This window comes from Bacillota bacterium, from assembly GCA_013178125.1.
Lineage (GTDB): Bacteria > Bacillota > SHA-98 > Ch115 > JABLXJ01 > JABLXL01.
Genome location: JABLXJ010000003.1, coordinates 1 through 57,671 on the forward strand (window position 1 = coordinate 1; position 57,671 = coordinate 57,671).

A 57,671-nucleotide genomic window follows, 5' to 3' on the forward strand; every position below is an offset into this window, starting at 1 on the left:
GCAACCAAATTTCGACCCGTCCTGAGACCTTGCACTCTCGACCCATGTTAAAACCCTTTTCCTTCTTTAGAAAATTTAACACCATAACGAAGTCCCTACCAATACCTCTCCACCTTTAGTCACTGTTAGGAGCTATCAGCCCTAATATCAGGCGTTAGGCGAACCCCATCGCCGGTTCTACCCAACATTGCTGCCGAACTAGTATCATGCTCATGAGTCGCTTTGTCCTTCAGCTCTGGTGCTAAGGCTGGTCAACCGCGAGGCATCATACCTCCGACTTAGTCGGGGATGATTGACTACTTAGGAGCATATTGGATGATCTATCCAACTTATATTTTCGATATTAATTGACAAAATCCTGCTTTTTTTGGTAAAAATTATTACAAGACCTGATCCCAAAACCTGCGCTCAGGAGGAAGCATTATCGTGGGGGTTATTAAACGAGGAGAGCGCATGAGGTCACCGGTCACATCTCTATTGCTTTTTGCCGGATTAGAACCGCATTGGGAGTCGCCAACATGGACTGCAATCGGGGCCATCGGACAATGGGCAGGCGCCTTGGCGACGACCGGCGCGGTCGTTGTAGTGCTAAAAGCAGCACGAGACGCTACCGCATGAACAAGAGACCGCATAACAGCGTAAAAAGATGAATAGAATTACTAAAAAATGAAGGTTCATCTAAAAGGGGGCTAAACCTCTATGTCATATATTGAGGTTGCCAGGGGTATTCGGCTTTTTTACGAAGACTGGGGTTCAGGGCCGGTTATTCTTTTCCTCCATGGCTGGACTATGAGCCACAAAGTCTGGGCCTACCAAACTTCGGAGTTGGCCTACCGCTTTCGTACAATAGCTCTGGATTTGAGGGGTCACGGAAGTTCAGATAAACCCTTCAGCGCCTATTCTTATCAGGAGTATGCCAATGACATACAAAACTTCATAAGGAAACTGGATTTATGGGAAGTCACCCTGGTGGGTTGGTCCATGGGAGCAGCTATCGGCATAGAGTATTTGAGACTCTTCGGAGACCGGGTAGCCAAGTTTGTATCTGTAGCTGGAGCTGTGCCCAAATATGTGGCTGGCCCTGATTGGCCCTATGGCTTGCCCTTGGATACTATCCAAGCCTGGTTAACTGGTCTACGTCACCAACGACCAGAATTAGCCGAAGAATTTTCTTCAGCCATATTTAAAAGTGATACCGTCGGTAGGATGACTAAGCATTGGATCTGGGAGATAATCATGGAGGCTTCCTGGGTCGCTGCTACACGCAGCTTGATGTCCCTGCGGGACGCCGACCTCCGGGACTTTGTCCCTAAAATCCGGGTTCCAACTGCAATTTTTCACGGCGCCAGGGACGATATAACCTACCTCGAGGCGGCGACATGGATGGCCGCCCACCTTCCCCAGGCCAGATTGATTATATTTACAGAAAGCGGTCATGCTCCCTTCATTGACGAGATTGATAAATTCAATAGAGAAATCGAACGGTTTATATTGGAATAGCACCGACAATCATATTGATGTCTAACGGGTTTACCCCATGCGACCCGGGGCAGCTACCACCCTGTCCTTGCCTTGCTTCTTCGCCCTCCTGAGCGCGTCATCGGCCGCCTGTATCAGGTCGGAGGGGCTATCGGCATCCTCGGGAAAGGTAGAGATTCCAACTGATATAGTGAGTCGCTTGTGTGGGAAGGGGACTGACGCTATGGAAGCCTTCAGCCTCTCGGCTATGGCCCGCGACCTTTCCTTGTCCGTATCGGGCAGTATCACCACAAATTCATCTCCTCCATAACGAGCCAGAACATCTTTGTCCCTCAGATTAGCCTTAATAGCCTCTGATAGAAGAAGCAATACTCGATCCCCCTCAGGATGGCCGTAAGTGTCGTTTATGTCTTTAAAATCGTCTGCATCTATGAAGACTAGCGATAGACATTGAGAGGCTGTCCTTGCACGATTTAGTTCAAATCTCAACCGTTCTTTGAAGTATCCATGGTTGTAAAGCCCGGTGAAGTTATCCCTTATAGCTCCCTCATAGGCTCTCCACAGCTCCCGTTCTCGCCTCCTCAACTTCTCTGCCATAAACCCAACGCAAAGGGAAGCTAAAACTGTGAGCCCGAGCATCAAGAAGGTATCTGCAAATCCAATCCTTCCAAGGTTTATCAAGAGCCTTCTCTTCTCATTCTCTGTAAGGAGGACGACAGCCGTGCTTATAATGGCGTTGGCCAGGCTGCCCTTAAACCCATAGTAATAGGCCAGGAGAATCGCGGGCAGGAAGTAAATATGCCAGATCGTATTTTTAAAGGTCTCTTTACCGCCCTCTCCAAGCTCCTTCCACACAGGAATGACATAAAGGCAAAGGCAGATAAGCCCGATTGCAACGCGTGTAAGCCTTGTGAAATGCCCAGCGGCGAAAACTTGTTTTCCATTCTCGCAAACGTAGGCATTAAAAACCGCTTCTTTGTGGATCATCCATTGCTACCTCCCAAGAGAACCCGCCGCTAAAGGTTCAGCGACCTTATTTGAACAAAAAACAGCTTTTGAGGTTAGCCTTTCCAGGTAATGGCAAAATGTCTCTACAACCTGTGGATCGAACTGGGTGCCGGAGCATCTCTTAAGCTCCACGATAGCCGCCTCTTTCGGTATAGCCGGCCTGTAAATCCGCTCCGAGGTCATGGCATCAAAGCTATCAGCTACGCAAAGGATCCTCGCGCCCAACGGTATGTCTCCATCGTCTATTCTGTGGGGATAGCCCCGGCCGTCGAACCGCTCGTGATGGTGCAATATCATGCGGGCAATATCGCCAAGCCCGGGGATGTCCTGGAGGATCTCATAACCCAGGAGTGGATGTTTTCGTATCTCCGCCCACTCTTCATCTGAGAGCTTACCGGGCTTGTGAAGATACGCCCCGGGGATCCCGATCTTCCCCACATCATGAAGCAGTCCTGCGAGGTAAATAGCCTTTTGCTCAGAAGCGCGAAGCCCCATTGTCTCCGCGATGGACCTTGAGTATTCAGCCACTTTTCTCGAGTGCTCCGCGGTATAGTGGTCGCGGGCATCGAGGGCTTTACTCAGGGCGATGACGGTCCCCAAAAACGTATCCTCCAATTGCTCTGCCCGTTGAAGGGCCATTCTTCTCATCTCTATAAGTTCGTGTATGATAAGCGCCACAAATGAATAGATGCCCCAGGCGAGCAGCAAAGTGAAAATGTGTTCGGCGCTCTTGATGTCCGATGGAACGTCAAAGGTGCGAGCCAAGAGTGGATTTGCCACAAACCGCGCTACCGCACTTATACCTGCGATCCCGAGCCCAAATGGCAGCGAGATGAGGCTTGCAAGCATGATAGGCAGAAAAAAGAGGAAGTCTATGGCGACATTTATGTAGTGCCCCTCTGCAGAGTAATCGATTGCCGCCAGGACTCCCAAGATATTAGAAGCGTGATGAGCTTCATCACGCGGTTATTGAATGTTCTGTCGGTCAGCTTTGAAATCAGCACTTCCAGCATAATTGGCCACCTTTCTAATCGTAGGGATCGTCAGAGATGGAGGCTCCAAATGAGTACGGCTCAGCTGGGTCCATAGTAGACAGATATACACCCTCATGATCCTGGAGCTCTGGCACCACCTGTTCGTCGACGGTGAGCAGGAGATTTTGGCCTTTAACTCTTTCCAGGAAGAAATTTACGATGTTCTTCGTACAATGATCTAAAACGTTTGAGCCTCAACCTCAAGTGATATAATCTATCCGTCTTCATCCTCAGATTTAGCTACCTGCCTAGAAATAAGCCCGAAAGCTACCAGGAAATATATAAGGGCTATTCTCTGTCTTGACCGTTCCTTCGTTCCTCCTACTCCATCGTTAATTCCCATTAGCTACCGTTCCCGTTACTTCTTTATACTTAATAATACTTATAATCCCTCGTATGCTATAGGTAAAGTCACAGAGACTCCAAGAAATATAACTATAAAATAGTCGTCGCCGGGGCTGTGGGTATGTGGTCAACGCGTAGCGTTGTCCAAGCATCTGTAGACCCTGTGGGTAACTCCGAAGGGGTTATCCATAAGTCCACAGATGCGCCATATCCACAGCCCAGGGCTTGAAGTTTTGGGGCTTTCTTGAGACAATGGCCTTAGGTTGGCAGGGGCAGGTCTTGATCCCCCCTGAGGCATAGCGGAATTCCACCGCTACGACTTCTTGTCTTAGACTGCCCCCCTGGTTCCTTGTGTGAACTTCTTACCCGTAAGCTGTCCGCTACCCAGATAGACCCTTATTCTCAGCAGGTAAGGGACGCAGCCTCTATCCGGTGTAGACAGTTCTCATCCCCTGGAATTGACCAAGAGATCAACCGCTTCCCGTTCCACTTTGAGGACCTCCTGTATGATGTTATGTCGCTGCAATATCAGCTAAATCAAAAACCCCTACCAGTACCTTTCCCCTTTATTCCCTGGTAGGAGCTATCAGCCCTAATAACGAGGGTTAAGCGAGCCCCATCTCCGATTGTATCTAATATTTATTACTATTATTTATTACTATCCGCCCATCATAGGGTCTTGTATTAAAATTCGATTAGAGAAGACGGCCTGAACCCCAGGTGTAGAGCCACTAATTGAAAATACATCGTACAGATTATCCAACCTATCTTTCGGTACAAATTGACAGAATCCTGCTTTTGGGTACAAATTTCATTATAAGGCCTGCTCTAAAAACTCGCGCTCAGGAGGAATCGTTGTCGTGGGGGGTATTAAAAGAGGCGGGCGCATAAGGTAGCCTGTCATTAAGAATCGGGATAGCCTAAAAAGTCACAACCCGGTCAGACCATACCACAAGGTTAACCAGGTCCTGCATCGTGGAAAGAGGACATAGCTCGTCGGGATTCTTCTGCCTGAGCTTAAGGCATGAACCGCAGGCTAGAATCTGTCCGCCGGCATCCAAAAAGGCCAGCATTTGTTCACGGACCTTAAATTTCTCATGGGTGATTTCTTCGCATTCAACGCCCTCGCCAAGGAGGAATGTTCTCACCTCGTGACCGTCTTTCAAGGCCTTCTCCCCAAATCTAAAGGCATTCCAGGCTTTTTCTGGATCCTTTGTTTGAATGATCATGCCGATCTTCACTTCATCTTACCCCCGTTCAGTTTTGCCAATTTGCAATATCTTTTGTGTAGCAGAGAGAGTCTCCGTAAGCCTTTCCAGCATCACTTCCCGCATAAGATCGCAGGCCTGAATGATTTTGGGGTTAGCGATTTTATAGAAGACATTCAACCCCTCTTTGCGTGACACAACAATCCCTTTCTCACGCAAGATCGCAAGATGCTGGGAAACGTTGCCTTTGCTGATACCCATCCTGGAGGCCAGCTCATCGACGTGCATTTCGCCTTCTCGGAGCAGGTTAATGATCTGTATACGTCTGGGACTTGCCAGGGCTTTACATACTCCTGCATGGAGCTCAAAGAGCATATCCTCGACGTTCATTTTATGGGTGACACCCCATTAGTTTAGTAATTTATAAATCTCATGTTTAGAAATAGCCTTCTTGATAGTTATTATATATCGAACTTCGGAACATGTAAAGGGGCTCAGCAATATACCGTTCTGCCGTTCTGCGTCGAGGGGTGTAGATGGGTGTTAAGCCACCAGAAAGGCAGCGCTGCAGGGCATCACAGTTGGCTGTACGCTTGCTGCTTAAAGATCCATATGGTTCTAAGGCTGATAGCCTTCTTGATGTTTCTGGTAGATTTTAGATTTCTCTTCTTGCGTAACGAGCCTGTCTATGATAACTGTCATGAGAATAATCCCTGTTACGCTTACGATCCAGCGCGTCAGGGCAAAGGCTGCACCAAGGGCAGATACCTCAAAGAGAAACATGGGTATCTTCAGAGTCGACCAGGCCCCAATGAATATAATCACGTTTGAAAACTTCGCCCCTTTTTTCATCATAACTGCGGCCACTGGGAACGCACCATAGAGAGGGCCCGCAGCGGCGGCACCCATGAAAATACTGAGTGCCACGCCGAGCGCGCCCGAGTGCTCGCCAAGGTACCTTATGATTGTCTCTCTGGGAACCCATACATCCAGAAGCCCTAAAAGGAGGAAGATAGGTGGGCAAACACCAAGCATCTCAGCGAAATTGAAATAGGTATGCCTGAATATCTCCTTTCCCGTCGCGGGATGTAAGACGAGGATGACGATATCTAGAAGCAGGATCGAGAGAAAGTACTTGTAGATCCTGGCAAGACTTTTCAATATTTCCGGGATACGCATGGTGCCCCTCATGAAACCACCATCCCTATGATAAAGGCTGCGATAAAGGAGAATAGGTACGCCAGGGCATTTCTAAGAAATGTTACTTTCTTCCCGAAGTACCTGATCTCAAGGGGAGCCGTCACGAAGCCCACCATCATCAATGTGGATATGAAGACTGCGATCTGCATTATCCCCGCGCCCCTGTCAAGCAGGGACTTGGCGAGTGGGAAAGCCACAAACCCAGGGATCAGGGTAATCGCACCAGCAACGGATGTAAAGAACATACCGAGCATCCCCGTCTTGCTACCGATAAGGCCTGCTACGATGTTTGGAGAGAGAAAGGTCAATACAAGCCCGACGATAGCAAGGACTGTAGCGAAGTCAGGGAGGATATTGAGGAAAGCCCGGAGGCCTTTAACCAGGGCAGCTCGGGTCTTATTCTTATCCTTAACGAAGGATGCGACAAGAAGGCTAATCGAGATTATGTAAAGGACCTGAGTAAACAACGAACAACCACTCCCTCCCGGCTCTTTTTTCAGTTGAATCTATGAAGAATTCCTATAGCTCCGGCCTTCTGTGCGCGGAATGGTTGGATCACTTTGTATCCAGGGCATCATAGCGCTCTAAGAAGGATTTTAGGGTGACGATATTCTGCCTTATCACCTCTACCCACGCCTGGAGCAATTCCTTCCCCTCAGGGGTTACTTCATAGAGTCGCCTTGCCGGCCCTGACCCTGTAGTGTCCCACTCGGACCGCACCATACCATCCTCCTCAAGCCTCCGTAAGTTGCGATAAACCATCCCGGGATCCTGATTCTCACCGTCGAAACCGAAGTCCCGTAGTCGCTCCATGAGATCGTATCCATGGGCGGGTTTCTCCCGCAAAAGTAGGAGAAGGCATGGCTCTATGAACCGTTCAATTCTCGAGCCTGAGTACCTACATCCGTGAGGTAGCTGGCTATGGCAAGAGTGATTCTCCATACGTCCACACATCCCAGGATCACATCCAATCCATATATGTGTTTAAGGCATATAAAGATTTATGATTCTATAATAATTAACATATAACAGAGTGTCAATACCTCCCCTTTATATTGCCAGAACGGCAGAACGGTGAACGGCAGGGTGCGTGTAATTTCTGACCACCTCCACCCCTGGTTGGAGTCGACCGGCAAGAAGCAACCATTAGGAATTGATGAAAGGGGAGGTATAGGACAATTCAAGTAAAGGCGGCCTTCCTTCATTCATTTATATATAACGACTCTCGGCACAATGATGTTCTGGAGGGGGATACTCTACGTTTGGTCCGGGATGTCGCCGGTTGGAATAAGAGCCTATCTTCCCCCAAGAACTACAATTTGAGTACATCTTCAAGTGGTTTGGGAAGGTTCATGCCCTCATTGGGGTAGACTTTGAGGTCAGGCCGGCCGAGATTGTGGGGTTGGTTGGGGATAATGGAGCGGGTAAATCAACCTTGATCAAGGTGCTATCTGGATATCACCTGGCCGATGAGGGTGAGATATACTTTGAGGGAAAGAAGGTGCATATTGGTTCGCCACGCGATGCTATATTTCAAAGCAAAGTTTGTCATATTGGATGAACCCACCATTGCTCTTTCCCTCAAGGAAGCAGAGCAGGTGCCAAACTTTATGAGGCAGCTAAAGAGGGAGGGAATTTCAGTAATTCACATTACTCACAACCTCCATCATGTGTTTCTAGATGCGGATAGATTTGTTGTCCTGAGTCGCGGGAAGAAGGTAACGGATGTCAGAAAAGAAGACACTTCTATAGAAGAACTATCCGAGCTGATAATCAGGGGCGCATCGAGCCAGGATACACAAGATATAGAGGGTCCGGGGAGAAGGGGGTGAGCCTGTGGAGAGGATTTCTATTTCTACCCCTGCATTGAAGGCTGATTTTACGAGGTCCTTCTTTCGTTACCGGTCATTTAGCGTCTTCCTGGTATTGGCAGCCCTGGTAGTGGTGTTTGGTCTCGTTTCCCCCTCCCAATTGAACATTACTCGGGCCCGCATAATCGCATCTTTACCAAATCTATTGTGAATCCTATCCAGAGTTCTATCAACCGCCGCCCGCTTTGCCTCCTTTGGATAATCATCAAACAGGGAGAGCTGTTTCTGATAGCGGCCCCGCTCGATCAGGTTGGATATGCTGACGCCAACAAGCCTGACCTTGCGCCACCTCTGCCAGTTGCGAATAAAAATCTCCCAGGCCTTCTGGGATATCGTCCTATCGGAGTCGGTGAAATTCCCTAGACTCTCGGACCTCGTTATGGTTATGAAATCCTCGTACCGCAGCTTGATCCCGATTGTCTTGCCAAGGTACCCCGCGCTCCTCAGCCTCCTTCCGACCTCATCAGAAAGCCTCAGGATATGCGCCTTCAAAACATCCTGGTCGGCGGTGTCCCTGGGGAGGGTGTATTCATTCGATAAAGATTTGATCGGGAAACCTGTGGGACGCACAGGGGAATCATCCATCCCCCAGGCCATCCCATATAATGCACGGCCCATAACGCCAAACTTTCGCTCCAGGAGATTCAGAGGATATCCTGCTAGCTCACCGATGGTTTTGATGCCCATGTGATTGAGGGCCTTCTCAGTCTTTTCCCCGACCCCGATCAATGCCCTTACAGGGAGAGGCCATATTTTCTCTGGGATATCTTCTCGCCTTATGAAAACCAACCCGTCGGGTTTTTGAAGATCCGAAGCCATTTTGGCAAGGAGCTTGTTCGGTGCGATTCCTATGGAACAGGTGAGGTCGAATTTCCCCTTCATCCGGGCCTTTATGAGACCTGCGATCTCTATGGGGGGGCCGTGTAACTTATCGCAGCCTGTAACGTCCAGGAAAGCCTCGTCTATAGAAAAGGGCTCCACAAGCGGTGTAAAGCTCTGGTATATCTTCAGGATTTCCAATGATACCTCAACATATCTTTGGATGCGCCCTTTGATAAATACGCCTTGAGGACATAGACGCGTGGCCTGCGAGACAGGCATGCCCGCTTTGACACCGAAAGGCCTGGCCTCGTATGACGCCGTGGATACCACGCTCCTGCCCTCCGGGTCGCCGCACACTATGACAGGCTTGCCTTTGAGAGCGGGGTTATCATGCTGTTCGACGGCGGCGAAGAAGGCGTTCATATCAACATGGAGAATATGACGCTCAGGGTTCGGCATGTTCGGCATAGCCGTCACTCCCCATTCCAGGAGATTCGCCGAATCGTCCCGCACTTATACTACCAGAGGTCCGGGAATTTGGCAATATACATCTCTTCCACCATGATTTTTCACCATCTTCACATCCGTCATTCCTGCAACATTCCTACAATCTCCGGGTTAAGCCTAAGCCTAAGCCTAAGCCCTATGCTACCAGACATGAACCAACACTAAGCTATATCCAATGTTAACTGTTAACGTAGGATTGCGTCACGATTGCTTCAACCAGGCCTGTAATATGCTAGCATTTTTTACTGCATGGCCCTTATGACAGTTGTTGAAGAATACGAACGTGATGTCAACGAGGCTATCGAGGTGTTTTATCCGTGGGATCCATTCCTTTAGCTCCTCTTCCGAGTAGAGGTAATTATATCTCTCCCAGGGCTGCTCGTGCTTCCACCACTTTTCGGCATTTCGCCCGTGAAATCTTATATATGCGACCCGGGAAGTAACCTTTATGATCGGGGGGACGAGCCCTCTCAGCCTGGGCTCGTCGACCGCACAGAAGCCGAGACCCTCTGCCTGCAGGACCGCGAATATATCTTCCTTGAGCCAGCTTATATTCCTGAATTCTACCACGATGGGAATCTCGGGGATAAGCTCTGGAAGCCGGCGGATGTAGTCGAGATTTTCGGGGCTATTTTTGAAACCCCAGGGGAACTGGAGGAGAACGCACCCGATCTTCTTTGACTCGATGACCGGCGCTATCCCCATGAGAAACTGTTTGAATGCCTCCTGCGGCGCCTTGAGGTCCACCTCATGGGTCATAGATTTGTGGGCCTTTATGCAAAAGCAAAATCCGTCGGGCGTTTTCCTGTCGAGGGAGGCCATGGTCCTCGCTGACGGCATGGTATAGTAGCTGAAATCAAGCTCTACGGCAGGGAAGCGCGTGGCATAGTGGCGGAGCATGTCCCCGGCCTTTATGCCTGTGGGGTAGAATTCGCCTATCCAATCCTTGTAGCTGAAACCCGAGGTCCCAATCAAGATCATGCTCCGTCCCCCCACCGTGCCTCCTACCTCGCATTAGCACTACCATACTATCATGGTATTTTTTCCATAAATTTCTTCTTTCATACATAATTTTGCATAATTTTATTTCATGATCTCATATCATGATCTCATAGTTCCATATTTGCAAAGTGCCCCCGGATTTCCTGTCAGCAGGTGAGACTCACCTCGCCATTCCTGGCTATGGCCGCCGGGAAGGTTCTGGCATTGGATGCCTTCCCCCACAGGCAATTTCGGTCTAAGATCAGCACCCTCCTGGGACTCCTTCATAGAATCACAGGTATCCTGCGATCAAGCCGGATAGCAGCCGGGGTAACGCAACAGGCATACGCCCATATTTCTACACCTTCTTCTGCCGCCTCCCGTAAGGCCCTGCCGAACTCCGGGTCGGTTGTGTCGTTGGGTGAGAATACATGTGCATCTCCCCGCTGCACGATGAAGATTACGATGGCTTCAAGTCCCCCGGCCACGGCTCTCGCCAGTTCACGCATGTGGCGAGCGCCGCGAAGGGTAGGGGCATCTGGGAATAGCGCCCGGCCTTCTCGCACGAGAGTGACGGATTTCACCTCAATGAGGCAATCCCGTCCCGAGGGCCTGGATAGCCGGAAGTCCAGGCGGCCCTCGCCGTACCTGGCCTCGCGCGTAATGATGGAGTAACCCTCGAGCTCCTTGAAGAATCGCATTTGCAAGGCCTCGAATACAATCTCATTGGGCACGCGGGAATCAACGGAGAGGAGCGTGCCATCGAAATCGACCAGCACGAGATCATAAGCGGTCCTACGGCGGGCGGCCTTACGGGGAGCGGCCGTCTTGCGCCGGACGATACTGCTCGGACCACCCGGCCGCCCCGGAGGCGAATCCGGAGAAGAGCCCACCGGGGCAAGATAGACCCTCCGCCCGGGCACCAGGAGCTCCTCGAGCCGGCCAGGGTCCGCCACATGGGCATATATCAAGCCATCACTGGCATCACCGGCGAAGCTGTTTCCGGGGCGGGGGCGCACGATGGCTAGGAAACGATTCGGCCGGGAGACGAAGATGGTCTCTTTAAGAAGGGAGGCGTTTCGTGTAAATCCGGGCATCATAGCTACCGTTCTTATCTTTTCTTCCCTCCCTTTCCATGTTCCTTATCCTTACTTTTTATCCTTGCCTTGCATTCTTGCCTCGCTGCCCACCCATACCGAGTAAGATATAGAATATAACCTTAGCCTGTATATATTCTCTTCTATATCTCTTCTTCCTCCTTCTTTGCATTGGTGGCCTGCTTGCGCAACGCATCGCACATCGGCGAGGTGTTGGTAACTCACTTTTCCTCTGGCCATTTCCCCGGCACCTCCCTCCAGGCGGGCTGGAACCAATATATCCGATGAATTAGTACATCTGACAGTATATCCCCTCCGAGCTGAAGGTACTGTACACTGCAGTATATCTATGTAAAATGTGCTGCACCATGCAGCATGTCCGGGCGGAATATGCTGCAATGAGTGGCGTAAAGGAGGGTATATACTACAGCATTGATGGGTCTGATGCTACTAATTGCAACACGTCTTTAAAAAGTGTACTAAGACTTGCGGCATATTCTTGGGAAGACATGCTGCAGTATACAGTATGACGGGGGCCAGAGATTACTCATTACGGTGCTCGTTGCGGCACAAGGTTACCTTCGGAAATGGAAATCTATATCATAAGTCGAGGCGTTGATAATAATGAGTTGGTGATAAAAAAGTTAAGGGGAATCTATTTGATTTGGGGGTCTTGACAAAGGGATATGTATATGTATAATATTACTTAGTAGATAAGTTATATTAAACTTTGCTTCATTACTGCATCTCATATTACTCTTTAGATCGGATCTCTTGGCTCTCTATAGACTCTACTTGATAACGTCAGTAGTGTTAAAAATAGTATCAATGCCAACAACATGAAAGGGGATACCCCGTGATTACCAATAAAGTTGAATACCTCTTGCGGATCTTGTTGGATATGTCTGAGAACGCCACCGAGGGATATATATCATCGAAGGATATCGCCGAGAGACAGGGCATTCCCCCGAAGTATATGCCGCAGCTTATGGCGCTCCTGACGGGGAAGGGCTGGGCAACCTCTGCTCGCGGGGCAAGGGGCGGCGTTAAGCTCGCCGTTGACCCGGGGGACATAAACGTCTATGATGTTATCGCTGCCGCGGGGGAGCCGCTCCTTATTAAGCCATGCCTCGAGGGGAAGTTCCAGTGCTCCCTGAAGGAGCTCTGCCCGTTACTCCCCGTTTGGCATGAGGCTCAGCAAAAACTTGATCTCGTGATGCGCCAGACGACTCTGGCAAGCTTGAAAAAGAATATGGAGGATGTGAATGCGAAGGCACCGGAATCAATGAGCCGGAATCAATAGCGTGGGCTGATAAGAGAAAATCTAGGAGAGGACGGAAGGAGGGGCCAGCGATGGCTGAAAGGACCGAAGCTAAAAGGATCGAAAGGGTTGAAAACAAGATCAAAATGTTGGCAGAAACGCTGCAGGGTATTAATGAAGGGACGATTTCTGATGAGGATGCCAGGCGAATCCTCTCGGGCATTGACCCCGTGGAGCTCTCTCTAGCGGAACAGGAGCTCCTGGAGAGAGGGGTCGACCCGCAGGAGCTGAGACGCCTGTGCGAAGTTCATCTGAGGGCCCTGGAGAGGGAGGTCGAGGATCTCAAGGGCAGGGCAGGTGCAGGCCATCCACTATACACCCTGATTTCAGAGCACGAGCTAATCCTCGGGTTCCTGGATTCGCTGGAAGCTGCCACGGGTAGACTGTGGGAGAGCGATTCGTATACACCGGGCGATAAGGATAGCGATAAGGACATAGAGCTGGTCGAGGAGCTTGCCAGGCACCTCGTGGAGACTGAGAAACACCATCGACGGGAGGAGGACGCCCTCTTCCCTGCGCTGGAAAGCCGCGGCATCACCGGCCCAACCAGGGTAATGCGGATCGAACACGAGGAAATGAGGCCGAAGAAACAGGAGCTCCTGGAGCTGGTCCGGCGGGTGAATTCCATGGACTATGAGGAATTCAAGCACAGGCTCAGGGAAATTGCATCATTCATCGTTTTCCACCTCCGCGACCATATCTTCAAGGAGAATACAATCCTCTATCCAGCGGCTTACAGGGCTATCCGCGAGCCCGGCGCCTGGAGCCAGATCGCGAGGAAGTGCGATGAAATAGGATATTGCTGCTTCACGCCCGGGGCTACCGCGGGCGAGGGCGAGCGAGCTCCGGGCGGGCATATGGTTCATAGTTGCTGTATTAGTATGATCTGATATGCCTATATATTACCACAGTTTAATAGACTAGGGACTTAATAGTTACAGAAGCAAACAAGGAGGAAGGGTGGATTATGAACACGTTACAAATCATCAAAGTCGAGGAGCTTCCAGTCACAACATCACCGCGCGGGCCAAAGGTTCGCAAGGTGCTATCCTCTGAGGACGTAGCCATAATGAACGTGGTGCTGGAGCCAGGGGAGACCCTGCCAGCTCATGTGACGCCTGTGGATGTATTCTTCTATATCCGGTCCGGCTCCGGCACAGTCATTATCGGCGACGATGAGGGAGAGGTTTTTGAGGGGGATATCGTCGTAAGCCCCAGGGGCATTCCCCATGGCCTGAAGGCGAACAAGTCTGAGACCTTTAGTGTCCTCGTCGTGAAGACGCCAAACCCCGAAAAGCCCCATTTCGAGCGGGCCCATTGACCGAAAATAGGCCGACGCAAGCCCCTTTCCTTCAGACATGGGGATAAGGCGGCCGCTCGGCCTCTCCATCCCCCTTTACAACGTGTACGAAAGGTCATATAATCATGGCGGAAGGATAAAAAGTCTGCCTTCGGGGCACGGTGAGGGGAGTATCTGGCGTCAGAGAGCTAGCATCGCTCGCTCCCCAATTCCGGACCGGCGGTGATGCCTCCTCGCGAGGACGAGCCCGTCAGCCTCAACGGTGGAGCCGGTGGGAATCCGGGGCCGACAGTAAAGTCTGAATGGGAGAAGGGTCATAGAACAGGGAATGAGTCAAGATTCATTATAGGGAAACTGGCCTGGCGAACTGGCGAGCCCTGGCCCTGGAGAGCTGGTGGATGCCGAGGCGCACCCCGGGCTCTCTGGACCGGATGTTAACATAACATATGTTATGTGTTATGTAGGTTGCGATCTTGAATCCCGCGAGCGGAGAACGTCCGGGATCACATCGTCAGGAGAAGCAGCCAGGGTGGGTGGATGCCAGAGAGCTTGCCGGTGATCTTGGGGGCTACCGTGGTGGCCCGGAGGTGCTTTGAGCAGGGGAGTTCCCTAGAGAATCTTAATGAGTTCCTTGAGATCATGAACCAATTCCCAAAAACGTAATTGATATCCCGGAGGCGAACTCCGGGATTATCTTTTCATGTGAACTTTTGTGTCGATCTGACGGACCGTAGCGGAACCTATCCCATAAAATTCATCTCATGAAATCCATCTCAATTGATATCCATTAAGGAAATAAATTCAAATAGAATGCTGGAGGTGTTTTCCATGGTGCAGGATGGAAACGAACGAGCGACAGGAACGTGGACGGTTAAAAAGGGCATGGCAGAGATGCTCAAGGGCGGGGTCATAATGGATGTAACCACCCCCGAGCAGGCCAGGATCGCTGAAGATGCTGGAGCCGTGGCCGTGATGGCGCTCGAGAGGGTGCCGGCGGATATACGGGCAGCTGGGGGAGTGGCCCGCATGGCGGACCCGGCCGTCATTGAGGCGATCATGGAGGCGGTAACTATCCCTGTTATGGCCAAGGCGCGCATCGGGCACTTCGTGGAGGCCCAGATTTTGGAGGCCATAGGTGTGGACTATATCGACGAAAGCGAGGTGCTGACGCCGGCGGACGACAAATTCCACATCAACAAGCATGCCTTTAAGGTTCCTTTTGTATGCGGAGCCCGGAACCTCGGCGAGGCGCTGCGGAGGATAGGCGAGGGTGCCGCCATGATCAGGACTAAAGGGGAGGCGGGCACAGGGGATGTTATCGAGGCCGTCAAGCACATGCGCTGTATGATGGACGAGATAAGGCGCGTGTCTGGCTTGCCAGAGGAGGAGCTGATGACTATCGCAAAGGAGATTCAGGCACCCTATGATCTCCTGGTGGAGGTCGCACGGACGGGCAGACTTCCCGTGGTAAACTTCGCCGCAGGCGGCATCGCGACACCCGCGGATGCGGCGCTGATGATGCAGCTGGGGGCGGATGGCGTCTTCGTGGGCTCGGGGATATTCAAGTCGGAAGACCCTGCAGCGAGGGCGAAGGCCATAGTTGAGGCGACCACGCACTACAATGACCCGGAGGTCCTGGCGAGGGTTTCAAAGGGGATCGGAGAGGCCATGCGCGGTATTCATGTAGGCAGCATGAGAGAGGAGGAGCGCATCCAGACGCGCGGCTGGTAACAAAAATGGGAGCAGGGATTGCAGGAATTAAGGTAGGTATTCTGGCATTACAGGGTTCATTCATAGAGCACGCCCGGAGCGTCGAGATGTGCGGCGCCCGGGCCGTGGCGGTTAGAAAGCCCGAGGATCTCGAGGGCGTGCGCGGGCTGATCATTCCGGGCGGGGAGAGCACAACGATAGGCAAGCTAATGGCCCGCTATGGCTTGGATCAGAGGATACGGGAGCTTGCAGCCTCCGGGATGCCAATATACGGCACCTGCGCTGGCCTGATTCTCCTTGCAGGGCACGTTTTATCGAGCTCGCAGCCGGTCCTTGGAATGATGGACATCACGGTCATGAGAAACGCCTATGGACGCCAGGTGGAGAGCTTCGAGGCGGACCTCCGCATCCCGGCCATCGGCGAGGCCCCTTTCAAGGGGGTATTTATCCGGGCTCCCCGCATCGAGGCGACGGGCCCGGAGGTTGAGGCGCTCGCGTATCTTGATGGGAAGGCCGTTCTCGCGCGGCAAGGGCATTTCCTGGCATCGAGCTTTCATCCGGAGTTGACGGGCGATTTGAGGATACACAGCTACTTCCTAAGCATGGCATCGTGATGGCGATGCACGGCACCCGACGGATTTTATAGGAAAGGGAGCAGGAATCTGGTTTTATTTGTCGAATTTATATTTGAGCATTTGAGTTTAGGGCAATGTACAAGAGCCCGCCGGATTTTCGGATAGCGAGAGTACCGGGGACATAAGTAAGTTAAATCAGGTGTCACTGCCGGAAAACTGAATAGCGCAAGGATCACTGGGGGAGCTTCTACTGCTGCGAGGCTGAGAATGCAGGGGCAACCTGCTCACCCCTTGAACCTGATTTACGCCGGGTGACGCGCCGCAATTGCCCTGCGAGCAATCCTGCAAGGAACGCGGAGGGCGACATGCGAGGCGCCACAGCATCCGGTGTCTGGGTAATACCAGCGTAGGGAAGTGATTTCGTTGAGTTGAAACGGAAAGAGAGATGCGAAACCGCGAACCGTAACTGGTCCGCGGTTTTATTTTGCTGGAGGTGAAAACATTGACGCAACTTGAAATGGCAAGAGGCGGCACCATAACCCGGGAGATTCGGATGGTTGCTGCGAAGGAACATACCGCACCGGAGGAGATACTTAAGGGGGTGGCCGGAGGGACGATCGTAATCCCCGCGAACCCGAATCATGCCGGACTTGACCCCTGCGGCATAGGATCGGGGCTCCGTACAAAGGTTAATGCCAATATCGGCACGTCTGAGCATTACCCGGCCATGGAAGCGGAGGTAACCAAACTCGAGGCCGCTCTTGCGGCTGGAGCGGATACCATCATGGATCTCAGCACTGGCGGCGACATCGACACGGTAAGGCGGGGTTTGCTTGAGAGATGCCGTACCCCGTTTGGGACGGTGCCGATCTACCAGGCCGCGGTGGAGGCAAGGGCCCGGGACGGCGCGATCGTGGCCATGAAGGCAGACAGCCTCTTTGAGGTCATCGAGAGGCAGGCCAGGGATGGTGTGGATTTCATGACGGTCCACTGCGGCCTTACGATGGAGAGTCTGGAGAGGATGCGCAGGCAGGGGAGGGTGACCGACATCGTGAGCAGGGGTGGCTCGTTCATCGTTGGGTGGATGCTGCACCACGAGAAGGAAAATCCCCTCTATGAGCAGTTCGATCGCCTCCTGGATATATCCCTGCGATATGACATCACCCTGAGCCTCGGAGACGGATTGCGGCCAGGCGCTATAGCTGATGCCACCGATAGGGCGCAGGTTCAGGAGCTGGTCATCCTGGGGGAGCTCGCCCAGAGGGCGCGGGATGCGGGGGTCCAGGTGATGATCGAGGGGCCCGGGCACATGCCGCTTGACCAGATCGAGGCGAATATGCGCCTTGAGAAGCAACTCTGCCAGGGAGCGCCGTTTTACGTCCTGGGGCCGCTGGTTACGGATGTGGCGCCGGGATTTGATCACATCACCTCGGCTATTGGCGGGGCCCTTGCCGCAAGCTTTGGTGCTGATTTCCTCTGCTATGTGACCCCCGCCGAGCACCTGCGACTGCCGACCCTGGAGGAGGTGCGAGAAGGTGTCATCGCCGCCCGGATCGCAGCCCATGTGGGCGACCTCGTGAAGGGGGTCAGGGGGGCGGCGGATTGGGACAGGGAGATGTCAAGCGCCCGCAAGGCACTTGACTGGGGGCGCCAGATCGAGCTGGCCATAGACCCTCAAAAGGTTGAGAGCTGCCTCGCAGGCGATGCACTGCCGGAGGTTGGAGAGGGCTGCACGATGTGCGGTCCCTACTGTGCGATGAAGCTGGTGGAGGGTTTCCTCACCGCACGAGAGACAAAAGATACAAGAGATAATGGAGGTCTGCACCATGAATGATATTCGTCTAAACGATTCCTACCTGGACAAGATAGCCGGCATTCCCGAGCGCATTCGCCGCGAGCGACCGCTCATCCACCACATTACCAATATGGTTGTCATGAATGATACGGCCAACATCACCCTCTTCGTAGGAGCCTCCCCGGTTATGGCCCACGCTGCCGAAGAGGTGGCGGAGATGGTGGGCATGGCGAGAGCCCTGGTATTGAATATAGGGACGCTCACTCCTGGGCTTGTGGATGCCATGTTGATCGCCGGAAAACGGGCAAACGAGCTCGGCGTGCCCGTTGTCTTGGACCCTGTTGGGGCAGGGGCCACCAGGCTGCGGACCGACAGCGCCCGGAGGCTCCTCGCCGAACTTAAAATAGATATCCTCCGGGGCAATGCTGCCGAGGTCTCTATCCTGGGAGGCCGCCGCGCCGAGGTGAGAGGCGTTGATGCGGCCGGCGTCCAGGGAAATACCGCGGAGATAGCCCGCGACGTAGCAAGGGAGTACGGGCTCGTAGTCGCGATCACGGGCAAGCGCGATTTTGTCTCCGATGGCGACACGATAGCGGCCATTGACAATGGCCACCCCCTCATGGGAAATCTCACGGGGACGGGCTGCATGTCAACCTCAATCGTGGCCGCGTTCGCGGCGATAGAGATCGACCATATGTTGGCGGCGACGGGCGCCCTGGCGTTGTTCGGCGTGGCCGGCGAGCTGGCGGCGGAGAAGTCTCTCGTGCCCGGCAGCTTCAAGACGGCCCTCTTCGACGAGGTTTACAATATGAGCGAGGATACCTTGCGAGCAAGGGCAAGGGTGCAGGTATTCAAGGCTTCGGAGGCGGATAAGCTTTGAGTGGGAATGCATTGAAACGGAATAACCCGGACCTGGTTAGTTTGAATTTGAACAGGGATATATGGGACCTATATGTAGTTACCGACCGGAAGCTCGCGCATGGCCGCTCCCACGAGGTTGTGGCCAGTGCAGCCGTCGCCGGGGGCGCGAGGGTGATCCAGCTCCGCGACAAGGAAATGACGACGAGGGAGCTGATCGATACCGGCCTGAGGCTCAAGGAGATAGTCCACAGGGCCGGCGGGATACTCATAATAAACGATAGGGTGGATGTTGCCCTGGCCATCGACGCGGACGGGGTGCACCTGGGCCAGGAGGATATGCCTCCTAGACTCGGAAGAAAGATGCTGGGGCGCGAGAAGGTCATCGGGGTATCGGTCTCCACTGTAGAGGAGGCTATTTCTGCTGAAAAGGATGGCGCCGATTACCTGGGAGCAAGCGCGATATTCGCCACCCCGACAAAGATCGATGCGGCTCCCATAGGGATCGAAGGCTTGCGGAGGATATGCGAAAGCGTGCGAATACCCGTGGTGGCCATCGGCGGGATGAATAAAGGCAATGTCGAGCAGGTTATACGGGCGGGAGCTGCGGGAATCGCCGTTGTCTCCGCGGTGGTCAGCGCGCCTGATGTAAGTGCTGCCGCGCTGGAGCTCCTGCAGGAGGTGCGCAGGGTTAAGGCGAGCATGATAGCCCCCCATGCCCCATAGGCGGCAGCAACGGAGGGTGAGAATACCATCTCGAGAATGAGGGCGTTTTTAGTAAGATAGAAATCTGCTTTGGGGGTGGCCGGCTTGCAAATCGGAGAAATAGGGGAATTCGGGCTCATCAAGCGGATTACGCAGGGTGTTCTTCCTGGACCCGGCGTGGTGGAGGGGGTAGGAGACGATGCCTGCGTTCTCGATGTGGGCGGCGACTTGCGTCTCCTGGTTACGATTGATATGCTTGTAGAGGGGAGCCATTTCCTCAGGGACAAGATCACCCCCTACCAGCTGGGCAGGAAGGCCCTGGCCGTCAACCTGAGCGATATAGCTGCCATGGGCGGGCTGCCAAGATTCTTCTTGGTCAGCATAGGCGTTCCCTCTTCGCTGCCCGTGGAGTATGTGGACGAGGTCTACCGGGGCATGAAGGACATGGCTACCCGCTGGGGAGTTAGCCTAGTCGGCGGGGATACCGTCCACTCGGAGATCACGGTTGTCGACGTTACCGTGCTTGGCCTGGCCGCGGAGAACGAGATCCTCCTGCGCAGCGGCGCCCGGCCCGGCGACATAATCCTGGTGACAGGCCACCTCGGCGCCTCTGCGGCGGGGTTGGGGCTCCTGCTTAGTTCAAGGGACGAGGAGATGGGCAAGGACCTGGGCGGGGAGATAAGTTGTAGAGACGCAAGGCCAGCCAGCCAGGTGTCGGGATCGGATGAGGGCGGTTGCAGTCCCGGAAAAGTCGGTGGGAGCTATGAGCCGGCCTATCCCCGTGGTTATGAGAGGTATGAAGGGCGCGTACTGCAGGCGCATCTAGAGCCCGACCCCAGGATAGCTGAGGCACGTGTGATCGCCGGGACAGGCAAGGCTACATCCATGATAGATATAAGCGACGGGCTTGCGAGCGAAATCAACCACATCTGCGAGCGAAGCTGCGTTGGAGCCCGGATACTGGCCGATCGCATTCCAATTGACGAGGCAACGCTGGCCGTGGCCAGGTCCCTGGGTAAGGATTCTCTGCGCTGGGCTCTAACTGGCGGAGAAGACTATGAGCTTCTCTTTACGGTGCGGCCAGGCGCGGTGGACGGCATAATCAAGGCTGTGAGGGAGGAAACTGGAACGCAGGTTACCGCTATCGGCGAGATCCGCCCGCGGGAGGAAGGCGTATCGCTCGTCCACCCCGGTGGGGAAGTTCAAAGGCTTGAGGCCCGGGGGTTCAATCATTTTATAACCCATTCATAGCCTATCTCACAATTCATTCGGTGGATGTGAAGGGGGGGGTAGCGAAAATGCCGGCAAAAGCCCTCATGATCCAGGGGGTTGCATCAAACGTAGGCAAGAGCGTGCTGGCAACCGCCCTTTGCAGGATATTCGCCCAGGATGGTTATCGTGTGGCGCCCTTCAAGGCATGGAATATGGCCTTGAATTCCTATGTTACGAGGGACGGGTTGGAGATAGGCCGCGCCCAGGGCGTCCAGGCGGAGGCGGCCGGGGTCGAGGCCACGGCCGACATGAACCCTTTTTTGTTGAAACCCAAGGGGAATATGACCTCTCAAGTCATAATGCGGGGAAGGCCCTGGGCCGATGTAGACGCAGGAGAGGGGCGGCGCGATTTCGTAAATGTAGCCCTGCCCGTCATTGAGGAATCGCTGGGGAGATTGAGGACCCAGTTTGATATCATCGTGATCGAGGGCGCCGGGAGCCCAGCCGAGATCAACCTGCGGGATCGCGATGTCGCCAATATGAGGGTTGCGAAGATGGCGAACGCCCCCGTTTTGCTGGTTGCTGATATCGACAGGGGCGGCGCCCTTGCGGCCATCGTGGGGACGCTCACGCTCCTGCCGGAGGATGAGCGGGGTCTCGTAGCCGGGAGCGTATTGAATAAATTCCGCGGCGATTTTGAGATATTGCGTCCAGGCATTGAGATCCTGGAGCGGCGAACGGGCAAGCCCGTTGTGGGTGTCGTGCCATATATCGACGAGTCCCTCATCGACGAGGAGGATTCCGTTTCGATTGAGCGGCCAGCAAGTCTCGAGGCCATGGCGGCGGCCGCTGGAGGGGCGGCAGTGGCTCCGGGCGCGGGTCCAGCGGCTGCAGTGGCTGCGGCGGCTGCAGCGGCGGGTATCGAGATTGCCGTGATACGACTCCCCCACATCTCCAATTTTACGGATTTTGACGCCCTCGCCAGGGAGCCCGGGGTGCGAGTGAGATATATAAGACCAGGGGAGTCCCTGGAAGGCATCGCGAGCGGGGGTGGCTTTGGCCCAGATGCCATCATCATCCCCGGGACAAAGAACACCATCAGCGACCTGCGCTACCTCCGGGAGGCTGGCTATGCGGCGGAGATAATCGAGAGAGTGAGGCGGGGGGCCCAAGTTATGGGCATTTGCGGCGGGTATCAAATGCTGGGGCGCGTGCTCCGCGATCCCTATCATACCGAGGCAGGCACGGCCGGGACTGGCGGCGGCAATGGTGGCGGTAATGGCTGCGGTGACGATGGCGGTGCCCCGGACGAGGTTCCAGGCCTCGGGCTCCTTCCCACGGAGACGACATTCTACCCTGGTAAACGGACCATCCGCGTCAGAGGACGGGTTATCGCTCGCGCGGGTTGGCTTGGCGAGCTCGCCGGCCAGGAGATCTCCGGCTATGAGATACACATGGGAAGGACGACCCTGCTGGGAGATGCGGTCCCTGTGTTCCAGGTGCAAGATGAGGTCCCGACCTTGACCACGACCGCTAGTAACGGTGACCGTGTCAACGATAGCTCCGATGCTGGTTTCGAGGGGGCGGTGAGCCCGGACGGGCTCGTGATGGGGACATACCTGCATGGAGTCTTCGACAATGATGGTTTTCGCCGGGCGTTTATAAATCACTTGCGCCGCAAGAAAGGCCTGAGCCCCTTATCTATGATGGAGGGGACAAGCAGCAGGGCTCTGCGCGAGTTGAATTTTGATAAGCTTGCGGCCCTGGTGCGCAGGGGCCTCAATATGGACGCGATATACGGGCTGATCGGTGTGAGGAAGGGATGAATCGAGGCATGGGGCTGGCGAAGACGGTAATGGTCCAGGGGGTTGCCTCTGATGTGGGCAAGAGCGTCCTGGTGGCTGCGTTGTGTCGCATCCTGGCTCAGGATGGCTATAGGGTGGCGCCGTTCAAGGCCCAGAACATGGCCCTCAATTCCTTTGTAACGGCGGGCGGCGGGGAGATCGGCCGCGCTCAGGCGGTCCAGGCCGAGGCGGCGCGGGTAGACCCGACGGTTGACATGAACCCCATCTTGCTCAAGCCCGTCGAGGACACCGTGGCCCAGGTCATCGTTCACGGCAGGGCCATCGGTAACATGACGGCGCAAGAGTACATGCGTTTCAAGAAGCACGTTGGTTGGAAGGCGATCACCGAGTCCCTGCGGCGGCTGCGCGAGGAATACAACATCGTAGTTATCGAAGGGGCTGGGAGCCCCGCTGAGGTTAATCTGCGGGATAACGATATCGTCAACATGCCCGTTGCTGTGGAGGCAGGCGCTCCGGTGATCCTTGTGGGCGATATCGATCGGGGCGGGGTGTTCGCCTACCTTGTTGGAACGCTGGAGCTGCTCGAACCCTGGGAGAGGGGGCGAATAAAAGGCATTATCATTAACAAGTTTCGAGGCCAGAAGGAACTTTTAAAGCCCGGGCTTGATATGTTGACCGGGCTGGTTGGTATCCCAGTATTGGGTGTGGTGCCGTATTTTATGGATTTCAGGGTGCCTGAGGAGGACAGCCTCTGCGCAAGGTCTGAGGGCGTTACGTGGTCCAAAGGCGTTAAAGGTGAAGGTATAGAGATAGCCGTCATCTATTTGCCTCATATTTCCAATTTCACTGATTTTGATCTTCTCGAGACTGAGCCTGAGACAGAGGTCCATTATATTCGAAGGGGCGAGAGCCTCGGCCGGCCAGACGCGGTTATAATACCTGGAACCAAGAACACCATAGATGACCTCGCATACCTCCGCGAAACGGGGCGCGCGGGCGAGATCGTGGCCCTGTCAAAGGCGGGGGTGCCCGTGGTTGGGATATGCGGCGGCTACCAGATGCTCGGTCGCGAGCTGCGAGATCCCCTGGGCCTCGAGTCGAGGCGGGATAGTATTGAGGGGTTAGATCTGCTCGATGTGGTAACTGAGTTGCAGCCCGACAAGATGACCCACCAGGCGGAGGCGCTGATCGAAGTGGATCATGGACCCTTCGCGGGGCTGGCCGGGAGGAAGGTTAAGGGCTACGAGATCCATATGGGCATTTCGCGTCCCGGTCCCAAGGCGCGGCCGCTTTTACGGATCGTTTCCCGCTCAGGGAGGGATGTCTCGGTCTCGGACGGGGCTATCAGGGGGGACGGCCTCGTTTTTGGCACCTACCTGCATGGCATTTTCGATAACGATTCGTTCCGGCGTCGCTTCATCAACTGGCTCAGGGAACGAAAGGGCCTTCAACCTCTCCTCGGCCCCATCGATTCCTCGGAGAGCGAGCACGAAAGAGCCTACGAGAGGCTGGCCTTGACCGTGCGGGAAAGCATCGAGATGGAGCTTTTCTATCGTATCCTTGATTCGCACACAGGCAGGTGCTAAACTCTATTTCCCCCATAAGCCTCTCAACCATAGCCACAAATAAGCCTGACCAGACTCCAGTTAATAAAGCGTGGAGTCTTCGATTCTGAGAAGACCTTGTGGCAAAGATAGATCAAAAGATAGATCATGGGATATAGCGGTTATCATCATGCAAAATTATGATTGCGGGCTTAAGGTTCTTTGCCTCCTCCTGATCCACCAGGCCGTAGGCGAGAATGATAACCTTGTCGCCTGGCAGGGCGAGCCTCGCAGCGGCGCCATTTAGCCCGATGACCCCCGTGCCCCTCGCGCCTGGTATAGCGTACGTCTCGAACCGCGCCCCGGTATTCAAGTTGAATACCTCGACCTTTTCGTTCGGGAGGATATTGGCAAGATCGAGGAGCTCCTCGTCTATGGTTATGCTACCAACATAATTAAGGTCGGTCTCCGTGACCGTGGCGCGATGTATTTTGGATTTAAGCATGGTTACAAGCATTTCCGGACACCTCGATCTTCGGATGCCTCGATGATGATATTGTCAATAAGCCTGGTTTTCCCTATTTTTACGGCAATCGCGAGGAGAACCTCACCCTGACCCGCGAGATTATCGAGTGGCTCCAGGTCGGAAAAGCGACAGGCTTCCACATAATCAATGCGGGCGATGGGGCAAGATTCAAGCATACGCTTTACAGTTTCTACAATGTTTGCAGCGCTGCGTTCACCGGAATCGATAGCCTGCCTCGCAGCCTCAAGGCTTTGCGGGATGATCCGGGCGGCCTCCCTTTCGGCAGGGGAGAGGTAAACGTTGCGCGAGCTCATGGCCAGCCCGTCAGGCTCCCTCACTGTTGGGACGGGAACGATCCTCACGGCGAGATTCAAGTCCTCCGTCATCCGTTGCATTATCCGGAGCTGCTGCGCGTCCTTTTGCCCAAAATAGGCGCGATCGGGCTGGACAATATTGAATAGCTTTAAGACCACCGTGGCCACACCCCTGAAATGACCCGGCCTGAAGCGGCCACAGAGCTTATCGCTGAGCCCTTTGACCTCGACGTAGGTGGAATAGTCCTTAGGGTAGATTTCCTCGACTTCTGGCGCGAAAACGGCATCAACCCCCACGCTTTGAGCGAGTTCAAGATCTCGTTTAAGGTCCCTCGGGTATTGGGCAAAATCCTCTTGAGGGCCAAATTGCGTGGGATTCACGAAAATGCTCACGACCACGGTGTCATTCTCACTGCGCGCGGTTCGCATGAGGGTGAGATGGCCCTCGTGAAAGTAGCCCATTGTGGGGACAAAGCCAACCGTTTTGCCTCCGTTCCGCGCATTACGCACGAAATCACGAATCTCCTTTATCGTCTTGCATGTAACCATCAGCTAGCTCCCCCTTCTTAATCCTTTTCATCTTTTCCCCTTCTATCTGGCTGGCCGCTTTTCATGAATTTCGGACTGAGGATCATGAAATTCATACTTCTCTATATCTTTCTCTATCTTTCTCTACATCCGCGCCAGCCATGATTTCCCTTACAATACCGAGGGTCTCAGGAGGTATCGTAAACGAATGTTCCCGCCCAGGAAACTTGCCCGCCCTGACCTCGTGGACAAAGGCTCCGATGGCATCGGTTATGATTTGGTGTAGCTCTGCGTAACATTTGACAAACTTGGGCGTCCCCTTCTCGGAAACCCCTAAAAGATCGTGGATTACCAGGATTTGGCCGTCGCACGCCGCGCCTGCTCCGATACCGATCGTGGGGATGGTGAGGGACTGGGTGATGATCTCCGCAAGCTCCCTGGGTACGCACTCAAGAACGATAGCGAACGCCCCAGCCTTCTCTATAGCCTTTGCGTCGTGGACCAGCCTTGTTGCGGTCTCAAGGTCCTTGCCCTGCACCTTGTACCCGCCGAGTTGATTCACGGATTGAGGTGTGAGGCCGATATGTCCCATGACGGGAATGCCGGCCCTGACTATCGCTTTTACCGTGGGAGCGAAATTCGCCCCTCCTTCAAGCTTGACTGCTTGCGCTCCCGCCTCCTTTAAGAACCTGCCCGCAGAGCGCACGGCCTCCTCAACGGAAACCTGATATGACATGAATGGCATGTCAGCGACAACGAGCGCCCGTGCGGTCCCTCTTGCTACAGCCCTCACATGGTGGATCATTTCGTCCATCGTAACGGGGAGGGTGGAATCATATCCCAGAACCACATTGCCCACGGAGTCTCCGACCAGGATCCCGTCAACGCCGTTGGCGTCGACAAGCCTCGCCGTCGGGTAATCATAGGCTGTGAGCATTGTAATGGTCTCGTGACGTATCTTCATCTCCTGAAAGGTTTTAACCGTCACGCGTTCCTGAGTCATAGCCGGAACCTCCTCTCATGTAGGTCCATTCTTTCAAGCGCCTCCCTTAACTCCTGCGCCTGGTCTCGCGTAATGGCCCCCTTTTCCTCGGCGAGCCTCACCGTGTAAAGGCCGAGAACGGAATAGAGTGCAACATTTTCCTTGCCCACCTTCGAAAGCGCCTCAAGATGGCCTTTTACAACCTCGGAATCGCCTCTGGCTATGGGCCCTGTAAGCGCCTGGGTCGGGCCCACCTGCCGAATATTTTTGACAGTTCCCTCTATAAGAGGCCAAAGCGCCTGAAGGGCGTCCCGTTCCGAAAGCCCAAGCCCGCGATAAATGCTTACGCTAAAATGAATGAGCGAGACCAGGTAATTTGATGCGACCACGGCCGCCGCGTGATAGAGGGGCTTTGCCGATGTGGAAATCACAAAGGGTTTTGTATCCATATCCATCGCAAGGGCCTTTGCAACCTGGATAGCCTCCTCGTCGCCCTCGATGGCCATGAGCGATCCGGGCAGGGCAACCAGGGCAGCCTCAACGTCTGCGAAGGATTGAAGCGGATGCATTGAAGCCACGTGGGCCCCGAATTCCCTGGCAACGCTAAGTGCCTCGGAGGGAAGAAAGCCGCTTGCGTGAATGACCACCTGCCCCCTGCGAAATCCTTTGTTGCTGGCGACCTCCCGCGCGACCTTTGCGATTTCCCGGTCCGGTGTAGTTACAAACACCACCTCAGCGGAAGATGCGCAGGTAGTCGCGTCATCGGTTACAATCGAGTCGACTCTCGCCGCGAGCGACGCCGCGTGAGACCTGGTTTTGCTTGTCACTGCCGAAATCTCATATCCCTTCTGGCGCAGGAGTATCCCAAACGTGGACCCCACCTTTCCGGCGCCGATCAAGGCGATCCGCGGCTTATGCATCTGGCAGTGCATCCCTATTCACCTCCGAAACCCCTTCGCAAAAAGTGACACCCCCGGGGATAGTCCGGAGGTGCCACAAAAATTCTCTCCTCACGTCAAGCCCTATCCCCGTCCCGGTCCTGCGCGGATCCAGGCGGGTTCATGCGAAAACAGGCTTTTGGCTGGCGTCAGTCGTTGCCATTGACACTTATATTTTAACATCTAAATAGAAGTAGCACAAGGGGAACGAATCCGGAAGGCCAGATATTTTCATCTTGATGCCCAGGGGGTTTAATCATTTCAGGTAGGGAGTCAATGGGGAGGCGTGGATCAAGGTGAGATCAAGGCGAGATTAGGGCGCCCTGGCGCTCTGAATCTCCTTGACAGTCGGTGTCAAGTCAGGTATCATGTCAGTAAGAAAATGGTTTAAGGGGGCGGGGCAGGATTGCCTTGCAACGTAGAGATATCGCACGAAGCGGAGACGGCGAGCTTCATGGAGAGGGTGCACCGCTTAAAGAAGGAAAGGAATGCCATCATTCTCGCGCACAATTATCAAATTGGGGAGGTCCAGGATGTAGCGGATTTTGTGGGTGATTCCCTCAAATTGAGCCAGATAGCCGCAAAAACGGATGCTAAAGTTATCATCCTCTGTGGAGTCCGTTTCATGGCGGAGAGCGCCGCGATCTTGGCTCCTGATAAAGTGGTAATATTGCCTTCCATAGATGCTGGATGCCCAATGGCAGACATGGTCACTCGCGAATCGTTACTGGAAAGGAAAAAGGATCTGCCGGGTGTGCCCGTTGTTTGTTATGTGAATTCTTCGGCAGAGGTTAAGGCGGAAAGCGACATATGCTGCACCTCATCGAATGCCGTGCGAATCGTGAAATCGCTCTCCGAAGATACCGTGTTATTTGTGCCTGATAAAAATCTGGGTAGTTGGGTGGCAAAACAGGTTGATAAAAAGGTGATCCTGTGGGAAGGTTATTGTTTGACCCACCAGCGAGTGACTCCGGAGGAGGTGCGTAAGGCCAAAGCAGCCCATCCTGATGCGGTTGTGATGGTACACCCTGAGTGCCGACCAGAGGTTGTGGACCTTGCCGACGTTGTGTGCAGCACGGAGCAGATGGCTCGCTATGCTCGTGAGTCACCCGTTCATAAATTTCTGGTTGGGACGGAAATGGGACTTATTTACAAACTCCAAAAGGATAATCCCGAGAAGCAGTTTTATCTTCTCTCGCAGGGCCTCATCTGTCCAAATATGAAGCGGACCAGCCTGCGCCATGTCCTGGATGCCCTTATGACTCTCGAGCCCAGGATAACCGTGTCTGATGAAATCCGAATCAGGGCAAAGAGGGCCCTCGACAGGATGCTCGCTGTGGGTTAGACATGTGTGCGAGCCGGGTATGCGTGTGCGAGTCGGGTATGACAGGGATATTGCAGACAGAGATATTGCAAATGAACTATAGATATCTGGTGAATTTCCGAGCGACAGAGCTTGATCACACTGAAACAGACATTATAGTCGTCGGAAGCGGCATCGCTGGGTTATTTACTGCCATAACCCTGGCTACGAGTGGCTATAGAGTTATTCTCCTCACAAAGGGCAGGGGTGTCGATAGCAATACCTATCATGCTCAGGGAGGTATAGCAGCGGCCCTGGGCGATTTTGATTCTCCTGAACTCCATTTTCAGGACACGATATCCGCAGGTGCCGGCCTGTGTGATCCTGAGGCGGTCAGGGTCATGGTTGAGGAAGGGCCAGAGATGATCCGAGAGCTCATAGCTTTAGGCGTGAAATTTGATCAAAACGAGGAGGGGCTGGCTCTAACCCGGGAGGGTGCCCATTCCCGCAGGCGGATCGTTCATGCAGATGGTGATGCGACAGGGCGGGAAATCATTGAGGCGCTTGAATGTCAGGTAAGGCGCCTGGGGAACATAAGCTGGATTGAAGATACTTTCGCAATTGACGTCCTGACTATAGAAGGCCGCGCCTGTGGTGTGCTCGCCCTGCAACTTGGCGAGAAGCTGATTATCTATTGTGGCCGCGCGATCATCCTGGCTACAGGAGGATTGGGGAGGCTGTTTGAGCATACGACCAATCCCGAGGTGGCAACGGGGGATGGCATGGCAATGGCCCTTCGTGCGGGTGCCGACCTCATCGACATGGAGTTCATTCAATTCCATCCAACCGTCCTCGATCTTCAAGGGGCGCCGAGATTTCTCATATCGGAAGCCGTCCGCGGGGAGGGTGCGATTTTGCTTGATAGCCACGGGAAGCGGTTTGCACATCGCTACCATCCCCTGGGGGAATTAGCTCCGCGGGATGTGGTTGTGCGAGCCATGGTAACGGAGATGCGGAAGACGGGAGGGCTTAAGCCTTTCCTGGACATGAGACCCCTGGGCGAACACTTGATAAAAGAGCGCTTTCCGCATATTTACCGCACCTGCCTCGAGTACGGCCTGGATATTACACGGGAACCTGTTCCGGTTTCTCCCGCCGCACACTATTGCATGGGCGGCATACATACTGATCTCTGGGGACGCACCCGCGTGCCCGGCCTTTTCGTCTGTGGAGAGGTTGCCTGCACTGGAGCTCACGGGGCAAACAGATTGGCGAGCAATTCCCTCCTAGAGGGTGTTGTGTTCGGAAAGCGTGCGGCGCTAAAAGCCGCCGAGTATGTTGAGAAAACCTCTTCGCTTAAGCTTTCTGCTGACACCTCCGCCCTCGTAAGTTTCGTAAATCGCATTTATTACTCATCATATAATTCATCGTCCCGTGACCCACTGCAGAGAGCTGACCTCTTGGCCGAAGTTATGGACGACCTTCGGAATCTCCGTGATGATGCTTGTAATGAGGTGATTAGTTCAATCCTCGACCCGTTCGAAGGGCGCGAGCCGGATGTAGAATTCTTTGCTGACCTGCTGAGGCGAGCTATGACGCGTGGAGCCGGGACAGTGCGTTCCGGAGAGGAGCTATCGGCTCTTCAAAGATTTCTTAAGGCGCTGGCACCATTACATCATCTCGAGTTCAGGGATATACCCGGGTTAGAGCTCCGGAACATGCTGACATTGGCTGATATTATCGTCAGATCGGCCCTTACCAGGACAGAAAGCCGAGGCGCCCATTTTAGAGAGGACTTCCCCCTGCCTGATGACGAGAAGTGGTTGAAACATCTAAAATGGAATATTGAAGATACCATAATTAAAATAGGTCAATAAAAATAGAAAAATGTAAGTTCGAGCGGGCGAAAAGGTGGTGTCATATTTGCATCTTGAGCGGTTTCTGATTGAGCCCATCGTGCGGCGGGCGCTGGAGGAAGACCTGGGATATGGGGATATCACGACCAATAGCATTATTGATGAAGATGCCTGGGCCGAGGGATTTTTCATTTCACGCGAAAAAACGGTCGTTGCAGGTCAGGCAGTTGTAAATTTAACCTATGCGTTACTGAACGACGAAATTCAGATAACCTGGCTTGAGCGAGAAGGCGAATGGATCGAGGCCGGCACTCGCATAGGGGAGATTCGAGGCCCTGTGAGGCCAATCCTTTCCGGGGAGCGGGTTGCATTGAATTTTCTCCAGATAATGTCGGGAATCGCGACTGCCACAGCCAGGCTCGTGAAGGAGATTGAGGGGACAGGAGCGAAAGTTACCGATACCCGCAAGACAACGCCGGGGTTGCGTCTGCTTGAGAAATATGCAGTATCAATCGGAGGGGGATATAATCATCGCTTCAATCTGAGCGATGCTGTTTTGATAAAAGATAATCATATCGTTGCTGCAGGTAGCGTAGGGGCGGCAGTGGCCAGGGTGCGCCGAAAACTCGGACATACCGTAAAGATAGAGGTTGAAGCCGAAAACGCAGATGAGGTTGAGGAAGCTCTGGCCTCAGGCGTGGATATAATCATGCTGGATAACATGGAACCTCACCAAATCAAGGAGATGGTGAAACTCATCGGCGGCCGCGCTCTGGTGGAAGCCAGCGGCGGGATGAGCGAGACAAATATCCGGCAGGTGGCCGAGGCAGGGGTGGATTTCATTTCCGTTGGAGCAATTACCCATTCGGCGCCCGGGATCGATATAAGCCTTGAGGTGACAGGCCTTTATGAGAGCATCCACTTTGCTATTTGAAGAAATTCAGGATGCTCCGCCTCCGTGGGAGTTATTCGAGTTGTGGGCTGATCTCCCAGGCAGTGTCCTCTTAGATAGCGGCATGGGCCACGAGAGGCTTGGTCGATATTCCTTTTTGACATGTGACCCTTTTCTCGTCCTCCGGAGTAAGAATAGGGGAATAGAGGTGGAGGAAGGGGGCAAAGTGCAGAGGTTTGAGGGCAATCCCTTTGTAGAATTGCGGCGCCTCCTGAACTACTACCGGATTCCTCAAAGACCCCCTGGCCTTCCCCCATTTCTCGGAGGAGTAATCGGCTACTTCGGGTACGACCTATGTCACCACATAGAAAGGCTTCCAAGAACGGCTACGGATGACCTTTGCGTCCCCGATTGCTGGTTGGGATTTTATGATAATGTTCTCATCTACGACTGGCTTGAGCATCGTGCCTATTTTGCGGCCACGACATTGTGTTGCGGCGAGCGGCCCAAGGAAAGCTTGGAAAGATTGAAAAGCATGAGACAGCATATTGCACGGTCGCAACGGAAGGAAACGCGGCAGAGGGAATATATAGCATCCAACTTTACCCGGGAGGAATACCTGCGTGCTGTGGAGCGTGCGCAGGAATATATACGTGCTGGCGATATCTTTCAGGTAAATCTATCCCAGCGCCTTACTGCCAAGATCGCTGGATCACCCTGGGACCTCTACCGGCAGTTGCGACAGATCAATCCCGCACCCTTCGGCGCATACTTGAACTGCAGAGATGTGGTCATTGCGAGCGCTTCGCCTGAGCGATTCCTGAAGGTAAGGGACCGTAAGGTCGAGACGCGGCCAATTAAGGGGACCAGGCCGCGAGGGCGGACTCAAAAGGAGGATCGGGCGTTGCGTGCTGAGCTCATGTATAGCCCCAAAGACCGCGCAGAGCTGGTCATGATCGTTGATCTTGAGCGAAATGATTTAGGAAGGGTATGTGAATATGGTTCCGTCAAAGTCCCTGAACTTATCGTGTTGGAAGAGTACCCCACCGTCTTTCACCTGGTATCCACCGTCGAGGGAACGCTTCGCAAAGAGTGCGACATAGTAGACCTTCTGTTGGCCGCGTTTCCCGGCGGGTCAATTACCGGCGCCCCAAAGATAAGAGCCATGGAGATCATAGACGAGTTGGAGCCAACGCAACGCGGCCCCTACACCGGATCCATCGGCTATATTGACTTTGCAGGCGACGCCGACCTGAATATCGTGATTCGCACCTTTATCATGAAAGGCGATCAGGTTCATTTTCAGGTTGGGGGTGGTATCGTGGCTGATTCAGTGCCCGAGCTCGAATATGAGGAGACCCTCCACAAGGCCAGGGCATTAATCAAAGCAGTTAGGAAAGAGGCTTCTTCATGGAACAGATAGTCTATCTAAATAAAGAGTTCTTCCCGGCGACGCAGGCGAGCATTTCAGCGTTTGACCATGGTTTTCTTTACGGAGACGGACTTTTCGAAACCATGCGTGCCTACGGCGGGCACATTTTTCTCTTGGACAGGCATCTCGGGCGTCTGGAGCGCTCCGCGAAATGGTTGGGAATCCCCTTGCCCCCGCTTGACGAGCTGACAGGCGCTCTTTGCCGGTTGCTTGCCGTAAACGGCCTCAAGGATGCATCCATACGTCTTACCGTGTCGCGAGGCCCGGGGCCGGGGCGGCCGGAGCTTGAACTTTGCGGCCCTCCCACTGTGCTGGCAGCGGTGCGTCCGTATGCGTATGGAGGCGAAGAGGCCGAGAAATCCCTCTCGAGAAGGAGGTTAATTGTCTCTTGCATTCGTAGGAATGACCTGTCACCGCTTGCTGGAATCAAATCCTTAAACTACATGGATAGCCTTCTTGCGAGAGAGGAAGCTCACCGAACCGGTGCTGATGATGCTATCCTTTTAAACACCCGGGGCGAAATCGCGGAAACTTCGACAGCTAATATATTTTTTGTGCAGGACCAGCTCATTTTAACCCCGCCGATTGAAAGCGGCTGTCTCCCTGGGATTACAAGACAGGTAGTTCTGGAGATCGCGCAAGCCATGGGTTTTCGTGCTTTGGAAAAGGTGATGATGCCGCAGGATCTTTTGTGTTCAGACGAGATTTTCGTCACCAACTCACTCATTGAGGTGGCTCCTGTCCAGGAGGTTAATGGGCAAAGAGTGCATGACAAGATCCCGGGTCCCATCACTCGTGCTTTGGCTCAAGCCTACCGCGAAATGGTGGGGACTTTCTGTGGGATCGCGAGGGAAGATCCCTTAAAACTTACTCGAGAGTAGCCCTGCCGACATCAAGAGACCTATTAATGTATAAATCTTGATAGTCATGGCATTCGCAGGGACCAACTCCATCGGCGCGTCGTAGTGGCGATTTAAGTGATTATGATGGAAATAGAGTTTAGAGTTTAGCCCTCGAGGCCGCATCGGGGGAGGGGGAGGAGTGGCCCTCCTTTTAGTGAATCGTGTGGGCCCGCTTGCAGGTCTATGAAAGCGATTCGAACGCCCAAAAGTTGGTACCTCTGTTGATTATTGTCGGCCGCACACTCGTGACTTTAGTCGTTAGTAGGAGGCCGACAAAGTTCTATCCAAACCTTGCCACCTGCAAATACAGATGTTATAATATTTGTAGGGGTGGAAGCCACGTTAGCAAGGAAAGCACGTGGATACGTATAGTGTACAATTAAGTCGGCGGTTAGATTGGCGGCGGTTTACAGTGGAGTGAGCTAAATGATAAAGACTCTCTATGGAATTGAAGTTGATCCGAGTCTCATTTGGGATTACCGATTCGGCAGCGACGAACTAATGAAGGAAGACGTTTTCGTATGGTATTTATCCAGGGTGCTGAACGAAGGCACCTACGAGCATGTAAAGAAGATACCTAAGGAGATAGTGAGGCGTTACCTTCCTCTATTGAGGCTTCGACCAAAGGTAAAGCATTTTTGGGAATGGTACTTAGCCTCGAACTGATAATACGCAATGAATGTTCTTTCGGCACGGCAGGAGATTCTTTTACATGCTATTGGGGGGAGCGAGCTGGGAGGGGATTTCTTTCTCACCGGCGGGACTGCTCTCTCTGCGTTTTATTTGCAGCACAGGGTATCTGAGGATCTCGATTTCTTCACTGAGAATCCTGCAGCGGTTACCGGTGCTCTTCCGATTTTGTTGAAACTAGCTCAAGACCTTAATGGCGAAGTCCAGGTCAAGCGCAGCTTTCGAACATATCTCGAACTTCTTTTCAAGCTTGAGGGAGAGCTGATCCGATGTGACTTTGCACAAGATTCACCCTACCGACTTTCCGATAGGGTATTCAATTACAATTATGGGATTTATGTTGATAATGCACTTGACATTGCCTGTAATAAATTGTCGGCTCTTTATGACAGGGCAGAGCCCAAGGATTTTGTTGATGTCTACTTTATAGATAAAGAGCTATTCCCCCTGGCTTCTATCCTCGAGAGTGCCCGCAAGAAACACGTAGGTATCGATGATTACTGGCTTTCTGTCGCCTTTCTTGAAGTAAATAAAGTGACATTTCTGCCGAAACTGTTAAAGCCTGTTAACATTTCTGAGCTTCGTACATTTTTTGAACGAGAGGCTCGAAAACTTATGTCAAAATAGAAATATGAAGGCTATTTTTTTACCAAAGTTATTGACATATGCTCAGAAAAGGGGTTATACTATTAATGAACATATGACCGTTATTGATTGATCGTTATTAATGCGACACAGGTAACAGGCGCAGCAGATAGTGGCAGCGGCAGCGGTGGTGGTAGCAGCAGTAATAGAGATCCAGATAGAGATAACGGTAGGCAGATGGTATTTAGTAAGCAGTAAGTCAATCGGGCGACAGGGAGGCAAAACCATGGGCGAAAAAGGCTACAAGGATCATAATCCAGGCATCGAAAAGCTCTCCCCAAACGAGCTTAATAGCATAAATCATGTTATAGCGGTGATGAGCGGCAAGGGTGGGGTAGGTAAATCGTCGGTGACAGCGCTTCTGGCTGTAAATCTGGCCAGGGAAGGCTATAAGGTCGGCGTGCTCGATGCCGATGTTACAGGGCCGAGCATACCGAAGATGTTCGGGGTGCATGCCAGGGCGGAGGCTTTCGAGTTTGGAATGCTTCCCGCGAAGACCAGGCTCGGGATAGAGATCATGTCGCTGAATCTCCTCTTGGATCACGAAGATGACCCCGTCGTCTGGCGAGGACCCCTCATCGCAGGAACGGTTAAACAGTTTTGGACCGATGTCGTCTGGGGCGATCTCGATTACCTGATCGTTGATTTGCCACCGGGGACGGGAGATGCCCCGCTCACCGTTATGCAGTCCCTGCCGCTTGATGGCCTCGTGATCGTGTCTTCGCCACAAGATCTTGCGGTTATGGTTGTCAAAAAGGCCATAAAAATGGCTTCGTTAATGAAAATACCTATCCTGGGGCTCCTCGAAAATATGAGTTACACAATATGTCCCAGGTGCGGCGAAAAGCTCGAGCTTTTCGGACCGAGCAAGGGCGAAGAAGCGGCTCAGGCTGCGGGGGTGCCCTTTCTTGGCGTTTTGCCGCTTGACCCAAAGCTCGCTGAACTATGCGACAATGGGCGAATCGAGGATTATCATAATGAGAATCGTGACAATTCAGTAATGTCTCAAGTGGCCCGTAGACTCGTTTATGAACTCAAGTTGCCGAGCCAGGTGCGCTAAGCGAAGGCGCACGCTAAGCGAAGGCACAAAATATTCATCAATGAAAGGAGGTATGGACTATGCCACGCGGTGACGGTACCGGCCCTGTGGGCCTCGGGCCGATGACGGGAAGGGCTGCCGGATATTGTGCAGGCTTTCCTGTGCCTGGGTTTATGAATCCGGTCGGGCTTTGGGGCGCCGCTTATGGCCGGGGCCCCGGCTTTGGCCGAGGGCTTGGTTTCGGCCGGGGACGAGGCTGGCGGCGGATGTACTATGCGACGGGCCTCCCAGGCTGGGCGCGTTTTGGCTACACCGGCTGGGGAGCGCCTGCTCCGGTTTATCCGGCTTACTATGGCGCCCCCTTTCCAGGCGCGCCTTACGCAGCACCAGCAACCCAGCAGCCCGCTGCTTCCGAGCAGGAAATGGCGCTTCTAAAAGAACAGGCGGAGTTCCTCAGGGAGGGGCTCAAGGGGATTGAAGAGCGCCTGAAAGAGCTTAGCGGCTCCGAACAGGGCAAGGACGAGAACGAAGAGTAAAGCACATCCTATAACTGTAGCATATTCCGCCCCACGCGTAAGGGACTAAAGGCGGGGGAAACTGGGGGTCTCAATTTCCGGTTTCCCCCGTCCCCTCCCATTCTATAGTTGAGTTGAGATAGGGGTAAATGATAAAGGAGGCAATGGGCCATGAAGCTGGCCATCACAGCCCAGGGTGAGAATCTCGATGCAGCGATGGACCCACGTTTTGGAAGATGCCGGTTTTTCATCTTTATTGACATGGATACAGGGGCCTTCGAGGCAAAGGAAAACGAAGGCCTCTTGGCTTCAGGAGGCGCTGGCCCACAAAGCGCCCAATTTTTGGCGGACAACGGTGCTGACGCGGTGATTACGGGGAACATAGGGCCAAATGCCATGAGGGCGCTTCAAAGCGTGGAGATCAAGGTATATGTCATGAGCTCAGGGACCGTGCGCGAAGCCCTGGAAGCCTACGAGAAGGGGGAGCTTCAAATGCTCTCTGATGCCTCGGTAGGCTCGCATTTTGGGATGGGCAGGCGTTGAGAGGACGAAGGGAAAGAAGAAGACCCTGCTGCAGGAGTCTATAAGATTACAGGCGGGAGGTTTTAATCGTGAAGCTCGCTATAGCAACAGATGGGGCCATGGTGGCAGCGCATTTCGGCCGCTGCCCTGAGTATACCATTGTAACATTGATCGAGGGTAAGATGGACAACAAACTGGTAATCCCAAACCCGGGGCACGAGCCGGGCTTCCTCCCAGGCTACCTTGCAAAGCTGGGGGTCTCATGCATTATCGCGGGCGGCATGGGACCAAGGGCCCAGGGGCTTTTCGAGGAAAGGGGGATACAAACCATAACAGGCGTTTCGGGGATGGTAGAGGACGTAATCGAATCGTATTGTGCCGGAAACCTCAGGGGTGGGGAGAGCCTTTGCGACCATGATCAGAACGGCGATCATACTCATGTCCGCCATGGTCATAACCGCTGAGATCATGGGGACTGCCAGCACAACCAACATGGTAAGTAGGAGCTAGATCCATATGATTGTAGCAATAGCCAGCGGAAAGGGCGGCACTGGCAAAACCACGATCGCAACCAACATGGCTTTGACCCTTGAGGAGGCCATGCCCACCCAGATTCTAGATTGCGACGTTGAGGAGCCTAATGCCCATCTTTTCCTGAACCCAGCGGTCGCAAATATTGAGCTGGTAACGCTCCCAGTGCCGGTTGTAGACGAGACTAGGTGCGATGTCTGCGGCAGATGCAGCGCGGTCTGTGCCTTTCATGCCATCCTCGTGATGGGTGGCCGGGTCTTGGCTTTTCCTGAGCTATGCCACGGTTGCGGAGGATGTAGTCTGTTTTGCCCAACGGGAGCCATATCCGAGAAGCCAATTGATATAGGCGTTGTGGAGAGCGGCTGGGCGGGAGGGGACGGAAGGATCAACTTTGTTCATGGCAAGTTGAAGGTCGGTAGGGCTCTGGCCCCGCCTGTGATCAGGGCAGTGAAACGCAAGGCCCACAGCAAAGAGGCCTATGCGATTATCATCGATGCGCCGCCCGGGACCTCCTGCCCTGTGGTGGCCTCGATGGTGGGGAGCGATTTTTGCCTGCTAGTCACCGAACCCACGCCTTTTGGCCTGAACGATCTGGTCCTGGCGGTTGAGATGGTTAAAGCGCTGAAGATTCCCTTCGGGGTGCTAATCAACCGCTCCGGCCTCGGCGATGAAGAGCTCAAGGCCTACTGCGAACAGAATCAGATTCCAATATTATTGGAGATCCCGTTTGACCGGAGGTATGCTGCCTGTTATGCGAGAGGAGGCCGTCTCGTAGAGGAATTCCCCGAGTTAAAAGAGGCGTTGAGGGGGCTCTGGCAAAAGATCGAGAAGAAGGTGGGGGTCGAGAGCAAATTATGAGCAAGATAAGGGAGTTATTGGTTATCAGCGGCAAGGGAGGCACTGGCAAGACCTCTCTCGTAGGGGCGTTTGCAGCTCTGGCCGAAAATAAGGTATTGGCAGACTGCGATGTCGATGCCGCCGATCTCCACCTGCTTTTAAAACCCACAGTACGCGAGACTCATGAATTCTATGGCTCGAAGAAGGCCGTGATAAACCAGGGGGAATGCGCCAGGTGCGGCAGGTGCGTTCAGGCCTGCCGTTTTGCAGCCGTTATTGAACATTCCATTGCTCAACCTATTGCACGATGCACCATTGGTCATACAAACAACGATAAATCGTACGAGGTCAATCCGATTTACTGCGAGGGGTGCAGCGTCTGTTATCATGTTTGCCCTCAAGGGGCGATAACGATGGAGGATCGCCTCTCGGGCCACTGGTTTATCTCGGACACCCGTTACGGCCCTCTGGTCCATGCCAGGCTTGGGATCGCCGAGGAGAATTCGGGCAAGCTCGTGATGGAGGTCCGTAAAGCAGCCAGGACTATGGCCGAAATGAATGGAGCGAAATATATAATCACTGATGGCCCGCCGGGGATAGGTTGTCCTGTTATATCTTCCATGTCCGGAGCGGATTTGGCCCTGGTCGTCACTGAGCCTACAGTCTCAGGAAAACACGATATGGAGAGGATCCTGGAGCTCGCGAGATATTTCAACGTAAAAGGCGTCGTTTGTATCAATAAGTATGATCTTGATGAGAAGAAAAGTGAAGAGATTGAGCAATGCCGCGATGAGGGGATAGAGGTCGTGGGCAGGATACCATTTGATGAAGAGGTGGTCCACGCCTTGATGAAGGGTGTCCCTATGGTTGATCATGCGAAATACGCCTCGAAGGCGGTGACGCAAATCTGGGAGAGATTAGTTGAGATAATTGGTTGAGATGTCTTCATTGGGCTTGGCCGGTTCTGACCGCTTGCTACCGGATCCGACTGGATCTTGACCAGGTTGGCTGGGGAAATCGGCTAGATTTTGATCGGGTAGGCCAGGGGAACCGGTCTGATTTTGACCCGGTTAGCCGGGGGACCGGTCTAATTTTGACCAATTTTAAGGAAAGCCCGGGTTCAATTTTGACCGGGTATTGCTATTGGTGTTATTATTTTCTATGAGAGAGGAAATTGTATAAGCAGGGGAGATGCTAATTCCACAGAATGGAAATATAGCCCAGGAATAATTGGAGAATTTTTGGGCAACGATTTTCGGGCTAAGAAGCTAATAAGAGTATTTGATTCAGGGAGGAGAAATTATAATATTATGGATGCGGACCTGGGTGTAATCGGCCTGGCGGTTATGGGTCAGAACCTTGTGCTCAATCTGGTGGACAAGGGTTACCGTGTTGCCGTGTATAACCGGACTAAAAGCAGGGTGGATGAATTCGTGCGCAGGGTCGCCAGGGGGAAGGATGTCGTGCCTGCCTATTCGCTAGCCGAGCTCGCGCAGGCCTTGACGCCGCCTCGAAAAATCCTGCTTATGGTCAAGGCGGGTGAAGCGGTTGATGCCATCATCACCGAGCTTATCCCCTTACTTGAACCAGGGGATGTGCTCATTGATGGGGGCAACTCGTTTTTCCAAGATACCCGGAGGCGGGAACGGCAACTTGGCGAGCACGGCCTCCTCTTCCTGGGCGTGGGGATATCCGGCGGGGAAGAGGGGGCAAGGCACGGGCCGAGCATCATGCCAGGTGGGCCCCGGGCGGCCTGGGATTTGGCCGGGCAGGTCCTCGTCGATATCGCGGCCAGGGCGGCGGATGGGGAGCCCTGCTGCACATACCTCGGCCCGGATGGAGCCGGGCATTTCGTGAAGATGGTACATAACGGCATCGAATACGGGGATATGCAGCTGATCTCAGAGGTCTATCACCTTATGCGGGAGCTCCTAGGCCTTTCTGCGCCCGAAATGGCCCGCATCTTCGCTGAATGGAACCGTGAGGAGCTCGAGTCCTATCTTATTGAAATTACAGCGGATATCCTGGGCAAGATTGACAAGGAAACAGGGATGCCCCTGGTGGAGCTCATCAGGGATGAGGCTGAGCAGAAGGGGACCGGGAAGTGGACGGCGCAGGTTGCGTTGGACCTGGGCGTGCCGGTGCCCTCCCTGACCGAGGCTGTCTCCGCTCGTTTCCTCTCGGCACTCAAGGAGGAGCGGGAGCAGGCCGCCCGGGTCCTCATCGGCCCGGCCGCTGGATCCACTAGATCCACAAGAGAGCCAGGCGCAGGCGAGCGAGGTGAGCGGGGCGGACGAGGCGAAATCCGCTCATTCCTAGTGGATCTCCGTAAGGCCCTTTATGCCGGTAAGCTTTGCATCTATGCCCAGGGCTTTGCCCTTCTCAAGGAGGCGGCTCGCGTATACGAATGGGACGGTGAGCATGAGCTGGACCTGGCCAAAGTGGCCCAGATCTGGCGAAGTGGATGTATCATCCGCGCCCGGCTCCTGAATCACATCATGGAGGCCTACAAACGGGATCCAGGGCTGCGCAATCTCCTCCTTGACGCCTACTTTAGAGGGGTGATTGCCGCCAATCAGACTGGCTGGCGCCAGGTGGTGAGCCAGGCGGCGCTCGCGGGCATACCCGTGCCCGTGCTAGGCTCCGCACTGGCTTACTATGATGCCTACCGGGCGGAAAGGCTGCCTGCAAATCTCATCCAGGCGCAGCGCGATTATTTCGGGGCCCATACTTACCGCCGACTGGACCGGCCGGGCGTTTTCCATACGGAATGGCGGGGTCCCGAAGACAAGGAGTGAGAATGTGGGCCATGGGTAGGGCCATGGGTGAAAACCGGATCGATCCCTGCATACTTGTGATCTTTGGGGCTACGGGGGACCTGGCCCGCCGGAAGCTCTTTCCGGCCCTCTACAACTTGTATTTAGAGGGGTGGCTGCCGGAGCGCTTCGGGGTCGTGGGCATCGGGAGGAGGCTAGGCAGCGAGGCAGCGTTCCGGGACGAGGTTTGCCGGGCGGTGAGGGAGTTTTCCCGCAAGGTTAAAACCGAGGTGTGCGGCGATTTCCTGGAAGGTTTTCACTACCAGCAGTTCGACCTCGACGAGGCCTCGGGCTTCTTGCGCCTCAAGGAGTTCCTCGCGAGCATGGACCGGACCCGCGAAACGCGGGGAAACAGGATCTTCTACCTTGCAGTGGCGCCCGAGCACTTCGGTCCCATCGTGGACCAGCTCGCCGCCAGCCGCCTGGTGGCGGAGGGGGGTGGCTGGGGCTGGCGCCGGATCGCGATCGAAAAGCCCTTCGGGCACGACCTGGCCTCCGCTCGAGAGCTGAATCAGAGGCTGGCGCGCGTTTTCGCCGAGGAAGAGATTTACCGCATTGACCACTACCTGGGCAAGGAAATGATCCAGAATTTAATGGTAATCAGGTTTGCCAACTCCCTCTTTGAACCCCTATGGAACAACAGGCACATCGATAATATCCAGATCAGCATCAACGAGAGCCAGGGGGTTGGGACGCGAGGCCGGTATTATGAGCAGGCGGGGGCGCTCAGGGATATGTTTCCGAATCACCTCATGCAGCTCCTGGCCCTGGTGGCGATGGAGCCGCCGGTGGACTTGTGTACTAAATCGATCCGGGACGAGAAGGTCAAGGTGATTCGCGCCCTCCAGAGACTCACGCAGGAGGCCGTGGAGCGGGATGTGGTGCGCGGCCAGTATACGGGCGGAAATGTTGATGGAGAGGCGGTGCGGGGATATAAAGAGGAGGAGGGGATTTCCGCTGACTCGCGCACCGAGACGTTTATTGCGCTGCGCCTTTTTATCAATAATTCTCGTTGGGCAGGTGTGCCCTTCTACCTTAGGACCGGCAAGCGGATGCCGAGACGCTCAGCTGCGGTGGTGATCCAGTTTCGCACGCTGCCCGGCACCCTCTACTTTAAAGAATTCGGGGCCCTGGAGCCTAACTTGCTCGTGGTCAAGATCCAACCGGAGGAAGGGGTCTTTCTCCAATTCAACGCAAAGGAGCTCGGGCCAGGCGGTGGGATCGTCCCAGTCAAGATGAATTACTGCCAAAACTGCGACTACCCCGAAGATTCCCCCGAGGCCTATGAGCGACTGTTTTTTGACCTGATCCGGGGCGACCAGAGCATCTTCCCCCGTTGGGATGAAATCGAGCAGACCTGGGCCTTTGTGCAACCGATCCTCGATGCCTGGGCATCAGCTGGGGAGGCGACTGGGCAGGGAGGGGTGGGCTTGCCCGTCTACCCCGCCGGGACATGGGGGCCACAGGAAGCCCGGGATCTCCTGGAAGGGGAGGGGAGGAATTGGTGGCTGGTTTGAAGCTGGTGGCCATCGAAGCTGCTCCGGTACACGCGTGTACGTCTTTTTTGATCCGAGAGTAGGCTCGGAGAGGAGATAAGATCCGCGGGATGAAATAAATAAAGGTGCAACGAAAGTAAAAAAGGAGAGCGCTCCAGAAGGAGAATTAGAGTGAGACGCGAATAAACAATAGCAGATAGTCAAATATGGATAAAATTGTAAATGTCGGGCATGGCGAATGATGAATCAATAAAACTATATCTCTAGGACCTAATTAAATATTGAATCGACAGGATAGCGGGTTCCCCATAAAAGCGGGGATTAAAAGGGAAGCTTGGTGAAAATCCAACGCGGTCCCGCCACTGTGAAGGGTAGCTGCTTTGCGTTAAGCCACTGGGCCTTGTGAGGCCTGGGAAGGTGCAAAAGCGGCAAAGACCCTGAGCCAGGAGACCTGCCCGTTATCCTCACCTAACCACACGACCTACGCGGATAGGGAGGTGGGCATTATGGTTATGCGATAGAGCCCCCAACCGGCGAAAGGTAGGGGGCTCTCAAGTTTCCAAGACTTTCATGCCGGCGCGATCGATCCTAGGAAAATTGAAGAGAGGAATATGGGATGAAAAGGACGATGGGGTTGTTAATGTTCGTCATGGTGGGTGCTATCATGTTGGGCCTCCTGGCAAGCACAATTCCTGTCTTCGCGGCAGGGCATAGTAAGGAGAAAGAAGACAAAAAAGCCATCTTATTGGTGGCCTTTGGGACGAGCGTGAAATCGACCCTCCCTGCTTATGAGAACATAGAGCAGGAGGTGAGGAAGGCATTCCCTGATGTTGAGGTCAGGTGGGCCTATACTTCGGACTTTATACGGAAAAAGGTTGCGAAGAGGGATGGCATCACAATCGATAGTCCAATTACGGCCTTAGCGAAGCTTCAGGATGAGGGGTATAACCTGGTGGCAGTTCAATCGCTACATATCTTCCCGGGGCAGGAATATAACGACCTGAGAAACATAGTCGAAGGCTTTCAAAGCATCAAAAGGGCCAAGGGGGACGTGGGGCTTAAGAAATTAGTGCTTGGCCACCCGCTTCTATATGCTTATGAAGATTATGTGAAAGTTGTATCTGCTCTTACCAATCAGTTCGGAGAGTATGAAGCGGATGACGCCATCGTGTTGATGGGACACGGGAGCGACCATTACGCATTTCCTGCGTATAGCTGCCTGAATGACATGCTGCGGCGCATGTGCAAAAACGCCTTCCTGGGGTGTGTTGAGGGCTACCCGAGTTTCGATGAATTGAAGCAGGACCTAAAAGCCTCGGGCGTTAAGGCAGTCAGGCTGATGCCATTCATGATCGTAGCCGGAGACCATGCCATAAATGACCTGGCGGGCGACGAGGATGATTCGTGGAAACGCCAACTTATACAGGAAGGATACGAGGTCTCCGTCTACCTGAAGGGGCTGGGAGAAAATAACGACATAGCAAGGATCTACCTGGAGCACCTGAAGGGAGCCCTCGCTCAACTGGAAGTCACGGAAAGGCGCTTAAAATAAAAGTGAAAAATAGAAGTAATATAAGACCTACTGAAGTAAGACCTCTTAGAATTCTGCCGAGGGGGCACGTGATGATGCTTAATGTGATGATGGTTAAGAAAGGGAAGTTGGTCAGGTATTTGATAATTGGAGCTTTGATTCTCCTTATTACAGGCTGGTACATTGAAGGCCAGTGCATTCCCGGATTTGCTGAAGAGGCATCCCGGAAATTCGCCACCGTTACAGATGGAACGGGGAAGAATGTCAAAGTGCTTTGCCCCGTGAAGCGCCTTGTTGCCATTACCTCCGCTGCGTCGGAGATAATCTATGCTCTCGGGGAGGGCGATAAAATCGTCGGGCGCGATTCTTATTCTGTTTTCCCTCCTTCGCTCCTGGCGATCCCCGTAGTGGCAGGCTCCTCGTATAATCCCAACCTGGAGTTGATATTGCAGGCAAGACCTGATGTAGTTGTGGCCGACGGGATGCTCAAGGAAGACTTGCGGGGGAAGCTGGAGGCGGCCGGCATACCGGTGATCATAGATTCCCCATCGAATCCAGAGAGGGTATTGCCCATGGTAAAGTATCTAGGGGTGCTTTTGGGCAAGGAAGAGAGGGCAGGGGAGATGGTCCGGTTCATAGAACGCTATGAAAACCTGGTCGACGACCGGGTGGGCAGGCTCTCAGCCAAAGATAAGCCTTTTGTCTTCTATGAATGGAGTCGGCCATACTTTTCGGCTGCCAAGGACACACCTGCCCACAACAGCCTCACCAAGGCAGGTGCGATAAACATCGCTGCCCAGGAGCCCATAAAATACCCGACCTTGAGTGCAGAATGGGTGGCTGCGAAAGACCCTGACATTATCGTCCGCATGGCATCTCGTGGAGAAACTCTGGAGGAGATGAAGGCATTGAGGGATGAGGTCCTGGCTAGACCCGGTTTGCGCAATGTCAAGGCAATCAAGGATAAAAAGGTATTCATCACTTCCTGGGGTGTTGCAAGTGGGCTAAGGTCGGTGGTCGGACACCTTTACTGGGCCAAGTGGTTTCATCCGAGGCTCTTCGCCGATATCGACCCCGAAGCTGTTCATAGGGAGATGTTAAAGAAATTTTATGGCCTGGATCTAGAGGGGACTTGGGTCTATCCCCAGTAAGCGAAGAGACTACCCTCGCCGTCCCCGTGGCAGACGTGCGGCCGCCGGGCATTGGTGTTCGCCGTGATCCGGCGGCTACCATGAGTTGATGCTGGCAAAGCCGTGGCAGCTTGGCTAAATGTCCAATAAAATCGGGGCTTATGGGGGATTTCCTATGAAGACAGAGAAAATAGAGGAATTCTATTCGCAGTTTACGGCCCGGAAGGTGCTTTTTCTGCTGTTCCTTTTGGTTGCCGTGGCGGTAAGCCTTCTGGCCGCCACGGTTGTCGGAGCTGCCCGGATAAGCGTGGGAGACTCTTTACGCGTGGTCGCGGCCAGGCTCTTTCCATTCCTGGCTTCCGGCGCCCGTTTGGGGCTCGCGGAGACGGTCGTCATGGACCTGCGGCTCCCCAGGGCGCTCCTTGCAGTGATAGCCGGTATGAGCTTGGCCGGGTCTGGCGCGGCGATGCAAGCGATCCTTCGCAACCCCTTGGCCGACCCATACATACTTGGCATTTCAGCAGGGGCATCCTTCGGGGCTGCTTTTACAATAGTCATTGGCTCGAGCCTATTGGGTGGCAGCCCTGGGTTCTCAGGACTTCTTGGACCCTATGTGATCGTGGGAAGCGCTTTTGTATTCGGACTCATCACCATGTTTCTGATCTATGGGGTGGCGCGGCTGAAAGGCGGAGGCCCGGAGACTTTGATCCTGGCCGGGGTGGCAATTGGCTATCTCTTCTCCGCCGGGGTTTCGGCGCTAAAGTACGTCTCGGGTCACGAGCAATTGAGGGAGATCGTGCTCTGGTTGATGGGGGGGCTTGCGGGGGCCAGGTGGCAAACGATATACCTGCTTCTCCCCCTGGTCTTGGGCGCTCTCGGCTTACTTGTCCGCTATGCTTGGGACCTTAATGCTCTGAGCGCCGGCGAGGAGGTAGCCTCAAACCTGGGCGTGAACGTTCGAATCCTACGCAGGAACTGCGCTATCCTCGCTTCGCTCTTGGCCAGCGGGATCGTGGCCTTTACGGGGATCATCGGGTTCATCGGCCTTGTGTCCCCTCACATCTGCCGGATTTTGATCGGCAACGATCACCGATTTTTGATTCCTTGTTCAGGCCTGATGGGAGCGCTTCTGTTGCTTGGCGCGGATACCCTGGCTCGCACGATAATCAGCCCAACTGAGCTCCCTGTTGGGATCATAACTTCATTGGTTGGAGCCCCATTCTTCCTTTACCTGCTTTTCAAGAGAAGGAGGCAGTGCTGGACGTGAAGCTGTTGATCAAGGACATCTGCTTTAGCTATGGGAGCCACCGGGCGCTTGATAACGTAAGCCTGGAGGTCCATGCGGGAGAGGTAGTGAGCTTAGTGGGCCCCAACGGTTCAGGCAAAAGCACCATGCTTCGTTGCATAGCTCATGTGCTCAAGCCTCAGCAGGGGGCGATCTATTTGGATGGCAGGGAGGCCACCAGGGTCTCCTCCCGGGAGATGGCGAGGCTTTTGGGCTATGTGCCTCAGCTTTCGGTGGAGATTTTCCCGCTTACTGTGTTTGAGGCTGTGCTTTTAGGCAGGAAACCCTATATCACCTGGGGGGTAAGCCAAAAGGATAAAGATGTGGTAGCCCGGGTATTGAAGTTCATGGGGATCGAGGACCTCGCCCCCCGTTTCCTAGATGAGCTGAGCGGGGGCGAAAAACAAAAGGTGTTAATTGCGCGGGCATTGGCGCAAGAGCCCGAGGTGTTTCTATTCGACGAGCCGACTTCGAGCCTGGACATCAAGCACCAACTTGAAGTCCTGGAGGTGATCCGCGGGCTCGCGATCGAAAGAGGGTGTTCAGTGGTCATGGTCCTGCATGATTTGAATCTAGCCTCCCGGTTCTCCGACAAGATGCTTCTCTTACGCGGGGGAAAGGTCTTCGCCGCAGGCAGGCCGGAGACGGCACTCACGCCGGAAAATATCGAGGCTGTTTATGGGGTGGAAGCCAGAGTAACTCAAAGCCCTTTCGGGCCCAGCGTGCTCCCCATTCGATCGCTTGAAGCGACACCGGAGGCAGGGACACCCATTAACGCAATGGTTGGTTCGTGAATATCGTCATTTAGTTTATGGATATCAGTGGCTTATGGATATCAGGTTAGTTAAAGAGCGGGGTGTTGGAACTTGTCCAGGAACGGAGCGGCGTACCCCTTTGCGGCCATAGTCGGCCAGGAGAGAATGAAGAGGGCCCTCCTTATCAATGCTGTCAACCCGGCTGTGGGCGGGGTTCTGATCAGAGGTGAAAAAGGAACAGCTAAATCTACAGCAGTGAGGGCGCTCGTTGATATTCTCCCCGAGATCGAGGTTGTAGCCGACTGCAGGTTTGGCTGTCATCCTACGGATCGGTCCATGATGTGCGATGAGTGCCTTGCGAGGATTGAGGCGGGGGAGAGCATACCACGTGGGATGAGGAAGATGAAAGTGGTTGAGCTCCCTGTGGGGGCCACAGAGGATAGGGTCGTTGGCACTCTGGATATCGAGCAAGCGATCAAAAAAGGGGAAAAAGCCTTCGAGCCGGGGATCCTCGCCCAGGCCCACCGCAACGTGTTATATATCGATGAAGTCAACCTGCTCGACGACCATGTCGTGGATGTGCTCCTGGACGTGGCCGCTATGGGGGTTAACGTGGTTGAGCGAGAGGGTGTATCCTATTCCCATCCTGCCAGGTTCGTCCTGATCGGGACCATGAACCCCGAGGAAGGGGAACTCCGGCCCCAGCTTCTGGATCGCTTTGGGCTTGCCGTCGATGTGGCCGGTATCGAGGACATCGCTTCAAGGGTCGAGGTGGTCCGGCGCAGGATCCGCTATGAATCTGACCCAGCAGGATTCGCCGAGGAATGGGCGGCCGAGCAGGCAAGTCTCAAAGAGAGGGTCGTGAAAGCGAAGGAAATCCTTCCAGAGGTGAATATCCCCGAGTCTATGTTGGAACTCATCGCCAGAATAGCCGTGGAAATGGGCGTTGATGGCCACAGGGCTGACATAACCATGATGAAGGCCTCAATGACCTTGGCGGCCCTGGCGGGCAAAAGGGCAGTTACAGAGGAGGAAGTGCGACAGGCAGCCGATTTGGCCCTGCTGCACCGGACGAGACGCAGGCCCTTTGAGGACTTTAAGTTCGACAGTGCGAAGGTCGAGGCCCTCATCCCTGGGAAGGGGAAGCAGGCGTCATGATGGTCAAAGAGCGGATAACATACCCCTTCTCCGCGATAGTGGGGCAGGAGAGAATGAAAAAGGCTTTGATCCTGAACGCCGTCAACCCCTCTATCGGAGGGGTCCTCATCCTTGGGGAGAAAGGCACCGCCAAATCCAGCGCTGTTCGTGCTTTAGCAAGCCTCTTGCCCGAGATAGAGGTCGTTACCGGGTGTCCATACTCCTGCTCGCCTTACAAACCTGAGGAAATGTGTGAAGGCTGTTATCGACGTTGGGCCAGCGGAGAGGAGCTTCCGAGGTCGCGCCGGAGGGTGAGGATCGTCGAACTGCCGCTCAATGCCACAGAAGACCGGCTGATTGGCACATTGAACCTCAAGGAAGCCGTCCAAAACGGCGTCAGGTCCTTTGAACCCGGGCTTTTGGCCGAGGCTAACAGGGGGATCCTCTACGTGGACGAGGTGAACCTCCTCGACGATTATCTGGTGGACGTGCTCCTGGACGTGGCAATAAGCGGAATAAATGTGGTGGAAAGGGAGGGCATCGCCTATAGGTACCCGGCTCGATTTATCCTCGTGGGCACCATGAACCCCGAAGAAGGCGATCTTAGACCTCAAATACTTGATAGATTCGGGCTTTCGGTCGAGGTAGGAGGCATATCCGACCCTAAGGAGAGGGTGGAGGTGCTCCGAAGGCGTGCGGAATTTGAAAGGGACCCGCTCGGCTTCCAAGCGCTTTGGGTCGAGAAAGAGAATGAGCTCTGCCTCAAGATCCTCCAAGCCCAACAATTGTTGCCAGCGGTGACAGTCCCGCCGGTCCTCGTAGAGCTGGCCGTTGAGTTTTCGCTCGGGGCCCGGGTAAGCGGGCATCGGGCTGATGTGGTCATCGTCAAGACAGCCATGACCATTGCGGCCTACGAGGGACGAACTGAGGTTGAGGCGGAAGATATAAAGGAGGCGGCTCAGCTTGTACTGGGCCATCGCTTCAGGGAGGGTAATCCCCCAAGGGAAAAGGAAGAGGATGGGCCAGCCCCCGGAGCGGCGGATGGTGAAGACGAGAAAGAACGCAGAAAGGACGAAGGCCCGTTCTCAGGGCAGGGTGATGAGGGCCGAGATGAGGGTGAGAGCGGGCCGGAGGGCTTGTTCCCTCCATTGTCCTCCGATGGGGAGGTAAGCCAGAACGGAGAGAAGCAAGACGACCGGGACAATGGAGGATCCCCCTCTGAGATCGATCTCCCAAAAACAGAGGAGATGGTCTTCGGCATAGGCGAGATATACCAGGTCAGAAAACTGACCCCTCCGGCAGACCGGATTTTGCGCCGGGGCACAGGGAGGCGCACCAAGACCAGAACAGGAACTAAGCAGGGCCGCTATGTCCGGAGCATAATCCCGCGAGGCGCCCCAACTGACGTGGCCCTTGACGCGACCATAAGGGCCGCCGCTCCCTATCAGCCGAAAAGGGAGAAAGCTGGCCGGGCCATAGCGATCGAGAGCACGGATATCCGGCAGAAGGTGCGGGAGAGGAAGATCGGCAATACGATCCTGTTTCTGGTTGATGCAAGCGGCTCCATGGGCGCACAGAGAAGGATGGTTGCCACGAAAGGGGCCATCCTTTCCCTGCTGGTGGATGCCTACCAAAGGCGGGACAAGGTGGGCCTGGTGGCCTTCAGGGGGGACAAGGCAGAGATACTCCTCAGCCCCACCAGGAGCGTGGAGTTGGCGCACCGCAAGTTGGCCGAGCTTCCCACGGGTGGGAGGACCCCCATGGCTACGGGGCTTGCGGTCGCCTTAAACCTCCTCCATGCTCAAATGGCCAAGGAGGAGGGCACTATTCCGCTTTTGGTATTGATCTCCGACGGGAGGGCCAACGTGGGATTTAATGGAATGGATCCAGTTGAGTCAGCAAAACTGGTTGCTGCAGAAATATATCATTCTGGCATCAAGTCCATCGTCATCGATACCGAGAAGGAGTTTATCAATTTCGGCCTGTCGAGAGAAATATGTGCGGCCCTCGGAGGCTGGCATTTCAAGCTAGAGGAGCTTCGGGGAGATACCATTGTGCGAGCTGTGCGGAAAAGCCTATCATAACGGGAAGGAGTCTGTTACGATAGATGCACTTGGGTGAGCGCAGCCAGTGGGACCCGCGAAGATGCAGATCTATGGTGAGTTAAACATCGAGGAACGTGGTGAAAGATAATGAAGGCGTTCAAGCTCATCTATTTTACTGCCATTGATAATGATCTCCCATCTCTTTCAGAGGCAACGCAAATCCTCGTCCAACGCTACCCGGGCGAAATTGAGGTTATCGCGGCAGTCGGGAATATGTTCGATGCAAAGGAGAAGGAAAGGCTCCTGGCCGCGTGCGGGGGTGCCCAGGTTGCGGTTATTCACCTCCACGGCGGCAAGAAAAGCTGCCCCTGTTTTGATGAGCTGATAGACTACCTAAATGTACATGGGGTGCCGGTGTGTGTCACCGGATCCGCAAGTGAGCTTACAGATGATGACAGAAGCTATTCCACAGTTGCTCCGGAAACCAGAAGGGAAGTGGCCAGGTATATTCGTTACGGAGGCGCCGAGAACTTCGCAGGGCTTCTCCTGTTCCTAGCTAATCACTTCGGCGGCAAGGAGTTTCAAGTCCGGCCGCCGGAGCAGCCGCCCTGGGAGGGGATTTATCACCCCGCATTTTCCCACGATGTTTCTCTGGAGGAATACCTTGAGCGAAACTATGACCCTGGAAGGCTGACTATTGGGCTTTGGTTTCACCGTAGCAATTGGGTTTCGCATAATACAGCCTTTATTGATGCCATCATCAATGAGATCGAAAGGCAGAGGTGTAATTGTCTTCCGGTTTTCATGATGACCTGGAAGGATGTAGACGCCGGCAATCGAGGGGCGGAGTGGATCACGGAGAATTATTTTGCAAGGAATGGCCGCCGACTTATCGATGTTCTGATCAGCCCGTTGATGTTTTCCTTATCTTTGGATGTCGTGGGGGCCAGAGCCATCGCCAAAGAAAACGAGGGCTTTCTTAAAAGGCTTAACGTCCCGGTGATTCAGGCCATCGTCACTCAGAAAAGCCTTGAGGAGTGGCGAAACGATATTCAGGGCATAGGGATCATGGATATAAGCATATCCGTGGCCATGCCAGAATTCGATGGTTGCCTCATCTCCGTTCCGGTTGCAAGCCGCGAATTGTGCGAGATCGACCCCTATACCGGCGCCAAGGTGGTGAAGCAATTACCCATTCCCGAGCGGATCCGGAAGGTTGTGGAGCTTGCCAGAAATTGGGGCAGGCTTTCACACATCCCCAACAGGGAAAAGAAGGTGGCCATCATCTTCCATAATTACCCGCCCCGCAATGATACCATCGGCTCTGCCCACGGCCTCGATTCGCCGGAGTCGGTCTACCTGATCCTCAAGGAAATGGAGGCACGGGGGTATTCCCTGGAAAACATCCCTGGGACCGGGAAAGAGCTAATGGATATGTTGCTCGGGGGACTCACCAATGACCGGCGCTGGATGAGCCCAGAGGAGCTGCAGGCAAAAGCGGTTGATTCTGTATCTAGAGAGCGTTATGAGGGGTTCTTCTCTGCCTTCCCCGTCGAGGCTCAACAGAGGGTGATAGATGGATGGGGAGAGCCCCCAGGGGGGCTCTTTTGCTACGATGGCAAGCTCCTCATCCCCGGCATGGTCTTCGGGAACGTCTTCGTGGGATTGCAGCCACCCAGGGGCTTTTACGATGATCCCTCGAAAATCTATCATTCGCCGGATGTATCCCCGCCCCACCATTATCTGGCGTATTATCGCTGGATAAAGGAGGTCTTCAAGGCCGATGCCGTAATGCACATAGGGAAGCACGGCTCCCTGGAATGGCTTCCGGGCAAAGGTTGCGGCCTATCGGAGAGTTGCTTTCCCGATCTCGCCATCTCCACCTTGCCCAATATTTACCCGTATATCATCAATGATCCCGGCGAGGGCACCCAAGCCAAGAGGCGGAGCTATTGCGCCCTGGTTGACCACCTGATCCCTGTGATGACTAATGCGGACCTGTATGAGGGGACGCTTGCCGTCGAGAACAAGCTGAATGAGTACTATAGGTCCAAGAGCGAGGATCCGGCCAAGATTTCAATCCTGCGAAAGATGATCTGGGAGGAGGTCGTAAGCGCTAATCTCCATCTTGACCTGCGCATGAGCGAAGAAGAAGCCTTTTGTGATTATGACCGGTTCTTAGAACGCCTTCACGCCTACCTGAGCGAGCTCAAGGATACACTCATCTCCGACGGACTGCACGTCCTCGGTAGGCCGCCCGAAGACGACCGCCTGCAAAGCTTCCTGGTGGCCCTCACACGTCTCAAAAATGGGGATGTCCCCTCCCTGCGCCAGGCGCTGGCGGAGCACATGGGCTACGATTATGAGGATATCCTGGCCAACCGGGGCAAGCTCAACCCCGACGGACGGGTAAACGGGGAGATTCTAGATGAGCTCAATGACCTGGCTTTTGCCTTGGTCGGCGAGTATCAAAAGCAGGGATTTAATCCCGCAGCTATCGAGGAGGTCATCGAGACCTGCCTCCACGGGAGAAACGAGAAAATAGCCGCGGTTCTCAGGTATATGAGCGATGCGCTTGTGCCGAAGGTCGCCAGGACCCGTGATGAAATAGAAAACTCCATCGGGGCGCTAGAGGGCAGGTTTGTGCCCCCAGGCCCCTCCGGGTGCCCCACCAGAGGGATGGGTGATATCCTTCCCACCGGTAGGAATTTCTACTCGCTGGACCCGCGTGCCGTTCCTTCGCCCGCGGCCTATGAGGTCGGCAGGAAGCTTGGTGACGCCCTGCTCGAGAAGTACCTGGCGGAGGAGGGGAGGTACCCTGAGAGCATAGGGATGGTGGTCTGGGGAAGCCCCACCATGCGCACCCGGGGGGATGATATTGGCGAGGTCCTCTATCTCATGGGGGTGAAGCCGAAGTGGGAACCCGGCTCCGGACATGTGGAAGGCATTGAGATCATCCCTATCGAAGAATTGGGCCGGCCGAGGATTGACGTAACCCTCCGCATTAGCGGGTTCTTCAGGGATGCCTTCCCTGTCGTCGTCAATCTGATAGATGAAGCTGTCCGCCAGGTGGCCCAGTTGGATGAGCCGGACGAGGTGAATTTCCTGGCAAAACACTATCGGGAGGAAGTAAAAGGCTATCTGGAAGAGGGTTTGGAAGAGCTTGAGGCAAGGGAAAGGGCCAGCTATCGCATTTTCGGGTGCAAGCCGGGCGCCTATGGAGCGGGGGTGAGCGAGGCCATCTTCAGCAAGATGTGGGAGAATGAGCAAGACCTGGCCCGCGTCTACGTCACATGGGGAGGTTATGCTTACACCCAGGCGACTTACGGGCGCACGGTGCCCGACGTTTTCCAAAAGCGGCTTGCGAGGCTGGATGCCACGGTTAAGAACGAAGATAGCCGCGAATACGACATGCTATCAAGCGACGACTTTTATTCATATCATGGCGGGATGATCGCAGCGGTGAAGGCGTTCAAGGGGAAGCTCCCCCAATCCTTCGCCGGTGATTCCTCCGACCCGGACAGGGTCAAGGTGAGGACAGCAAAGGAGGAGACGGCGCACGTATTCAGGGCGCGGATATTGAATCCCAAGTGGATCGAGGGTTTGAAGCGGCACGGATACAAGGGGGCGCATGACCTCTCCATGACGGTGGAGATCGCATTCGGCTGGGACGCTACGGCGGAGGTGCTGGAGGACTGGATGTATGAGGGGCTCGCCCAAAAGTATGCATTGGATAAAGATATGCAGGAATGGATGAGGGAACATAACATCTATGCCCTCCAAAACATAACGGAGAGGCTTCTCGAAGCCATCCAGCGCGGGATGTGGCAACCCTCTCAAGAGATGAATGAGGCGCTTCAAAAGCTATATCTGGAGATCGAAGGGGACATCGAGGGGTTGTCGGGGCAGGTACGGGGGTGAGGCCATCAGTGATAGAACTTGTGAGGCTTCGCAAGCAATACGGCTCGATAGTGGCGGTCGACGGGGTGGACCTTGTGGTGAAGAAGGGCGAGATCTTCGGCTTTCTCGGCCCAAACGGCGCCGGCAAGACCACCACCATACGGATGCTCACCACGCTAACCAAGCCCACCTCGGGATATGCCCTTGTGAACGGCTACGATGTCGTGAAAGAGGCTGTAAAGGCCAAAATGGGCATCGGGGTTGTTCCCCAATATATCAACCTCGACGGTGACCTGAGCGCCGAGGAAAACCTGGAGCTTTGCGGGCTTCTTTACCGAATGGGGAGGGAGGACCGGAGAAAAAGGGCGTCGGAGCTCTTGACTTTTGCCGGCCTTGCGGAGCGGGCGAGATATCCTGTCAAGACATTTTCAGGAGGGATGAAGAGGCGTTTGATGATCGTCTGCGCCCTCATGCACAGGCCGCAGATCCTCTTCCTCGATGAACCGACTGTCGGGTTGGACCCGCAGTCCCGCAGGAGCATATGGGATCTCATCCGGCGGATCAATAGCGATGGAGGGACGATCTTCCTCACCACCCACTATATTGAGGAGGCTGAGCACCTGTGCCATCGTGTAGGAATTATCGACAACGGGAGGCTCATCGTCCTTGATACGCCGCAGAAGATGCTTACGGAGGCAGGCAATTGGGTCGTGGAGATCTACCGTAACGGGGAGACGGAGAGGGCTTTTTTCGAAACCCGGGAGGAGGCCGCTCATTTTGCCGCAGGCTTTCAACAGGATGCTCTCATTCGGAGCGCAAATCTGGAGGACGTTTTCATCAGACTGACAGGAAAGCGCGGGGTAGATTGACGAATATCAACCGCCCCTTGCGCGCTCAGAGCGAAGAGAGGAGACCAGCATGAGTGGAGTATACGCTGTCTTCTGGCGCGAAATGCGGATCTTGCGACAGAGGTTACCCAAAACCATAATCTCTTTTTGCGTTTCACCCCTCTTATTCCTCATCGCCTTTGGCTGGGGGGTGGGGCGAAACCTGACGGTGCAGGGAACCAACTATATGCACTTTATGATTCCCGGGCTCATGGCGCTTGGCAGCATGAACAACAGCTTCAACATCGCCACAGAGATCAACATCGCGAGGTTCTACTTGAGGTCATTTGAGCGGCTGCAAGTGGCCCCGCTCTCGCCGTGGCAGATAGTGCTGGGGGAGGTATTGAGTGGGATGGTCAAGGGCCTGTTAGCGGGGGGCACGATTTACCTTCTCACCCTGGCCTTCGGAATACGCCCCCATCTGAGCTTGCTCCTATGGCTATCGGTCCTGGCAAATACCTTTATGTTTGCCTCTGCCGCCGTGATAACGGCCATGGTGGTCAAGTCCCACGCCGACCAGGCGAGCTTCAATACGTTCTTCATAACGCCCATGTCCTTTCTGGCGGGAACCTTCTTCCCCCTGGCCAGGCTCCCCGAATGGGCCCAATATCTCGCCCGGGCGCTCCCCCTGACCCATGCCAGCAATTGTATTAGGGCAGCGGCCTTGGGGCAGAGGTTTCCCGTGGACTCGTTTGCGGTGATGATTATCTATTCCGCCTTCTTTTTCTTGATGGCGGTGGTGACAGTGAGGCATGCGAGCATTTAAATAAATTGGAGGAGCAGGAATGCAGCTTCTACTCGTCGGGACCAATCATGAGATAGCGCCTGTGAGCATAAGGGAACGGCTCTCTTTCAGCAAATCCGAGTCGAAGAGGGCCCTCGCCGCGCTGATTGCCACCTCCGGTATCTCTGAAGCACTAGTGCTCTCCACCTGTAACCGCGTAGAGGTGCTTGCGGTTTCCAATGACAATGATATTGATTCTGCCGCGGTGAAGCTTTGCGGCTTTCTCGCCCGCCATGGGGGATTTGAAGATAGTGAACTTGACGGATATTTATATACCTATCTCGGCCTGAAAGCGGTGGAGCATGTGTTCCTGGTTGCCGCCGGCCTCGACTCCATGATCCTCGGTGAGGATCAGATCTTAGGCCAGGTCCGGAGCGCCTATGTCAATGCCCTGGAGGAAAAGGCCGTCGGCCCCGTGCTCGACCATATCCTACGCAAAGCCATCCAGGTAGGAAAGAGGGTCCGGAATGAGACGGAAATCGGAAGAGATGGTATTTCCGTAGGTCGTGCCGCTGTAGAGCTGGGTCGTCGCATATTCGGAAGCCTTGCGGGACGAGTCGTGCTTGCGATCGGCGCGGGGGAAATCAGCGAGCTGGTGGTGAGAGATTTGGCGAGGCAGGGGGCAACCTCAGTTGTGGTCGCCAACCGAACCTATGAAAAGGCCTGTGAACTGGCGAAGGCTTTCGGGGGAATTGCTATAAGGTTCGATGGCATCCGTGACTGGCTCGAGAGGGTCGATATAGTCATAAGCTCTACTGGAGCCCCGCACATCGTTATTAAGAAAAGTCAGGTTGAGGGGGCAATACGCCACAGGAATGAGAGGGCTCTCTTTTTCATCGATCTAGCGGTCCCCCGGGATGTGGATCCGGACGTGGGTAAGCTTCCAAATGTATTCTTGTATAACATAGATGACTTGAAAACAGTTATGCAACGAAGCGATGGAAATGGGGGGCAGCCTTTCTTACAGGCCCGCGCCATTGTCGCTGAGAAGACAGAGGAAGTAGAGATGTGGTTCCGAGAAAGGGCCATTATCCCTGTGATTTCGGCTCTCCGGGGGCGGTTCGAAGAGATCCGCA

Annotated in this window: 52 protein-coding genes, 1 pseudogene and 2 riboswitches (1 of these 55 running past the window's edge); of the genes and pseudogenes, 38 read left to right on the plus strand and 15 right to left on the minus strand. The window is 54.3% G+C overall.

Annotated features, from left to right (window positions below; genetic code table 11):
- Positions 1-699 precede the first annotated feature (699 nt).
- Positions 700-1,500 carry an alpha/beta hydrolase gene (locus HPY71_03970; protein ID NPV52663.1) on the plus strand — a complete coding sequence of 267 codons (801 nt, stop codon included), beginning with the start codon at positions 700-702 and terminating at the stop codon, positions 1,498-1,500.
- Positions 1,501-1,530: 30 nt separating this feature from the next.
- On the opposite strand, the gene HPY71_03975 is transcribed toward HPY71_03970, so the two are convergent.
- From HPY71_03975 to HPY71_04005, 7 genes are all read right to left on the minus strand, one after another.
- Positions 1,531-2,466, minus strand: a complete 936-nt coding sequence (locus HPY71_03975; GenBank protein NPV52664.1) for a GGDEF domain-containing protein — start codon at positions 2,464-2,466, stop codon at positions 1,531-1,533.
- Positions 2,467-2,472: 6 nt separating this feature from the next.
- Positions 2,473-3,336: an HD-GYP domain-containing protein gene (locus HPY71_03980; protein ID NPV52665.1), complete on the minus strand. Its 864-nt coding sequence runs from the start codon at positions 3,334-3,336 to the stop codon at positions 2,473-2,475.
- A gap of 1,450 nt (positions 3,337-4,786) precedes the next feature.
- Positions 4,787-5,101: a DsrE family protein gene (locus HPY71_03985; GenBank protein ID NPV52666.1), complete on the minus strand. Its 315-nt coding sequence runs from the start codon at positions 5,099-5,101 to the stop codon at positions 4,787-4,789.
- A gap of 12 nt (positions 5,102-5,113) precedes the next feature.
- Positions 5,114-5,464, minus strand: a complete 351-nt coding sequence (locus tag HPY71_03990; GenBank protein ID NPV52667.1) for a winged helix-turn-helix transcriptional regulator — start codon at positions 5,462-5,464, stop codon at positions 5,114-5,116.
- Positions 5,465-5,692: 228 nt separating this feature from the next.
- Positions 5,693-6,253, minus strand: coding sequence for a permease (locus HPY71_03995; protein NPV52668.1), 561 nt, complete (start codon positions 6,251-6,253; stop codon positions 5,693-5,695).
- Between the two features lie 8 nt (positions 6,254-6,261).
- Positions 6,262-6,741 carry a permease gene (locus tag HPY71_04000; protein NPV52669.1) on the minus strand — a complete coding sequence of 160 codons (480 nt, stop codon included), beginning with the start codon at positions 6,739-6,741 and terminating at the stop codon, positions 6,262-6,264.
- 88 nt (positions 6,742-6,829) lie between these two features.
- Complete coding sequence (locus HPY71_04005) at positions 6,830-7,216, minus strand: PadR family transcriptional regulator (protein ID NPV52670.1); 387 nt, start codon at positions 7,214-7,216, stop codon at positions 6,830-6,832.
- Between the two features lie 355 nt (positions 7,217-7,571).
- Here HPY71_04005 and HPY71_04010 point away from each other — a divergent pair.
- A pseudogene (locus HPY71_04010) lies at positions 7,572-8,106 on the plus strand (ABC transporter ATP-binding protein).
- Between the two features lie 66 nt (positions 8,107-8,172).
- Here HPY71_04010 and dinB read toward each other — a convergent pair.
- The 4 genes from dinB to HPY71_04030 all read right to left on the minus strand — a co-directional run bounded on the left by dinB (position 8,173) and on the right by HPY71_04030 (position 11,792).
- Entirely contained in the window at positions 8,173-9,480 is a 1,308-nt protein-coding gene (gene dinB / locus HPY71_04015) for a DNA polymerase IV (protein ID NPV52671.1), read from the minus strand.
- A 195-nt stretch (positions 9,481-9,675) separates the two neighbouring features.
- On the minus strand, positions 9,676-10,455 hold the full coding sequence (locus HPY71_04020; GenBank protein ID NPV52672.1) for a DUF72 domain-containing protein: 780 nt from the start codon (positions 10,453-10,455) through the stop codon (positions 9,676-9,678).
- A 284-nt stretch (positions 10,456-10,739) separates the two neighbouring features.
- Entirely contained in the window at positions 10,740-11,555 is an 816-nt protein-coding gene (gene sfsA, locus HPY71_04025) for a DNA/RNA nuclease SfsA (protein ID NPV52673.1), read from the minus strand.
- 48 nt (positions 11,556-11,603) lie between these two features.
- Positions 11,604-11,792, minus strand: coding sequence for a hypothetical protein (locus HPY71_04030; protein ID NPV52674.1), 189 nt, complete (start codon positions 11,790-11,792; stop codon positions 11,604-11,606).
- Between the two features lie 616 nt (positions 11,793-12,408).
- Between HPY71_04030 and HPY71_04035 the strand changes: the two genes are divergently transcribed.
- From HPY71_04035 to HPY71_04085, 11 genes are all read left to right on the plus strand, one after another.
- Positions 12,409-12,855 carry an Rrf2 family transcriptional regulator gene (locus tag HPY71_04035; protein NPV52675.1) on the plus strand — a complete coding sequence of 149 codons (447 nt, stop codon included), beginning with the start codon at positions 12,409-12,411 and terminating at the stop codon, positions 12,853-12,855.
- A 50-nt stretch (positions 12,856-12,905) separates the two neighbouring features.
- Entirely contained in the window at positions 12,906-13,763 is an 858-nt protein-coding gene (locus tag HPY71_04040) for a DUF438 domain-containing protein (GenBank protein NPV52676.1), read from the plus strand.
- 77 nt (positions 13,764-13,840) lie between these two features.
- Complete coding sequence (locus HPY71_04045; protein ID NPV52677.1) at positions 13,841-14,194, plus strand: cupin domain-containing protein; 354 nt, start codon at positions 13,841-13,843, stop codon at positions 14,192-14,194.
- 807 nt (positions 14,195-15,001) lie between these two features.
- Complete coding sequence (gene pdxS, locus HPY71_04050) at positions 15,002-15,904, plus strand: pyridoxal 5'-phosphate synthase lyase subunit PdxS (GenBank protein ID NPV52678.1); 903 nt, start codon at positions 15,002-15,004, stop codon at positions 15,902-15,904.
- A gap of 5 nt (positions 15,905-15,909) precedes the next feature.
- Positions 15,910-16,497 (plus strand): pyridoxal 5'-phosphate synthase glutaminase subunit PdxT, encoded by a 588-nt coding sequence (gene pdxT / locus HPY71_04055; GenBank protein NPV52679.1) that lies wholly within the window; start codon positions 15,910-15,912, stop codon positions 16,495-16,497.
- A gap of 188 nt (positions 16,498-16,685) precedes the next feature.
- A riboswitch (TPP riboswitch) is annotated at positions 16,686-16,888 on the plus strand.
- 72 nt (positions 16,889-16,960) lie between these two features.
- On the plus strand, positions 16,961-18,292 hold the full coding sequence (gene thiC / locus HPY71_04060; protein ID NPV52680.1) for a phosphomethylpyrimidine synthase ThiC: 1,332 nt from the start codon (positions 16,961-16,963) through the stop codon (positions 18,290-18,292).
- Complete coding sequence (gene thiM / locus HPY71_04065; GenBank protein ID NPV52681.1) at positions 18,285-19,133, plus strand: hydroxyethylthiazole kinase; 849 nt, start codon at positions 18,285-18,287, stop codon at positions 19,131-19,133. Before thiC ends, thiM begins: the two co-directional genes overlap by 8 nt.
- A gap of 41 nt (positions 19,134-19,174) precedes the next feature.
- Complete coding sequence (gene thiE / locus HPY71_04070; GenBank protein ID NPV52682.1) at positions 19,175-19,837, plus strand: thiamine phosphate synthase; 663 nt, start codon at positions 19,175-19,177, stop codon at positions 19,835-19,837.
- 84 nt (positions 19,838-19,921) lie between these two features.
- Complete coding sequence (gene thiL / locus HPY71_04075) at positions 19,922-21,067, plus strand: thiamine-phosphate kinase (protein NPV52683.1); 1,146 nt, start codon at positions 19,922-19,924, stop codon at positions 21,065-21,067.
- Positions 21,068-21,114: 47 nt separating this feature from the next.
- Positions 21,115-22,854, plus strand: a complete 1,740-nt coding sequence (locus tag HPY71_04080) for a cobyric acid synthase (protein ID NPV52684.1) — start codon at positions 21,115-21,117, stop codon at positions 22,852-22,854.
- Positions 22,855-22,862: 8 nt separating this feature from the next.
- On the plus strand, positions 22,863-24,419 hold the full coding sequence (locus HPY71_04085; protein ID NPV52685.1) for a cobyric acid synthase: 1,557 nt from the start codon (positions 22,863-22,865) through the stop codon (positions 24,417-24,419).
- A 124-nt stretch (positions 24,420-24,543) separates the two neighbouring features.
- Here the strand turns inward: HPY71_04085 and HPY71_04090 are convergent, their stop codons facing one another.
- The 4 genes from HPY71_04090 to HPY71_04105 form a co-directional block, all read right to left on the minus strand.
- Entirely contained in the window at positions 24,544-24,894 is a 351-nt protein-coding gene (locus HPY71_04090; protein ID NPV52686.1) for an aspartate 1-decarboxylase, read from the minus strand.
- Positions 24,885-25,766, minus strand: coding sequence for a pantoate--beta-alanine ligase (locus HPY71_04095; protein ID NPV52687.1), 882 nt, complete (start codon positions 25,764-25,766; stop codon positions 24,885-24,887). The genes HPY71_04090 and HPY71_04095 overlap by 10 nt, the downstream gene beginning before the upstream one ends.
- Before the next feature lie 91 nt (positions 25,767-25,857).
- A complete protein-coding gene (panB, locus tag HPY71_04100) occupies positions 25,858-26,748 on the minus strand; it encodes a 3-methyl-2-oxobutanoate hydroxymethyltransferase (GenBank protein NPV52688.1) in 891 nt (296 codons plus the stop codon).
- Positions 26,745-27,647 carry a DUF2520 domain-containing protein gene (locus HPY71_04105; GenBank protein NPV52689.1) on the minus strand — a complete coding sequence of 301 codons (903 nt, stop codon included), beginning with the start codon at positions 27,645-27,647 and terminating at the stop codon, positions 26,745-26,747. Before HPY71_04105 ends, panB begins: the two co-directional genes overlap by 4 nt.
- Positions 27,648-28,119: 472 nt before the next feature.
- Between HPY71_04105 and nadA the strand changes: the two genes are divergently transcribed.
- From nadA to HPY71_04230, 25 genes are all read left to right on the plus strand, one after another.
- Complete coding sequence (nadA, locus tag HPY71_04110) at positions 28,120-29,010, plus strand: quinolinate synthase NadA (protein NPV52690.1); 891 nt, start codon at positions 28,120-28,122, stop codon at positions 29,008-29,010.
- Positions 29,011-29,081: 71 nt separating this feature from the next.
- The gene (gene nadB, locus HPY71_04115; GenBank protein NPV52691.1) at positions 29,082-30,845 is read left to right on the plus strand and encodes an L-aspartate oxidase; all 1,764 of its coding nucleotides are present in this window, start codon (positions 29,082-29,084) and stop codon (positions 30,843-30,845) included.
- Positions 30,846-30,891: 46 nt separating this feature from the next.
- Positions 30,892-31,758, plus strand: a complete 867-nt coding sequence (nadC, locus tag HPY71_04120; protein NPV52692.1) for a carboxylating nicotinate-nucleotide diphosphorylase — start codon at positions 30,892-30,894, stop codon at positions 31,756-31,758.
- Positions 31,733-33,139, plus strand: coding sequence for an aminodeoxychorismate synthase, component I (pabB, locus tag HPY71_04125; protein ID NPV52693.1), 1,407 nt, complete (start codon positions 31,733-31,735; stop codon positions 33,137-33,139). The genes nadC and pabB overlap by 26 nt, the downstream gene beginning before the upstream one ends.
- Entirely contained in the window at positions 33,127-34,029 is a 903-nt protein-coding gene (locus tag HPY71_04130; GenBank protein NPV52694.1) for a hypothetical protein, read from the plus strand. The genes pabB and HPY71_04130 overlap by 13 nt, the downstream gene beginning before the upstream one ends.
- Before the next feature lie 447 nt (positions 34,030-34,476).
- The gene (locus tag HPY71_04135; GenBank protein ID NPV52695.1) at positions 34,477-34,716 is read left to right on the plus strand and encodes a hypothetical protein; all 240 of its coding nucleotides are present in this window, start codon (positions 34,477-34,479) and stop codon (positions 34,714-34,716) included.
- Positions 34,717-34,725: 9 nt separating this feature from the next.
- Complete coding sequence (locus HPY71_04140; GenBank protein NPV52696.1) at positions 34,726-35,367, plus strand: nucleotidyl transferase AbiEii/AbiGii toxin family protein; 642 nt, start codon at positions 34,726-34,728, stop codon at positions 35,365-35,367.
- A 244-nt stretch (positions 35,368-35,611) separates the two neighbouring features.
- Entirely contained in the window at positions 35,612-36,445 is an 834-nt protein-coding gene (locus tag HPY71_04145) for an Mrp/NBP35 family ATP-binding protein (protein NPV52697.1), read from the plus strand.
- Positions 36,446-36,504: 59 nt separating this feature from the next.
- Entirely contained in the window at positions 36,505-36,960 is a 456-nt protein-coding gene (locus tag HPY71_04150; protein NPV52698.1) for a DUF5320 domain-containing protein, read from the plus strand.
- A gap of 150 nt (positions 36,961-37,110) precedes the next feature.
- Positions 37,111-37,482 (plus strand): dinitrogenase iron-molybdenum cofactor biosynthesis protein, encoded by a 372-nt coding sequence (locus HPY71_04155; GenBank protein NPV52699.1) that lies wholly within the window; start codon positions 37,111-37,113, stop codon positions 37,480-37,482.
- Positions 37,483-37,550: 68 nt separating this feature from the next.
- On the plus strand, positions 37,551-37,925 hold the full coding sequence (locus HPY71_04160) for a dinitrogenase iron-molybdenum cofactor (GenBank protein ID NPV52700.1): 375 nt from the start codon (positions 37,551-37,553) through the stop codon (positions 37,923-37,925).
- Positions 37,926-37,977: 52 nt separating this feature from the next.
- Positions 37,978-38,850: a P-loop NTPase gene (locus tag HPY71_04165; GenBank protein ID NPV52701.1), complete on the plus strand. Its 873-nt coding sequence runs from the start codon at positions 37,978-37,980 to the stop codon at positions 38,848-38,850.
- Between the two features lie 5 nt (positions 38,851-38,855).
- Positions 38,856-39,767, plus strand: coding sequence for a 4Fe-4S binding protein (locus tag HPY71_04170; GenBank protein NPV52702.1), 912 nt, complete (start codon positions 38,856-38,858; stop codon positions 39,765-39,767).
- A 372-nt stretch (positions 39,768-40,139) separates the two neighbouring features.
- Positions 40,140-41,627, plus strand: coding sequence for an NADP-dependent phosphogluconate dehydrogenase (gene gndA, locus HPY71_04175; protein NPV52703.1), 1,488 nt, complete (start codon positions 40,140-40,142; stop codon positions 41,625-41,627).
- A gap of 23 nt (positions 41,628-41,650) precedes the next feature.
- Positions 41,651-43,162, plus strand: a complete 1,512-nt coding sequence (locus HPY71_04180) for a glucose-6-phosphate dehydrogenase (protein ID NPV52704.1) — start codon at positions 41,651-41,653, stop codon at positions 43,160-43,162.
- Positions 43,163-43,423: 261 nt separating this feature from the next.
- A riboswitch (cobalamin riboswitch) is annotated at positions 43,424-43,615 on the plus strand.
- A 190-nt stretch (positions 43,616-43,805) separates the two neighbouring features.
- Entirely contained in the window at positions 43,806-44,693 is an 888-nt protein-coding gene (locus HPY71_04185) for a cobalt chelatase (GenBank protein ID NPV52705.1), read from the plus strand.
- Positions 44,694-44,782: 89 nt separating this feature from the next.
- Positions 44,783-45,823 (plus strand): ABC transporter substrate-binding protein, encoded by a 1,041-nt coding sequence (locus tag HPY71_04190; protein ID NPV52706.1) that lies wholly within the window; start codon positions 44,783-44,785, stop codon positions 45,821-45,823.
- Between the two features lie 154 nt (positions 45,824-45,977).
- Positions 45,978-47,069 carry an iron ABC transporter permease gene (locus HPY71_04195; protein ID NPV52707.1) on the plus strand — a complete coding sequence of 364 codons (1,092 nt, stop codon included), beginning with the start codon at positions 45,978-45,980 and terminating at the stop codon, positions 47,067-47,069.
- The gene (locus HPY71_04200) at positions 47,066-47,881 is read left to right on the plus strand and encodes an ABC transporter ATP-binding protein (GenBank protein NPV52708.1); all 816 of its coding nucleotides are present in this window, start codon (positions 47,066-47,068) and stop codon (positions 47,879-47,881) included. The genes HPY71_04195 and HPY71_04200 overlap by 4 nt, the downstream gene beginning before the upstream one ends.
- A 126-nt stretch (positions 47,882-48,007) precedes the next feature.
- Positions 48,008-49,000 carry an AAA domain-containing protein gene (locus HPY71_04205; GenBank protein NPV52709.1) on the plus strand — a complete coding sequence of 331 codons (993 nt, stop codon included), beginning with the start codon at positions 48,008-48,010 and terminating at the stop codon, positions 48,998-49,000.
- The gene (locus HPY71_04210; protein NPV52710.1) at positions 48,997-51,063 is read left to right on the plus strand and encodes a putative cobaltochelatase; all 2,067 of its coding nucleotides are present in this window, start codon (positions 48,997-48,999) and stop codon (positions 51,061-51,063) included. Before HPY71_04205 ends, HPY71_04210 begins: the two co-directional genes overlap by 4 nt.
- A gap of 108 nt (positions 51,064-51,171) precedes the next feature.
- Positions 51,172-54,945 carry a cobaltochelatase subunit CobN gene (gene cobN / locus HPY71_04215; GenBank protein ID NPV52711.1) on the plus strand — a complete coding sequence of 1,258 codons (3,774 nt, stop codon included), beginning with the start codon at positions 51,172-51,174 and terminating at the stop codon, positions 54,943-54,945.
- Between the two features lie 8 nt (positions 54,946-54,953).
- The gene (locus tag HPY71_04220) at positions 54,954-55,793 is read left to right on the plus strand and encodes an ATP-binding cassette domain-containing protein (protein NPV52712.1); all 840 of its coding nucleotides are present in this window, start codon (positions 54,954-54,956) and stop codon (positions 55,791-55,793) included.
- 49 nt (positions 55,794-55,842) lie between these two features.
- Positions 55,843-56,577: an ABC transporter permease gene (locus HPY71_04225; GenBank protein NPV52713.1), complete on the plus strand. Its 735-nt coding sequence runs from the start codon at positions 55,843-55,845 to the stop codon at positions 56,575-56,577.
- 19 nt (positions 56,578-56,596) lie between these two features.
- On the plus strand, positions 56,597-57,671 hold the 5' portion of the coding sequence (locus HPY71_04230) for a glutamyl-tRNA reductase (protein ID NPV52714.1). The gene runs 320 nt beyond the window's last position; 1,075 of the gene's 1,395 nt are visible here — the first part of the coding sequence; it begins with the start codon at positions 56,597-56,599; its stop codon lies beyond the right edge, outside the window.

Bases quoted from the DNA above. Each gene is read 5' to 3' on its own strand.
- HPY71_04020 (NPV52672.1), bottom strand. From the start codon at position 10,455: ATGATCTTGATTGGGACCTCGGGTTTCAGCTACAAGGATTGGATAGGC.
- panB (NPV52688.1), bottom strand. From the start codon at position 26,748: ATGACTCAGGAACGCGTGACGGTTAAAACCTTTCAGGAGATGAAGATA.
- HPY71_04030 (NPV52674.1), bottom strand. From the start codon at position 11,792: ATGGCCAGAGGAAAAGTGAGTTACCAACACCTCGCCGATGTGCGATGC.
- sfsA (NPV52673.1), bottom strand. From the start codon at position 11,555: ATGATGCCCGGATTTACACGAAACGCCTCCCTTCTTAAAGAGACCATC.
- thiM (NPV52681.1), top strand. From the start codon at position 18,285: ATGAATGATATTCGTCTAAACGATTCCTACCTGGACAAGATAGCCGGC.
- HPY71_04165 (NPV52701.1), top strand. From the start codon at position 37,978: ATGATTGTAGCAATAGCCAGCGGAAAGGGCGGCACTGGCAAAACCACG.
- HPY71_03980 (NPV52665.1), bottom strand. From the start codon at position 3,336: ATGCTTGCAAGCCTCATCTCGCTGCCATTTGGGCTCGGGATCGCAGGT.
- HPY71_04090 (NPV52686.1), bottom strand. From the start codon at position 24,894: ATGCTTGTAACCATGCTTAAATCCAAAATACATCGCGCCACGGTCACG.
- HPY71_04095 (NPV52687.1), bottom strand. From the start codon at position 25,766: ATGGTTACATGCAAGACGATAAAGGAGATTCGTGATTTCGTGCGTAAT.
- HPY71_04150 (NPV52698.1), top strand. From the start codon at position 36,505: ATGCCACGCGGTGACGGTACCGGCCCTGTGGGCCTCGGGCCGATGACG.
- HPY71_04040 (NPV52676.1), top strand. From the start codon at position 12,906: ATGGCTGAAAGGACCGAAGCTAAAAGGATCGAAAGGGTTGAAAACAAG.
- HPY71_04225 (NPV52713.1), top strand. From the start codon at position 55,843: ATGAGTGGAGTATACGCTGTCTTCTGGCGCGAAATGCGGATCTTGCGA.
- HPY71_04190 (NPV52706.1), top strand. From the start codon at position 44,783: ATGGTTAAGAAAGGGAAGTTGGTCAGGTATTTGATAATTGGAGCTTTG.
- HPY71_04155 (NPV52699.1), top strand. From the start codon at position 37,111: ATGAAGCTGGCCATCACAGCCCAGGGTGAGAATCTCGATGCAGCGATG.
- HPY71_03995 (NPV52668.1), bottom strand. From the start codon at position 6,253: ATGCGTATCCCGGAAATATTGAAAAGTCTTGCCAGGATCTACAAGTAC.
- HPY71_04185 (NPV52705.1), top strand. From the start codon at position 43,806: ATGTTGGGCCTCCTGGCAAGCACAATTCCTGTCTTCGCGGCAGGGCAT.
- HPY71_04145 (NPV52697.1), top strand. From the start codon at position 35,612: ATGGGCGAAAAAGGCTACAAGGATCATAATCCAGGCATCGAAAAGCTC.
- HPY71_04180 (NPV52704.1), top strand. From the start codon at position 41,651: ATGGGTGAAAACCGGATCGATCCCTGCATACTTGTGATCTTTGGGGCT.
- HPY71_04205 (NPV52709.1), top strand. From the start codon at position 48,008: ATGAAGAGGGCCCTCCTTATCAATGCTGTCAACCCGGCTGTGGGCGGG.
- nadB (NPV52691.1), top strand. From the start codon at position 29,082: ATGAACTATAGATATCTGGTGAATTTCCGAGCGACAGAGCTTGATCAC.
- HPY71_04045 (NPV52677.1), top strand. From the start codon at position 13,841: ATGAACACGTTACAAATCATCAAAGTCGAGGAGCTTCCAGTCACAACA.
- HPY71_04130 (NPV52694.1), top strand. From the start codon at position 33,127: ATGGAACAGATAGTCTATCTAAATAAAGAGTTCTTCCCGGCGACGCAG.
- HPY71_04105 (NPV52689.1), bottom strand. From the start codon at position 27,647: ATGCATAAGCCGCGGATCGCCTTGATCGGCGCCGGAAAGGTGGGGTCC.
- pabB (NPV52693.1), top strand. From the start codon at position 31,733: ATGAGAGCATCCACTTTGCTATTTGAAGAAATTCAGGATGCTCCGCCT.
- HPY71_03990 (NPV52667.1), bottom strand. From the start codon at position 5,464: ATGAACGTCGAGGATATGCTCTTTGAGCTCCATGCAGGAGTATGTAAA.
- HPY71_04085 (NPV52685.1), top strand. From the start codon at position 22,863: ATGGGGCTGGCGAAGACGGTAATGGTCCAGGGGGTTGCCTCTGATGTG.
- HPY71_03970 (NPV52663.1), top strand. From the start codon at position 700: ATGTCATATATTGAGGTTGCCAGGGGTATTCGGCTTTTTTACGAAGAC.
- cobN (NPV52711.1), top strand. From the start codon at position 51,172: ATGAAGGCGTTCAAGCTCATCTATTTTACTGCCATTGATAATGATCTC.
- HPY71_04080 (NPV52684.1), top strand. From the start codon at position 21,115: ATGCCGGCAAAAGCCCTCATGATCCAGGGGGTTGCATCAAACGTAGGC.
- HPY71_04135 (NPV52695.1), top strand. From the start codon at position 34,477: ATGATAAAGACTCTCTATGGAATTGAAGTTGATCCGAGTCTCATTTGG.
- HPY71_04210 (NPV52710.1), top strand. From the start codon at position 48,997: ATGATGGTCAAAGAGCGGATAACATACCCCTTCTCCGCGATAGTGGGG.
- HPY71_04005 (NPV52670.1), bottom strand. From the start codon at position 7,216: ATGGAGAATCACTCTTGCCATAGCCAGCTACCTCACGGATGTAGGTAC.
- HPY71_04140 (NPV52696.1), top strand. From the start codon at position 34,726: ATGAATGTTCTTTCGGCACGGCAGGAGATTCTTTTACATGCTATTGGG.
- HPY71_03975 (NPV52664.1), bottom strand. From the start codon at position 2,466: ATGATCCACAAAGAAGCGGTTTTTAATGCCTACGTTTGCGAGAATGGA.
- nadA (NPV52690.1), top strand. From the start codon at position 28,120: ATGGAGAGGGTGCACCGCTTAAAGAAGGAAAGGAATGCCATCATTCTC.
- pdxT (NPV52679.1), top strand. From the start codon at position 15,910: ATGGGAGCAGGGATTGCAGGAATTAAGGTAGGTATTCTGGCATTACAG.
- pdxS (NPV52678.1), top strand. From the start codon at position 15,002: ATGGTGCAGGATGGAAACGAACGAGCGACAGGAACGTGGACGGTTAAA.
- HPY71_04195 (NPV52707.1), top strand. From the start codon at position 45,978: ATGAAGACAGAGAAAATAGAGGAATTCTATTCGCAGTTTACGGCCCGG.
- gndA (NPV52703.1), top strand. From the start codon at position 40,140: ATGGATGCGGACCTGGGTGTAATCGGCCTGGCGGTTATGGGTCAGAAC.